Below are 55,191 nucleotides of genomic sequence, written 5' to 3' on the forward strand. Positions count from 1 at the left end.
CACGCGGCATGGCCAATCTTGTAGCTGCACGCCTGCCCCGGCGAGACGCAGTAGCGCTCGACCTCGCGCTGCGAGCGTCCACGCGCGAAGCCGACGGTGTTGACGAAATAGTCGGTCGCCTGCGCGTGGGTCCAGCGCTTGGTATGGATGCCGGTGTCGGCGACCAGCCGGGCTGCACGGAACAGGAAGCTTTGCAGATAACCCGCGCGCTCGACCGGCGTCGCGTAACCGCCGATCTCGTCCGCCAATTGCTCGGCGTAGAGCGCCCAGCCTTCGAGATAGGCGTTGAAGAATGCGATCTTGCGCAACGGGTGCGTCGGCGCGCGCTGTGCGGTCGAGATCTGTAGGTGATGCCCCGGCACGCCCTCGTGATAGGTCAGGCTGGGCAGCGTATACTTGGGCCAGTCGCCGACGCCCTTCAGGTTGATCCAGTAGATCGCGGGGCGCGAGCCATCGAGGGGCGCGCGGAAATAATAACCGTTGGGTGCGCCGTCCTGGATCGAGGGGTCGACGCGCTTGATCTCGAGCGGGGCGTTGGGCGGGTTGCTGAACACCTGCGGCAGCTTCGCCTGCATCGCGCGCACACCCTGGTTGAGGCTGTCGAGCAGCGCGGCGCGTCCCGCATCACTGTCGGGGAAAAGCTGCGCCGGCGACTTGTTGAGCTGATCGAGCCGTGCACCGACGCTGCCTTGCGTGAGGCCCTGACCTTTCAGGATCGTGTCGAGCTGCGCCGACAGATCGGCGACCTGTTCCAGCCCCATCCGGTGCACCTCGTCGGGCGACAGCGTCGTGGTGGTCGATTGCGCGAGCGCCGCGGCGTAGAGCGCGTCGCCGCCGGGGATCGCCCAGACGCCCGCTGCCGAGCGCGCGTTGCGGCGCAGTTCCTTCACCAGCGCGATCTGCCGGTCGAGTGCCGGATAGACCTGCGTCTCGACGATCTTCGTCGCGCGCGCCTGCCAGTCGCCGGGCAGGTTCGCCGCCTTGGCGCGGGTGACGAGCGACTGAACCAGCCCGCTCTCGCCCGCGGGCGCCCCGCGCAGCTTCGCCATCTGCCCCAGCGTCAGGTCGAGCGAGAAATCGGGCGCGACGCGGCCCTTCGCTGCCTCCTGCCGCTGCACCGCGCTCTCGTTGTCGAGCTGCCGGCCCATCAGCGCAAGGCGATCGAGATAGGCTTGCGCGTCGTCGGCGGTCTGCACCGGGTGGGTCGAGGCGAGAAAGTCGGGCAGAAAAAAATAGACGCCGTCCTGTTGCGTGATCGCGTACGGCCCCTGCGGCGAGCCGAGCCCGAACCGCTCGGGACCGACGATCTGCGAGTCGATGTTGTAGAGCACCACCTCGCGGTCGATCTTCGCCTGCGGCGACAGCGTGCCCGGATCGACCGCGGCTACCGACGCGCGCATCTGCTTCGCGCGCGCGAGATCCTTTGCGAGCGCGCCGGGCGAATTGTCGCCGAGTTCGTGGCGCAGATGGGCGTTGGCACCCTTGTCGAAGCCGAGCGAGGTCGCGAACTCGGGCGAGTTGGCGACCGTCTCCGCCAGCACGCGGTCGAACGCAGCGGTCAGTCTCGCATCGCCGGGGGCCGGGGTCGCGGGGACGGGAGTGGCGGGGGCGTTCGCTGCGGTCTGCGCCAGCGCGCGCGAGAAGGGCAGCGCGGCGATCGCCGCGGTTGCGGTTCCGGCGGCGAGAAAATGGCGGCGATCCATGCGGGCATCCTGTGCGAGGGGAAAGGTCAGGGAAGCGAGCCTAACCGTCCGCGCGGGTGTTGCAAGGGGGTAAGACACATGCCGGCTGGAGTACGATCGCGACGACTAGTTTTGCGAGCAGCCATCGGGCGGACGCGCGAGGCCGCCGGTCGCGTTACCCGGTTCCGACATTCAGCACGGGGCCTGCGATCACACGCGTTCGGCGGCGTTCACCATGTCGGCGGCGCGAAGCGCTGCGAGCAGGCGCATCAGCTGGTGCGCGTCGTGGACCTCGACGTCGATGGTGTTGGTGTGGAATTGCGTGTCGCGGCTGTCGAGCCGGATGTTGATGATATTGGCCTTGTGCTGGCCGATGATCGTCGCGAGGCTGCCGAGCGTGCCGGGCTCGTTCTTGACCTCGACCGAGATGCGCGCGGTCGCGCCCTCGGTCTTGTTGCCCCATTTGACGTCGATCCAGTCGGTTTCTTCCTCCGATCGATCGGCGAGGTCGGCGAGCGTCGCGCAGTCGATCGCGTGCACCTCGATCGAGGCGTCGGGGCGGCGCAGGCCCACGATGCGGTCGCCCGGCACCGGGTGGCAGCAGGTGCCCAGCTCATAGGCGACGCCGGGTGCGAGCCCCTCGATCGAGATCGCGCTCGACTGCGGCGCGTGCGCGACGTCGGCGCCCGCGGAACCGGGCATCAACGCTTCCATCACCTGCTGGTCGGTCAGCGTCTTGCGCGCGATCGCCTGCATCAAAGCGCCCTCGTCGGGCAACTTCAACCGCGCGAGTGCGTGGGTCATCGCGTCGGCGGCGAGGGTGGCGGGCAGGCGGTGGACGATGTCGTCGTAGAGCTTGCGCCCGAGCGCGATCGACTGCTCGCGCTCGACCTGACGCAGGTGGCGGCGGATCGCGGCGAGCGCCTTGCCCGTGATCGCGAACGACAGCCAGTTCGCTTGCGGCTCCTGCGCCTTTGAACGCAGGACCTGTACCTGATCGCCGTTCTCGATCGGGGTGCGCAAGGGAACGACGCGGCCGTTGATCTTCGCGCCGACCGCCTGATCGCCCAGATCGGTGTGGACCGCGTAGGCGAAGTCGATCGGCGTCGCGCCCTTGGGCAACTGGATCAGCTCGCCCTTGGGGGTGAAGGCGAAGATGCGATCCTGGTACATCGCCATGCGGGTATGCTCGAGCAGTTCCTCGGGCGTTTCGGCATTGTCGAGGATCTCGACCAGATCGGCGATCCAGCTCGGCTTGTTGTCGAGATCGACCGGGGCGGCATGGTCGCCCGCCTGCTTGTACGCCCAGTGCGCGGCGAGCCCGAACTCGGCCTCGGCGTGCATTTCCTCCGTGCGGATCTGTATCTCGATGCGGCGGTTCTCGGCGTGGATCACGCTGGTGTGAAGCGAGCGATAGCCGTTGCGCTTGGGCGTCGAGATGAAATCCTTGAAGCGGCCGGGGACCATCGGCCAGCGCCCGTGGATGATGCCCAGCGCCTTGTAGCAATCCTCGATCGTCGGCACGATGACGCGGAACGCCATGATGTCGGAGAGTTGCTCGAAGCTGATGTGGCGCTCCTGCATCTTGCGCCAGATGCTATACGGGTGCTTCTCGCGCCCCGTCACCTCGCCCTCGATCCCCTTGCGCGCGAGCAGCAGCTTCAGCCCCGAACCGATCTTGGCGATCCGGTCGCCGCCGCCCTCGTTGAGCAGCGCGAGCCGCTTGGTGATTGATTCGTATGCCTCGGGTTCGAGCTGGCGGAAGGCGAGTGTCTGCATCTCCTTCATGAACTCGTACATGCCGATCCGCTCCGCGAGCGGGGCGTAGATGTCCATCGTCTCCTTCGCGATGCGGCGCCGCTTCTCGGGCTTCGCGATGAAGTGCAGCGTGCGCATGTTGTGGAGGCGGTCGGCGAGCTTCACCAGCAGCACGCGAATGTCGCCCGACATCGCGAGCAGGAACTTGCGCAGATTCTCCGCCGCGCGCTCGCTCTCGGTCTGTGCCTCGATCTTGCTGAGCTTGGTGACGCCGTCGACCAGCCGCGCGACGTTGCTGCCGAAGATCCGCTCGATTTCTTGCGGAGTCGCGACGGTATCCTCGACCGTGTCGTGCAGAATCGCGGTGGCGATCGTCTCGTCGTCGAGGTGGAGTTCGGTCAGGATGCCCGCCACCTCGATCGGGTGGCTGAAATAGGGGTCGCCGTTGGCACGTTTCTGCGTGCCGTGCGCATTGACCGAGAAGACATAGGCGCGGTTGAGCATCGCCTCGTCGGCGTCGGGGTCGTAGTCGAGCACCCGGTCGACCAATTCGTACTGTCTGAGCACGTCGCTAGGATGGGGTGATTGGCTGCTGCTTTGCAACACAATTGCTTCGACCGGTCTGATCGAGCGAATAAAAAGAGCCCCGGTCGCGGGAGTTGCGACCGGGGCTCACGAGCTCGCGGCGGAGAGGGGCCGCGACCTGGGGAAGCTTAAAAAGCTTGAGGAATGCTGCTTAGTTGGCGGCGACGTTCTGCGCGGGCAGCTTCGCCTTGCCGTTGCACTTCTCGAGCTGCGCATCGTCATACGCCTTGCCGCCGACGCTGAACGCCGACAGGCCGCCGACGTCGCGCGCGACGAGCTGGCACAACACGGTGTCGCGCTCGGGCGCGCGGGCGGCGACGAAGGCACCGTTCTGCTGCGACCACAGGGTCGAGCGCGTGATCAGACGGGTCTTCTCGACCTTCGCAACCGGGGTGGCGACGTAATAGCCGGTCGGCGTCTCGGCCTGCACGCCGGCGGCGGCGAGGATCGCGGCGGTAGCGACGATGGCGGAAGCAATGCGACGGATCATGGGGAGGCTCCGTGAAGAATAGTTGCGAATCACTACCTAGCTCGCGTCAATCTTAGTTTCAAGTAGAAACTCGCATGTGCGAGTATCAAATAGCAACCTATATATGGCGTGGTGAAAAGCGTTTCGGCGAGCCCGCGCCTTGCGCTAGGTTCGCCCGCGAAGAGGATGCGTAATGGGTCAAGTGCGTGAAAATCTGGCGGAATGCTCGCTGCCCGCGGCACTGGAACTGATGGGTGATCGCTGGGCGTTCCTGATCCTGCGCGCCGCGTTTAACGGCCTGCATCATTTCGAGGAGCTGCAGCAGGAGCTCGGCATCGCGCGCAACATCCTCGCCAACCGACTCGCGCGCTTCGTCGATCACGGCCTGATGGAACGCGCCAGCGTGCCCGAGGACCGGCGCAAGATCGTCTACAATCTGACCGAGAAGGGGTTCGCGCTGCTGCCGACGATGGTCGCGCTCAGACAATGGGGCGAGCGGTGGGAGACGGGCAGCCCGGCATTCCCGATCCTGGTCGACGTCCGCGACGGACGCCCGATCCAGCAGGTCGCGGTGCTGAGCCATGACGGCCGCCCGTTGGGCAAGGGCGACCTCCACTGGGCGCTACCCGGCGACGTCGAGGATCAGGCGGCGCGCGCCGGCTGATCGCGGGATCACCCGGAGGGCAGACGCTCCAGATGCGCGCGGATCGCATCCGATAGCGGCACGGGGCGGCCCGTCGACAGATCGACGTGAACGCTCACCATCGTGATCGCGCAGCACAAGGTGCCGGTCGCGGGGTTCGCCAGCTCGAACCGCTTGGTGATGCTGGTGGTGCCGAGCTTCTCGATCCGCACGAACGCCTCGACCTCGTCGCCGAGGCGGAACGGCGCCAGGTAATCGATCTCGGTGCGGCGGACGTTGAACTCGGCGTTGCGCCATTCGTCGCCCAGCGCCTGCGCGATCCCGGTCCAGTCCCAGAATTCGGTCACCGCGACGTCGGCATATTCGAGATAGCGAGAATTGAAGACGATCTTCTGCCCGTCGATCTCGGCGTAGCGGACCTTGAAGCGGGTGGAAAAAGCGAAGCCGGGTCGGGTCATGCGATGAAGGCTCAGAAGAACAGCCGCACGCCGACGATTGCGAGCGTCGCGGCGAGGACGGGGGTCAGCACGCGATCGGACACGCGCGTTGCGATCAGGCTGCCCGCGATGATGCCGGGGATCGACCCGAGCAGCAGCGACACGAGCAGGCTCACGTCGACCGAGCCGATCCACCAATGCCCCAGCCCCGCGATCAACGTCAGCGGCACCGCGTGCGCGATGTCCGACCCGACCAGCCGGTTCACCGGCAGTTGCGGGTAGAGGATCAGCAGCGCGGTCATGCCGAGCGCGCCCGCGCCGACCGAGGTGAGCGATACCATCACCCCGAGCATGACGCCCAGCAGCACGGTCAGCCCCGTCAGCCGCCGCGGCGACATGCCGGCGAAGCGCGGACCAAGCGCGGCGACGATCCGCGCGCGAAAGAACAGCGCCACCGCGGTCGCGACCAACGCCGCACCCAGGATCAGCGCGATCGCGCTGCTCGTGTCGTCGGAGCGCGGCACGCGGCTGAGCAGCAGCAATGTCACGATCGTCGCGGGCACGCTGCCGATCGCCAGCCGCCGGACCACCGACCATTCGACGGTCCCGCGCGAACCGTGCACCGTCGTCCCAACCGCCTTGGTCGCCGAGGCGTAGAGCAGGTCGGTGCCGACCGCGGTGGTCGGGTGGAAACCGAACAACAGCACGAGCAGCGGAGTCATCAGCGATCCGCCGCCGACGCCGGTCAATCCGACCAGCATGCCGACCAGCACGCCCGCGAGCGAGTAGAGCGGATTGACCGTCATCGGCAGATGCTCCCCAGCGTACCGGCCACGTTCGCCGCGCCGGGGCTCGGCGTGGTGGGGCGCGTGCCTCCCTGTACCAAGCGCGTCAAACGCTGGCACGACCGGGCGTGTTGACGCCCATCGATTGCAGGTAACGCTTCACGTTGCGCGCGGCCTGACGCAGTCGCTGCTCGTTCTCGACCATCGCGATCCGCACGAAGCCTTCGCCGTTCTCGCCGTAGCCGACGCCGGGCGCGACCGCGACGTGCGCGTGGGTGAGGAGTTGCTTCGAAAATTCGAGGCTGCCGAGATGCGCGAGCGCGGGCGGCAGCGGCGCCCAGGCGAACATGCTGGCGGGCGGGGCGGGGATGTCCCAGCCGGCGCGCGCGAAGCTTTCCACCATCACGTCGCGGCGCTTGTGATAGAGCTGGCGGTTCTTCTCGACGATGTCCTGTGAGCCGTTCAACGCCGCGCACGCCGCCGCCTGGATCGGCGTGAACGCCCCGTAATCAAGGTAGGACTTCACCCGCGTCATCGCCGCGATCAGCGTCTTGTTGCCGACCGCGAACCCGATCCGCCAGCCCGCCATCGAATAGGTCTTGCTGAGCGAGGTGAACTCGATCGCGACGTCCTTCGCGCCCTTCACCTGCAGGATCGAGGGCGTCGGCTTGCCGTCGAAATAGAGCTCGGAATAAGCGAGGTCGGAGATGATCCACACGCCATTGTCGCGTGCCCAGGCGACCAGCCGTTCGTAGAAGGCGAGGTCGACCGCCTCCGCGGTCGGGTTCGACGGATAATTCACCACCAGCACGCTCGGGCGCGGCACGGTGAAGTTCATCGCACGCTCGAGGCTCTCGAAATAAGCGTCGTCGGGGGTCGTCGGCACCGCGCGGATCGTCGCGCCCGCGATGATGAAGCCGAAGGTGTGGATCGGATAGGACGGATTGGGCGCGAGCACCACATCGCCCGGCGCGGTAATCGCGGTGGCAAGGCTGGCGAGCCCTTCCTTCGACCCCATCGTCACGACGACCTCGGTCTCGGGATCGACCTCGACGCCGAAGCGGCGGCCGTAATAGTTCGCCTGCGCGCGGCGGAGCCCGGGAATGCCCTTCGACGCCGAATAACCGTGCGCATCGGGCTTCTTCGCGACCTCGATCAGCTTCTCGATCACGTGGTCGGGCGGGGGTAGGTCGGGGTTGCCCATGCCGAGGTCGATGATGTCCTCGCCGCCCGCGCGCGCCGCTGCCCGCATCGCGTTCACTTCCGCGATCACGTACGGCGGCAGACGCTTCATGCGGTAGAATTCGTCGGACATCATGCTCCCTTTCGCGCGTTCACTATACGGACGAACGCCGCTAGATACTAATGGCGGTTCTGCTTCGCGGCGGCAAAGATAAGCCACGCGCGGACAGTAAAACGGGAGAGGTGCGGGTGGCCGATCGATCGAGCAACGCAGGATCGGGCAGCGGCGCGCCCAGATCGCCCGCCGCCGCCGCGGTCGAGCAATGGACCACGCTGATGACGGGCGCGCAGGCCGCGATGGTCGAGGCGAGCAAGGCGCTGCCCGGCGTCGCGCAGGGGCAGGCGGCGCGACAGGTGGCCGATTTCTGGCGCGACCAGCTCGGCTTGTGGGAACGCTTCATGACCCCGGCCGCGACCGCACCCGCGCCGGAAAAGGACAAGCGGTTCGCCGACGAGGCGTGGCGCAGCCCCGCGTTCGACTGGATCCGGCAGAGCTACGCGCTGATGTCAGACCATCTATTGCGCGGGGTCGACGCGCTCGACGGGGTGGACGAGGCGCAGCGGGCGCAGCTCCGCTTCGCCGCGAAAGGCTTCATCGACGCGATGAGCCCGTCCAATTTCCCCTTCACCAACCCGCAGGTGATGCAGGAGGCGATCGCCAGCAACGGCCAGAACCTAGTCAAGGGGATGCAGAACCTCGTCGCCGATCTGGGGCGCGGGCAGTTGACCCACACCGACGCGACCGCGTTCGAGCTCGGGCGCAACATCGCGACCACGCCCGGACAGGTGGTGAAGCGCACGCGGCTGTACGAGCTGATCCATTACGCGCCAACGACCGAGCGCGTGCTGGAAACCCCGCTCGTCATCTTCCCGCCGTGGATTAATCGCTTCTACATCCTCGATCTCTCACCCGAAAAGAGCTTCATCCGCTGGGCAATCGAGCAGGGCGTCAGCGTGTTCATGGTGTCGTGGAAGTCGGCCGACGCGTCGATGGCGGACGTGACGTGGGACGATTACGTGTCCGCGCAGATCGACGCGGTCGACACGATCCGTGACTTGCTGGGCGTGGGGAGCGTCCACGCGATCGGTTACTGCGTCGCGGGCACGACGCTCGCCGCGACGCTCGCCTATCTCGCCGCGCGCGGGGAGGCCGACAAGGTGAAGAGTGCGACCTTCTTCACCGCCCAGGTCGATTTCGCCAATGCGGGCGAACTCAAGCATTTCGTGACCGACGAGCAACTGGCGCTGATCCGCTCCTTGTCGCCAGAGGGGTTCCTCGACGGGCGCTACATGGCGGCGACGTTCAACCTGCTGCGCGGGCGCGACCTGATCTGGAACTACGTCACCAACAATTATCTGCTGGGGAAGGACTATCCCGCCTTCGACCTGCTCCACTGGAACGGCGACGTGACCAATCTGCCGAGCAGTTGGCACCACAGCTACCTGACCGATCTCTACCGCGACAATCTGCTGGTCGAGCCGGAGCGGCTGGCGGTGAACGGCACGCCGCTCGACCTCACGCGCGTCGAGACGCCGACCTATATCCAGGCGGGGCGCGAGGATCATATCGCGCCCGCGGAGAGCGTGTGGGAGCTGACGCAGCATTTCCGCGGGCCGGCACGCTTCGTGCTCGCAGGCTCGGGTCATATCGCGGGCGTCGTCAATCCGCCGGCCGCAGACAAATACCAGCATTGGACGCTCGACGACGCCGACGCCGCCCCGGCCGACACGCTCGCCGACTTCGTCGCGCGAGCGCGCGAGACGAAGGGAAGCTGGTGGCCCGACTGGATCGCGTGGCTGCGCGGCTACGGCGAGGAGGCGGTCGAGGCCAGCGGCGCGCGCCAACCCGGCGGTGGCACATTGCCCGCGCTAGAACCCGCGCCCGGGAGCTACGTGCGCCAGCGCTGATCCTCTTTGTTGCACTGCACAACGGAACTTGAAGTTGCCCCGGCAAATCGCTATTGTGCAGTGCAGCAAAGAAAGGTGAGGAAGCGTCGTGGCCGATCCGGTTAAGCCCAAGCGAGCACCCCGCGCATCGAAGCGCGCCGGCGTCGCAGTGCCGTTCGCGGCGGGGATCGACACCGGCGGTGCCGACACCGTCGCCCTCGACCAGCCGATCAAAGAGATGATCGAAGCGATCGCGCATCTGCCGGTCGACGCGCCCGCGGCTCAGGCTCAGGCTCCGGCTCCGGCTCCGGCTCCGGCTCCGACGCCGGCCGACGAGCCCGGCGCTTCCCCGCCCATCGACCAGACAACGACCGCCGCAATGACGGCACCCACCAGCGAAGAGGACCACACCATGACCGACACGATGCAGAACACCGCCGAGACGATGCAGGCCAATGCGCAGGACGCGATGGGCAAGGGCAAGCAGGCGTTCGAGGACATGACCTCCTTCGGTCAGGGCAACGTCGAGGCGATGGTCGAATCGACCCGCGTCGCGTTCAAGGGGCTGGAAGCGATGACGCAGGCGCGCGCCGCGTTCGCCAAGCAGTCGTTCGACGCGACGGTGCAGACGCTGAAGTCGATGGCCGAGGTCCGCTCGCCCGCCGACCTGTTCAAGCTGCAGGGCGAGTATCTCCGCAACTCGATGGACGCGCTGGTCGCCGAGACCTCGCGCTCGACCGAGGCGACGCTCAAGCTCGTCGGTGAGATCGCGCAGCCGATCCAGAACCGCGTCGCGCTCGCCGCCGAGAAGGTGCGCACCGCGGCCTGATCGCCGATCACGTGATCAAGCGGGCGGCCGGGCGATATGTCCGGCCGCCCTTTTCGTGTCCGCGGGCCTTGCCCTCGGGCGGTCTGTTGCCATATTTTGCGGCGTGCGCGTGATGTCCGACCAGCAACATATTCTTCCGCCGTACCTGATGGCCGAGCGGCGCGGCGACGACGGCGACGGTGAGGGCACCGGCGTCGGGATCGCGACGCGTACGCGCGCCAAGACGAAGAAGCCGACGCCTTACCGCGTGCTGATGCTCAACGACGATTACACGCCGATGGAGTTCGTCGTCCTGTGCCTTCAGCGCTTCTTCCGGATGAACGCCGAGGAAGCGACGCGCGTCATGCTCCACGTCCACCAGAAGGGCGTCGGCGTCTGCGGCGTATTCTCCTACGAAGTCGCCGAAACTAAGGTCAGTCAGGTGATGGACTTCGCGCGCCAGCACCAGCACCCGCTGCAATGCACGCTGGAGAAGGCCTGACGCTCGCTCGACGCGGCTTGGCAATCGGCTGAGCGCGGTTAGTCTCCTTACCAAAGGCAAGGGAGACGAGCATGGCCGACGACATCCGCGACCGCGCGGTCGTGATCTACGACCGCTTCACGCACGAGCATCACGATCGCCGTACGCTGCTGCGCGAGATGACGCTGCTGACCGGCAGCGCGCTCGCGGCGGAGACGCTGATCGGTGGCATCGCGGCGTCGCCCGCCGCCGCCGCGATCATTCCCGCCGATGACAAACGGTTGAAGACCTTTCCCGACGCGCGCGTGCCAGTCGCGGGTGGCAAGCCGATCAAGGGCTATGTCGCGACGCCGCGCGGCCAGCGTCCGCGCGCGACCGTGCTGGTGTTCCACGAGAACCGCGGGCTGACGCCGCATATCCAGGATGTCGCGCGGCGTGTGGCGCTCGCCGGCTTCTTCGCGGTCGCGCCCGATTTCCTGTCCGACGCCGGCGGCACCCCGGCGGACGAGGACAAGGCACGCACCATGATCGGTGCTGCCGATCTCGACACGATCGTCGCCGAGGCGGCGGGCGTGGTGCGTCATTTCGCCGGCGCAGCCACGCCGCCGACGCGCGTCGGGGTGATCGGCTTCTGCTGGGGCGGGGCGCTCGTCAACCGTGTCGCGATTGCAGCCGGCGACCGGCTGAGCGCGGGGGTCGCTTATTACGGTCCGGCGCCCGATCCGGCAGAGGCGAGCAAGGTCGCCGCGCCGCTGTTGCTCCATTACGCCGGCAAGGACGCGCGCGTCGCGCAGACAGGCGAGCCGTGGGTGGCGGCGCTCAAGGCGGCGGGCAAGCCGGTCGAGGCGTACACCTACCCGAGCGTCGACCACGCGTTCAACAACGACACCTCGGCGCAGCGTTATGACAAGGCCGCCGCGGACCTCGCTTGGTCGCGCACCATCGCCTTCCTCCGCCGCTATCTTGACGCGTGAGGGGGGTCCATGTTCTCCTGATGTTCCACGCGAGGAGTCGATGATGCTGACCTTCTTCACCAATCCGATGTCGCGCGGGCGGATCATTCGCTGGATGCTGGAGGAGGTCGGCGCGCCGTACGAGACGATGGTGACGCAGTGGGGATCACCCGACCCGGCGCTGCTCGCCGCCAACCCGCTCGGCAAGGTGCCGACGATCATCCACGACGGTGTGGTGGTGAGCGGGACGGCGGCGATCTGCGCCTATCTTGCCGAGGCTTTTCCCGACACCGGGCTCGCACCGCGCGCGGAGGAACGCGCGTCTTATTATCGCTGGATGTTCTTCACCGCCGGCCCGGTCGAGGCGGCGATGATGGACAGCCACTTGGGCGTCACCTTGCCGCCCGAGAAGGAGGCGATGATCGGCTACGGCAATCTTGCGCGCGCGGTCGACGTGCTCGAGGGCGCGGTATCGGCGCACGATTACATCGCGGGGCCGCGCTTCACCGCCGCGGACGTCTATGTCGGCAGTTCGGTTGATTTCTTCATCCAGTTCGGAATGCTGGAGAAGCGAGAGGCGTTCGCGCGCTACCTCGATCGCCTGCGCGATCGGCCCGCCTGGGTGCGTGCGCGCGCAATCGACGACGCACTCATTGCGGCGGCCGAGCGGTGAGCGCGACGCGGCGCGCATCGACACGCGCGAGGATCGCGCGTTTCTCGTCCGCGCTCGCGCTCGACCAGTCGCCGATCTCGCCCAGCGTGCGATAGCAACCCAGGCACAACCCGCTCGCGCGATCCATCGCGCAGACGAGGATGCAGGGGGAGGGCGGCCCGTCGGTCAAGGCGTGGGGACACTCGCGTCATGACCGGGTGCCGGCGAGGCGGCCCTATCGTGGTCGCCGCCGCCGCCGCGTTCGCGCTGCTCGGTCATGATCTGCCACGCGGTGATGAACAATGCCGCGACGACGGGGCCGACGACGATCCCGCTCAGGCCCAGTAGCTCGATGCCGCCGAGCGTGGTGACGAGCACGACCCAGTCGGGAATACCGGTATCGCGACCGACCAGGATCGGGCGCAGCACGTTGTCGGTGCTGCCGATCACCAAGGCGCCCGACACGATCACCACGACCGCTTGCCACACCGCACTTGTCGCCAGCAGGTAGATCGCGACGGGTACCCAGATGATCGCGGGGCCGATCGCGGGGAGCAGCGACGCGACCGCCATCAACAGCCCCCACAGCATCGCCGCGGGCAGGCCGACCAGCCAGAAGGTGATCGCGCCCAGCGCTCCCTGCACCAGCCCGACGATGACCGATCCCTTGATCGTCGCGCGCATCACCGAGATGAAGCGGTGCACCAGCCGGCGGGTCACGTCATGGTCGAGCGGCAGCGCGCGACACACCGCCGGGCCGAGCCGATCACCGTCGCGCAGCAGGAAGAAGGTGACGTAGAGCCCGACGCCGAACGCGATCACCGCGGCGAACGCGTCCGCACCAATCGACAGCGCGCGGCTCGCAATCATGCTGACGCGGCTGCCGATCGCGTTGGAAATCTGCGCCTGCGTCCGCTCGAAACTGTCGAGCCCGGCGCGATCGGCCAGTTGCTGCAGCTTGACCGGCAGCGCGTCGTGGACCTGCTGGAAATAGGCGGCGAAGTTGATCTGTCCGCTGCGGACCTTCGTATAGACGCCGCTTGCCTGGTCGACGACCATCGTGCCGACGATGAGCGTCGGGATCACCACCGCGACCGTGATGATCAGCAGGGTCAACAACGCGGCGAGATTGGCGCGGTTCGGGAAACGCGCGCGCAGCCGGCGATAGAGCGGCTGGAACAGGATCGCGGCGAGGACGCTCCACAGCAACGCGACCGCGAAGCTCGATACGATCGCGCCCAGAAACAGCGTCACCAGAACGACGAACAGCACCAGACCGCCGTTCTCGATCCGTCGCGCACTCAATCCCATCTATTCACGCCCCCGTTTGCCGGCGCACCAAAACCCGGCGACGGGCGCGCGCTCGATCGGCTGTTGAACCGTCACGGTGGCGCAACGGTTCCGGCTGGCGGAACCGCCGCCGCGATCAGCGCGTCAGCGTGACCTGCAGGAAGTCGGGCACGGGGCCATTCCAGCCGTCGTCCGGACCATCGGCGCGATCGTGGCGTCCCCGGCCGCGGCGCGGTTCGTCATACTGGCCGCGCCGGTGGTCGTCGGTCGGCCCACGCGATCGGTCCGACGACGAGCTCGTACGTTCCGTCACGGCGTCGCGGCGCGGCGCGGTCGCAACGCGCTGCTCGTCGCGGCCGCGCTCGTCCGCCACCGCGGTAGCGGCCTGCGGTGCGGCCGGCTCGTCGCGCCGCGCGCGCTCGGTCCGCGGGCTACGCTCGCGGCGTGGTGCACGGGCGGGACGCTCGTCTTCGCGCTCGGCGGGCAGCGCGTCGAGCGTCTTGATCTTCTCGCCGGTCAGCTTCTCGATGTTCTGGATGTTCTCCGCATCGTCGGGGCCGACCATCGTGTAGGCGACGCCGGTTGCGCCCGCACGACCGGTACGCCCGATGCGGTGGACGTAATCGTCGGGGTGCCACGGCGCGTCGAAGTTGATGACGTGGCTGACCCCCTTCACGTCCAATCCGCGCGCGGCGACGTCGGAGGCGACGAGGATGTTGATGTCGCCGTTCTTGAACCGCTCCAGCTCGGCGATGCGCGCCGACTGGTCCATGTCGCCGTGGATCTCGCCGCTCCTGAAGCCGTGGCCCTGCAGGCTCTTGTTGAGTTCGCGCACCGTCGTTTTGCGGTTGCAGAAGATGATCGCGGTGCGCACGTCCTCACCACGCAACAACTGCCGCACGACCTTGCGCTTCTCGAACGCCTGTCCCTTCACCGGTACCACCCACTGCGTGATGTTGGTGTTGGTGGTGGCGGGGCGCGCGACCTCGATCGTCTTGGGATTGGTCAGGAAGCGGTCGGCCAGCTTCTTGATCGGCGCGGGCATGGTGGCGGAGAACAGCAGCGTCTGGCGCTGCGCCGGCAGCTTGGTGCAGATTTCCTCGATGTCGGGAATGAACCCCATGTCGAGCATCCGGTCGGCCTCGTCGATCACCAGCATCGAACAACCGGTCAGCAGGATCTTGCCGCGCTGGAACAGGTCCATCAGCCGGCCCGGCGTTGCGATCAACACGTCGACGCCCTTTTCCAACGCCTTGACCTGATCGCCCATCTGCACGCCGCCGATCAGCAGCGCCATCGATAGCTTGTGATACTTGCCGTATTGCTCGAAGTTCTCGGCGACCTGCGCGGCGAGTTCGCGCGTCGGCTCGAGGATGAGGCTGCGTGGCATCCGCGCGCGGCTGCGGCCGTGCGCCAGGATGTCGATCATCGGCAGCACGAACGAGGCGGTCTTGCCCGTGCCCGTCTGCGCGATCGCGACCATGTCGCGCATCATCAGGACGGAGGGGATCGCGGACGCCTGGATCGGCGTCGGCTCGGTATAGCCGGTGTCGCCCACCGCCCGGAGTAGTTCGTCGGAGAGGCCGAGGTCGGCGAAGCTCATGCAATTGTCCGATTGGTGCCCGGCGCGGCGCTCGCGACCGTTCTTCCTGAGCCTGCGCGCTTCATGATCGGGCGCGCAAAGTCAAGAAAAAGCCGGTCGCGGGGGCGCTCGACCGGCAGTTTGCCGTCGGACGCGGCCTCGCGATCACAGTCGGGGCCGCCGTCCGGCGTCAGCGCGCCGCCTTCACGTAACGGTCGAACCACGCGATCGAGCGCGCGCGCACGTCCTTCGATTGTTCCGCGCCGCTGACGCAATGCCCCGCGTCGGGGTAGATCACCAGGCTGACCGGCACCTTGTTGTCTTTCAGCGCGTGCCACCATTCGATCGACTGTGTCGGCGGCACCTCGATGTCACGTTCGCCTACGTAGATGAAGGTGGGCGTCTTCGCCTTGTTCGCCTGATAGATAGCCGACACGTCCTCGTACGCCTTCATGTCGTCGTACATCGATTTGCCGAAGAACGGCAGCATCCACTGGTCGATGCCGTTGGTGCCGTAATAGCTGACCCAGTTCGACAGGCCCGCGCCCGCGACGATCGCCTTAAAACGGTTGGTCTGCGTGTTGGCCCACATCGCCATGAACCCGCCGTAGCTGCACCCGCCGAGCCCGAGGCGGTTGCCGTCGACCGGCGCGACCCGCGTCACCGCGTCGACGCCGCTCAAGATGTCGCGCAGGTCGCCGCCGCCGAAGTCGCGCCGGTTGGCGGCGGTGAACGCCTCGCCTTGGCCGTAGCTGCCGCGCGGATTGGGCAGGAAGACGTAATAGCCCGCGTTCAACAATGCCGCATTCATGCTGGTCGGCACCAGGAAGCCGGGCATGTTCGCCGCCGACGGCCCGCCGTGCACCATCGTGATCATCGGCGACTTGCCCGCAGGCGCATTCCGGGGAGCGAGCAGCCAGCCCTGGTTATCGAAGCCTTCGTTTTTCCACGTCACGCTGCGCGCGGTGCCGGGCGCGGCGAGCGCGTCATTGTCGTGCGTGATCTGGCGCACGCCCGCCAGCGGCCCGGCGTAGATCGCGGGGGCATGCTCGTAATCCTGCACCACCGCGGCGGCGACGCGCCCGTCGGCGGAGAACACCGCACGGCCATCGCCCGCGGCCGAGCTCGCTGGCTTGGAAAAGGCGGGCGCGACCGCGCGACCGGGGGTGAGCGTGCCGAACTGCAGCTGGTCGCCCGCCAGCATCACCGCGCGCAGGCCGCCCGTCGTCCAGTCGATCGTCGTCACGGTCGACTTGGCACCCTCGGTGATGTTGCGCGGCGTGCCACCCGCGAGCGGCACCGTGAACACGTCGCCGCCGATCGAGCCGAAATCGCTCATCAAGCCGCCGATATACGCAACGGTGCGCCCGTCGGGCGACACGCGTGGCTGGTTGAGCTGCGTCGCGGGCCTGGCGATCGAGCGTACGGCGCCCGTCCCCGCATCGATCGCGTCGAGCGTCGCGACCCACCAATTGTTATCGCCGTTGCCCAGCGCCGTCGTCGCGACGAAGCCGCGGCCGTCGGGGGTCCAGTCATATTCGTAGATGTAGCGGCCCGCGGGCGACAGCGGCGTCACCGCCTGCGCCTCACGCGCAAGGTCGAACACCGCCAGCCGCTGCTCGTCGTTCTTCTCGCCGATCTCGCCGATCATCCGCACGCCCGCCTGCGTCGCGCCCGCTTCCTTCGCGGCGCCCAGCGTGACCAGCAAGGCGACGCGCTTGCCGTCGGGGGAGACGCGCGGCGTCTGCGCGATGCCCGCGACGGTCGCGATCGTGCGCGTCGCGCGCGCGTCGGCGTACATCAGCCGGACGTTCCCCGCCTTGCTGTCGCGCGCGAGGAAGACGAGGTCGCCATTCGGCGCGAAGGCCAGCCCCGAATAACTGCACGTCGCGCACGGATCGATCGTGCGCTGCACCCGTCCGTCGGCGACGCCGCGCAGCGTGACGACCCCGTGGCCCTCGCCGCTCTCGATCGACGCGACCCGGTCGCCCGCGGGCCCGATCGCGAGTGCGCCATATTGATGGATCGTCTGCGCCGCGGCGGGCACGGTGGTGGCGAGCAGGGCGGCGGCTAGGAGGGTCAGGCGCATCGTCACTCCGAACAAACGGGAAAGCGTGTTGCCGGCATAACACCCGCGCGCAGGCCCGCAAGTCACGGCAGGGACAATGTCTTTTTTCCCCTCATGTCACCCTGCTGCGGCCGGCTCGCTGATCGCGCGAGGACAATCCGCCGTCACGATCGTCCGCCCGGCGGAACCCGACGTCCTTCCCGCACGCTAGGCCGACCATGTACCGCGTGATCTATGTCAGTCGTTCCGCCATCGCAGGTCAGCGCGAGGTACTCCGCGACATCGTCCGGCACGCCGCCGAGCGTAACCGGGCGGCGGGAGTCACCGGCATGTTATGGTCGGACGGTGAGCATTTCGTGCAGGCGCTCGAGGGAAGCGAGCCGGCGGTCACCGCGACGATGCAGCGCATTATCGCCGATCCGCGTCACACCGCGATCGAGATCGCCGAGAGGCGCGCGATCCAGTCTCCCCGTTTCGGTGCATGGTCGATGATCGAGGCGGGCGAGAGCATGCTCGGCGACGAATGCGGCGCGTTCCTTATCGGTTTGGCAGGGATGGCGGGCACGTCGGCGAACACTCACGTCCGCGAGGTCATCCTGCGGTCGCTCGGCTGATCGTCGCGCGCGGTTGAGGTCGTTCCGTCTTCCGCAGGCACGTGCGCGAGATACATAACTGATCGAAGTCTTCGCCAAATTGTCGGCCATGCCGATCCGCCATCGGTCTTATTTTTGCGCACCCCTTACATCCGCGCGAACAATCCCCGATATGGGCATCAGCTAAAGTCGCAAATCGACGGTTCTCGGCTTTGCGGCTCGTTCCTTCCTTCCCTGCACGGCGGCCACGGGTCGCGGGCATGTGTTCGGACCCGAATAAAGGAACGAACATGAGCATCACCGGCACCGTCAAATTCTTCAACGCCGACAAGGGCTATGGCTTCATCGCGCCCGAGACGGGCGGCGACGACGCGTTCGTCCACATCAGCGCGGTCGAGCGTGCGGGCATGGTCACACTGCAACAAAATCAGCGCGTTTCCTACGACCTGGAGGAAGATCGGCGCGGCAAGATGGCTGCGGTGAACATCCAGGCCGTGTGATCGTGCGGGGGCGGCGGCAATCTCGCTGCCTCCCCTCTTTGCTGCCATCAGGAGTGCCACCGATGTCGTACGACGCAAACTTCTGCCGAAACCAGGCCGCGACCCAGCGGAGCGATGCCGCGACGGCGACGTTGCAGAACGTCCGCGAACGCTGCGAGCGCGCGGCCGCGTCATGGGACGCGATGGCGATCCGCGCGGAGCGGGTCGACACCGGACGCCGCACCGCCGCGTCGCGTCAGCCGGCGGATTGACCCAGCCTCGATCCGCCGCCCATGCCCGCGCCGCGCTGAACGCGGGCACGCGTTTCCTGCGCGCCAGGATGCACACGACCCGCGCTCCGTCATTGCTTCGGCACGATTTCACCGATCTGGTGCAGGCGCGTTATCTGGCTAATTGCCTCGGCGAACTTGATCGCTTTCTCCACCATCTGCTCGACGCAATCTCCCCGCCCGTCGGGCCGAGGCGCCATAACGCGGCGCTGAAGCTGGCTGCGCTCTTGGCACACGATCTCGTCACACCGGACGATCAGCGACGGCTGCGCGCGCTGGGACGTTCGCGCGCGTGCCTTCGCCATTGCCGGGGTCTCGTCACCCGCGGCGACACGGCGGATGCCAAGTGGCTGACGAGCGGTTGGATCGATCCGCGTACGGCTGCGCTGCGGCGATACCGCGTCGGCACCGTTGCGTGGCCGACCGGCCGCGATGTCCTCGACGTCTGCGCCTTCTACGATGATCTCGCGATCCGCCTCCTCGCCTCTTCCGCGGATGCCGCTCAGTACCGGTCCGATCGACGGGCGCCCGCCGAGCTCATGTCCGCTCAGCGCCTGCGCGCGGTGGTTGTCGCCTGAGCGCACGCCACGTCGCCGATCGGTCGCGCGCAACGGCGGGCGAGATCGCCGCATCGAAGCCGTCCAAATCTGAACCAGATCGACCCATCGCACCGACCGGCCGCCGCGTCAGACTCATTGCAGAATCGAACCGAATCCGATACGGACCTAATCGCTTGATCCTCGATGCGGGAGGAGGCAATGAGGTCGCGGGAGTACCACCATCATCGTGCCGCGCAGGAAAGCCGGATGAAGGCGCAGGCCGTCGGGCCGGCGATCCTCCTCCACGAGACAATGCTCTTCTATCATCTCGAACAATGTCACGCCGCGATTGAGAGCGATCGGTTCTGCGTAACGTGCTCTCTGAAGAGCGTTTGCGACCGCCATCACCACAATCTCGACAGGGGGACGACGGTCTGGGTGGTCGACCTCGTCGCCACCGCGGCGAGCACGGACTGAACCGGGCGAGGGGCGCTCAGAGGGCAGGGAGGCCGCAATCGAGTTACGGGCGCGATCCGGCGCACCGAGGAAGTATGTTGATGGTGGAGCGCGATGCCCTGGGGCATGCCCCCGGCGACCATCAGATCAACGTGGCCGACCAAGCCCTCGGCACCCTCGAACCACCGACGCCACAACGGAAAAACCCCGCCTTCCCAAAGGGACGACGAGGTCTTTCATGGTGGGCGTGGCAAGGATTGAACTTGCGACCCCTGCGATGTCAACACAGTGCTCTACCACTGAGCTACACGCCCGAGGGGGGTGCCTCTAGCGGGGGTCGGGGGGCATGGCAAGCACTCAATTCAATTCATTCATCGCATTGACGTTGAACAGCCGATCTACCTCCATCACCAGGTCGCGCAGGTGGAACGGCTTGGACAGGACGCGCGCCTGCGGCATCGCGGTGCCGGCTTTCAGCGTCACCGCCGCGAAGCCGGTGATGAACATGACGCGCAGCGTCGGCACCATCTCTGACGCCTTTTGCGCCAGTTCGATCCCGTCCATCTCGGGCATCACGATGTCGGTCAGCAGCAGGTCGAACGTCTCCTGCTCCAGCAGCGGCAGCGCCGCGGTGCCGCGGTCGACCGCGCTGACCGAATAGCCCGACTTCTCCAGCGCACGCGTCAGATATTCGCGCATCACCGCGTCGTCCTCAGCCAGCAAAATCTTGATCATCATCACCCTCGATCGAACGACCGCGATTATGCCCAACGAAGGCGTAAATTTCCACCGCCGGAAATGGTGAACGCCGTCGCAACGCGGCACATGGTGTTGCCCCTGCGGCGAAGCTCCCATACGCTCGGCTGCTGATGACCGCATCGTTCCGCACCATCGGCAGCATTGTGCCCGATAGCCCGGTGGTGCTGTCGGTGCCGCATGCCGGGCGCGCCTATCCGCCCGCGCTATCCGCATCGCTGCGGGTGCCGCCCGCCAGCCTGTCGGCGCTGGAGGACCGCTTCGTCGACGCGGTGGCGCTCGAGGCGCGCCGCGACGAGACGCTGCTGCTGCAGGATGCGCCGCGCGCGTGGATCGACCTCAACCGTGCCGAGCACGAGCGCGATCCGCTGCTCGACGAGGGGGCGCGGCGGTCTCACCTGTCGGCCAAGGTTCGCGCCGGGTTGGGGATCGTTCCCCGGCGGACCGCCGCGACCGGCGATATCTGGAGGCGGCGGCTCGGGGCGGACGAGGTGGAGGCGCGGATCGCGGCGGATCACCGGCCCTATCACCACGCGCTCGGCACCGCGCTCTCGCGTGCACGCGACCGGTTCGGGATCGCGATCCTCCTCGACATCCACTCGATGCCGTCGCTGCCGGGCGGGTGCACCCGCGTGGTGGTGGGTGATCGCTTTGGGCGCGCGGCGGCCGGGCGTTTCACCCGGCGCGTCGAGGCGGAGATCGAGGCCGTGGGGTTGGCGCACGCGCTCAACAGTCCGTACGCTGGTGGGTATATTCTCGAATGCCACGCGCGGCCCGCCGAGCAGGTACACGCGATCCAGCTCGAGATCGATCGCGCGCTTTATCTCGACACGCGGTTCGATCAGCCGGGACCTGGGCTGTCGCGCACGGTGATGCTCGTCCGCGCGATCATCGACGCGCTGCGCGACGAGGCGCTGGCGGGCGCGAGCGGCTCCGATCTGGCGCAGGCGGCGGAATGAAAAAAAAGCCACCGTGCTAAAAGCACGGTGGCCGAGGTTCAGGGAGGAGGCACATCAGAAGATGTGCCGTACGGCCTTGCGAAAGGGGGGACACAAGAACCGTACGCTTGAGAACATATGATCTGGGTCAAAGGTTTCAAGCAACGCGCGAGAAAAACACCGTTTCCCGCGCACGCCTCATCGCAGCGTCAGCGGCGTAGCGCGGGGGCCATCCGCTGGAACACATGGTCGCGCAGCACCAGGTGATGACGCAGCGCTGCGGCGATGTGCAGGACGACCAGCGCGAGCATCACCCAACCCAGCACGCCGTGCGCGCTGTGTCCCGCATCGGCAGCGCCCGAACCGATCGGCAGCAGCGGTACGTTGAACAGCCCGAACCAGCTAAGCGGGCGCGTCGCCTCCGGCCCCGACACCATCGCCCACCCCGTCAGCGGCATCGCGATCATTAGCAGGTATAGCGTCCAGTGGCTCGCGTGCGCGGCGCCGCGCTCCCACGCGGGCGTGCCCGCGGGAAGCGGCGGGGGGCGGTGCGCCAACCGCCACGCGACGCGCGCCGCGGTGAGCGCGAGCACGGTGATGCCGATCGCCTTGTGCGCTCCCATCAGCTTGCGCAGCGCCGGGATGCCGTCATGCCCGATGCCGATCACCAGATTGGCGATCACCAGCGCCGCGATCGTCCAGTGGAACGCGATCGCCACCGACGAATAGCGGGCGGTGTCGGTGGTCGATCGATTCATGGCTGTTATCCGATCAGAAAGAAAGGGTTGGCTGCGGCATCTTGCCGAGGCGCACCTGACGCGAGAAGATCTCGCGCATCAGCGCCAACGAGAAGAGGTGCGCGTACAGAAGCGGCAGCATGCCCGACTGCGAAATCTTGCGCAATTGATCGCCGCGCAGCTCGGCGAGCTTCTGCTCGTCGACCATCTGGAAGCCGCGGTAGACGAACGGCTGCTCGACGCCTTCCTGCTGGATCGACACCTCGCCGTCCATCAGCAGGTCCATCTCGCGCAGTTCCTTCATGAACTGATTGGTGCGCGCACCGGCCTGCTCGAAGCTCTCGGTGAATTGCAGGACATTCTGGACGATCTCGGTCGGCTTGCCGTCCTGGAACATCGGTTCACCGTCCTCGAACGGGCCGATCGTGTCCGAGGTCGGATCGAAGCACAGCGACAGCTCCTGCGCGTCGGGGCTGAGCCGCGCGAGCATGTACGGGTAGCGGCGGATATAGGCGGGGACGTAGAAATCCTCGCTCAGCAGCTTGCCCTCGTCGTCGACGAAGACGTTGACGCCCTCGTTCAGGCCCATCAGCCCGATCGGGATCGCGTCGTCACCGACCGAGAAGACGATCGGCATGAAACGCTGGACGAGCGGGAACTCTTCCACGGTCAACGGCACGGCGTGCTGCTGCGCGAGGAAGGGGGCGACGTTCGCCGGGCGAATGCGGTAATTCGCGTGGGCCTCGCTCGAGAGCGGCTCCAGGCCATTGTAGAAGAGTGGAAGCTGCGGCGCGCTGGCCATTGAACGTGTCTCCAGATGTGTTCGTTTTCAGGTCCGCGCGAAAGGTTCCCGCTCAGCCCTGCTTTTTCCGCGGGTTATTCGGTGCGGATCGCGTGCGCAAGCAGGTTCGGCCCGTCCGCTGCGTAGTAGCGACGTTCAGCGCGCGATCAGCTTGCCCGGATTGAACAGCCAGTCGGGATCGAACGCCTGCTTGATCGCGCGCAACGCGCCCATCCGCGCGGGCGATGACAGGCGGGCCAGCTCAGCGATCTTCATCTGGCCGATGCCGTGCTCGGCGGAGATCGATCCGCCGGCGGCGACGACCAGATCGTGGACGAAGGCGGACACGACCGGCACCTGCGCGCCGTACCAGTCTGCCGGGTCGGTGCCGGCGGGCGCACGGACGTGGAAGTGGACGTTGCCGTCCCCCAGATGCCCGAACCCCGAGGCGCGGGTGCCGGGAAAGCGCGCCTCGCACGCCGCCGCCGCCTCCACCATGAAGCGCGGCATCGCCTCGACCGGTACCGAGATGTCGTGCTGCGCCGCGGGACCGGTCGCGCGCTCGGCGTCCGAGATCGACTCGCGCATCCGCCAGAATCCGTCGGCTTGCGCCTCGCTCGCCGCGATCGTCGCATCGGCGATCAGCCCGTCTTCGAGCGCGGCGGCTAGTACACGTTCGATGATCGAGGCAGGGCTGATCGCCGCATCGACCGCGGTTACCTCGATCAGCACGTGCCACGGTGCGCGCGTGGTCACTGGCGCACGCGCGTCGGGCAAATAGGCAAGCACCGCGTCGAGCGATTCCGTGGGCAGCAGTTCGAAGCTTTCGACGCCGTCGCTCGCTGCCTGGAACCGCCGCAGCAGGACGAGCGCATCATCGGGTGAGCCGAGCGCGACCCAGGCTACCGCGCGCGCGGCGATCGCGGGCACCAATCGCAGCGCCGCGGCGGTGACGATGCCCAACGTTCCCTCGGCGCCGATCAACAACTGGTTGAGGTCGTAGCCGCGATTGTCCTTTTTGAGCGGCGACAGTCCGTCGTGGAGCGATCCGTCGGGCAGCACCGCCTCCAGCCCCGCGACCAGTCCGCGCATCGTGCCGAAGCGCAGTACCTGCGTGCCGCCCGCGTTGGTCGACACCAATCCGCCGACGGTCGCCGATCCACGTGCACCAAGCGTCAGCGGGAAACGTCGTCCCACCGCCTGTGCGGCATCGTGCAATTCGGCGAGGATCACACCCGCCTCCGCCACTGCCAGCCCCGCGTCGGCGTCGACGCGCCGCAGCCGCTTCATGCGCCGAAGCGACAGGATCGCGGCGGTGCCGTCACCGGGGGGAGTCGCGCCGCCCACCATCGAGCTGTTCCCGCCCTGCGGCACCAGCGGCACGCCATGCTTGCGTGTAGCACGAACCACTGCCTGCACCTGATCGACGCTCTCCGGCTCGATCAGCAGGTCGGCGCGGCCGTGATAGCGCCGCCGCCAGTCGACCAGCCACGGCGCGATCGTGCTCGCGTCGGTGACGATCGCGCGCGCGGGCAAATGAGCGGAAAGGTCGGTCGCGAAACGGTCGAGCGTTGGTGTCATCCGCGTGTCTTGCGGCGAATTCATCGAACGTTCAAATGACTCAACGCATCGAAGGCCCGCCGATGGTCACGCGTGCCCGCTCTTTCCCTCCGTTTCGCTCGACATTGCTCGCGCCCGCCATGCTCGCGATCGCCGCGCCGATGTTGGTGGGCGCGCAGGAGGTGCCGGCGTGGGCGGGCGAGCAATTCGCGCAACTGACCATCCATGAACGGCTGATCATCCGCATCCCGCGCATGTCACCCGCGCGCAGCCGGGTGGCGGTACCGGTATGGCGCGAGAAGAAGGGGCCGCGCTGCATTGAGATGCGGTCGCTGACCGGCGCCGCGATCGGCGGGGAGAATGACGTCGATCTGGTCGTCGACGGCGTGAAGCGCGTGCGCGCCAAGCTCGATGACGAATGCCCCGCGGTAAACTTCGCGTCGGGCTTCTATCTGCGACCGACGAGCGACGGGAAGATTTGCGCCGGCCGCGACGTGATCCGTGCCCGTACAGGCGCGCGTTGCGCGATAGATCGCTTCCGCCGGCTCGTCGCCGCGGACTGAGTGGCTGCGCGGTCAGACGCAGCCAGTTGAGGTTGTTAGCCGCGGATCCGGCTGATCGCGGTACGCGCCTGCTCGGCGGGTGCCGCGGCATGCGCCATCGCCGCCGCGGTTCCGGTCGCCGGGCGCAGATGGAACCACTCCGGTCGGTCGATCGCGATCAGGAAGCCGAGCACGCTCAGCCCGAACCCAAGCATCAGCAGCGAGGCGCGGACCTGCTCCAGCAGGCTGCGGTGACGTGGATTGCGCTCTTGCATCGGCGGGAACTCCTGTTGGACCCGGTCGACCTACGGGGAAGCCGCCAACCGCGCGTGAGCGTCGCGTGACGTTTTCTTGCTGCAACGCAGCGTTACGATCGGTTCGTCCGGCCGACAGCCATCCGCATGGTTCAGCAACGATCGCAGGCGATGTCGTCGTCGGGGTGACCCAGCGACCCCAGCCCGTGCAACAGCGCGATCGGCTCGTCGGGATCACCGGCGTGAAGCATCGCGTGCTGGTCGTCGATGAAGGACAAAGCGGTGCGGTCGCGATCCGTCCGCATCCGCAATACGCGCTGCATCGCCGCGAGGTCGATGCCGGGCGTGCGGCGGTCGACCACGATGATGTCTGGCGCGTCGCCGGCCTCGAGCAGACGGAGCGCTTGTGCACCGTGCGGGACCGAGCGGACCGTCATCGCGGTGCGTAACCGCTCGTACAGGCTGAGCGGCAGGTCGGGATCGAGCAACTGCTCGACCACCAGCACGTCGAGCGGGCGGCTGCTGCCCATCAAATCAACCCCGACGCGCGCAGGCTGACCTGTCCGCCGCGCGCGACGATCACGTGGTCATGCACTGTGATTCGCAGTGGTTCTGCGGCGGCGACCACCGCGCGGGTGAGCGCGACGTCGTGCGCACTCGGCGTCGGGTCACCCGAGGGGTGATTATGTGCGAGGATGAGCGCGGTGCTGCCGAGATCGAGCGCGCGGTGTATCAGTTCGCGGATGTGGATGGCCGAAGCGTCGATCGTTCCACGCGCCGCGATCTCGCAGCGGATCAGCCGGTTTCGGGCATCGAGGAACAGCGCGCGCACCTCCTCGCGCGGCAGGAAGGCCATCTGCGCGTGGAGCAGGTCGCGCAGCGCTTGCGAGTCGGAGACGAGCGGCCGGTCGTCGACCCGGCTTTCCAGCACGTCGCTCAACGTCTCGGCAAAGGAGGCGAGCGCGGGGGTGACCGCGGCACCGTCGCGCACCACGGCGGCCACCCGTCGCGGTGTCGCCGCGAGCGTCGCTGCGACCGTGCCGAATTCGGCGGCGAGCGCCCATGCCTCGTGCTGCGCGTCGGGCAGGTCGCGCAGGATGTAGCTCAGCTGTCGCGCGCACTCCCGCGTACGCGCGTTGACACATTCGTTCGGCGCGTGCGCGTCCGCCAGATTCCCGCCGCCATCACCGGAAGCAACAAATAGGTCGTCAGCCCAGCGATCGAGTAGCCGTTGGCGTGGAACGCCGGATTGATCAGCCGGCCGAGGTGCGCCAGCAACGAGGGCACCAGCAGTGCGGCGGCGAGGAGAGGCCATCGGCGGTCCGATCTCACGGCCACCCAGACGAAGATCGCGAAGGTGATCACGTCGATCACCAGGATGCGCCATTCGACGTGGTGGTAACGGACGGCGAGCGGGGAGCGGACGAGGCGGGTCACGATCACGCCGACCAGCAGCGTGGTCGTGATCACCCGCTCGGGCCATTCACCGCGCATCCACGCGGCGGCGACCAGCAACGCGCTGACGATCCAGAATAAAGCGACGTACCACGGCATGGATGCTGTCCCATCACCGTGGCCACGCCGGGGTCAAGCCCCGACTCGCGTCGTCGCGGCGAAATTCAGGCGGCGTGGGCGGCGAGCGTCAGCGACGGCGCGGTCCGCTCGGGGGCAACCGTGTCGTCGGGGCCGACCGCCCCCGGCGCGATCGCCCAAGCGGCGCGGTAGTCGGCAAGCCGGGCATGGACGCGGTAAAGCGCATCCTGCGCCGCATAGGAGGCGTTCGCGGCCTCCACCGCGAGCGCAACGACATCGCCCGCTTCGTCGGGAGCGAAACGTGCGCGCTGTCGCGCCTTCAGCAGCGTCGCGACACATTCGAAACTGGCCGCGGCGGCATCGATCGCCTGCCGCTTGGCGGGCAGGAACGACGCGCCGACGTCGAGTGCGATCTGGTGACGGAGATGCGACATGCGATAACTCCCGGTCCTGCCGGGCGCCGTACGGCTGGTCCGGCTAGTTGGTGTTGTATCGGTGGATCACGTCAGCCCAGCGCTGCAGCCCGTCGGTCACCGGTGCGACCAGCGCGAGCGCCGCCATGACGGCGAACGCGAGCGCGGCGATCGCGAGCAACCTGGTCAGCATGGGCGGCGCGCGATCCGCCGTGTTGCCGCCGATGGGCTGGGTCGGAGCGGTCGTGGGTAGGTGCAGGAAGATCGCCCGATCCTCCCGCACCATCTCCGCGTCGCCCCCCAACGCATCGACCGGATCCTGATGCGGCAAAGTGGCCGGCAGTGGGATACCAGTTGCTGCCTTAAGGGATGGATTGGTAGGCGCAGCCGCGATAACGCCTTGATCGGGCGGCATTTTTGAGGCGCGCTCATCCTCCGCCACCATGCGCGCGGCGGCGGGTCGGCGCACGCCGCCCAGTTTCGCGCGCGCGTTGCGGACGTGGGTCTCGATCGTCTTGGCTGACAAGTTGAGCGCGCGCGCTACCTCGGGACCTTCCAGCCCTTGCGCGAACAAGCGCATCACCTCACGTTCGCGGGCGGTCAGCGCATCGAGGCCGGTGGTCGTAGTGGCAGGCATGGTCATCCCTGATTGCCGTCACATCAGACGCCTGCGTTAACCGTCTTCGCAGATGCCCGCCAGTCTGCGGGTGGTCGGGGGGGCTACGGCTTGTTCCGCGGCGCGGCTTGCGACTAGGTACAGGCCTCGCGAGCAGGGAGCGGCCGGTGCAGCAATATGACGTCGTGATCGTTGGGGCGGGGCACGGTGGTGCGCAGACCGCGATCGCGCTGCGACAGGCAAAATTCGCCGGGTCGATCCTGCTGATAGGCGACGAACCCGACCCGCCGTACGAGCGGCCGCCGTTGTCGAAGGAATATCTCGCGGGGGAGAAGTCGTTCGAGCGTATCCTGATTCGACCGGAAAGCTTCTGGCGCGACCGCGCGATCGTCACCGCGCTCGGCCATGCGGTGACGACGGTCGACGCCGCCGCTCACCGGGTGACGACCGCCGTCGGTTGCTCGATCGGCTATGGCACGCTCGTCTGGGCAACGGGTGGCAGCCCGCGCCGGCTCGATTGCGCGGGGCACGACCTCGCCGGTGTTCATACCGTGCGCAATCGCGCCGATGCCGATCGGATGATGGCGGAGCTCGACGGTGTTCGTGATGCCGTCGTCATCGGCGGCGGCTATATCGGGCTGGAGGCGGCGGCCGTGCTCACGAAATTCGGCAAGCAGGTCGTATTGCTCGAAGCGCAGGACCGTGTGCTCGCACGCGTCGCGGGTGAGGCGTTGTCGCGCTTCTACGAGAACGAGCACCGTGCGCACGGTGTCGACGTTCGGCTGAACGTCGCGGTCGACTGTATCGTGGGCATGAACGGACGCGTTGCTGCGGTCAGGCTGGCGGACGGCGCGGAAATCGCCGCCGACCTGGTGATCGTCGGAATCGGGATCGTGCCCGCGGTTGCGCCGTTGCTGGCGGCGGGCGCGGACGGCGGGAACGGCGTCGCGGTCGATGCCGCGTGTCGCACCAGCCTGCCCGACGTGTTCGCGATCGGCGACTGCGCGCTTCACGCCAATGACTTCGCCGACGGTGCCACGATCCGGCTCGAGTCGGTGCAGAACGCGAACGATCAGGCGAACGTCGTCGCGCACGCGATCGTCGGTGCGCCCGCATCCTATCACGCGGTGCCGTGGTTCTGGTCGAACCAATATGATCTGAAGCTGCAGACGGTCGGCCTGTCGACCGGGTTCGATCAGACAGTGCTGCGGGGCGATCCGCCGGCGCGCAGCTTCTCGGTGGTCTATCTGAAGCGCGGCCGTGTCGTCGCGCTCGATTGCGTCAACGCGGTCAAGGATTACGTCCAGGGACGAAAGCTGGTCGAGGGCGGGGCGGTCATCACCCCCGCGGCGCTGGCCGACGCCGCGGTGCCGTTGAAGGACCTCGCGTGGGAGGGCGCCTGAGCCTCAGGCCTGCGGTTTTCGTGTGAGGCGGGATGAGGCAATGCTGGCCATCAATGTCTCGTATTGCGCGATCGTGAAGCCCGCGTCGGTGAAGGCGGTGAGCGCGCTGGTCGGCACGGTATAGCCGTGGTGCCAGCTGAGCACCGCCATGCGGCGCAAAGCCTCCAGACGGGGATCGGCGAGCCGCGGGTTGTGGCGCGCGCCGAACAGCCCGCCCATCGCGACCGAGAGGCGCGACGGTTCGCGCAGGCTCGACAGGCGATCGTTGCGCGCGATCGCGACCACCGACCATTCGAGCGCGCTGAGCTGCGTCGCGGGCGCGTCGACCGGTACGGGATCGTGACGGGGGGCGGGGCTGAGCAGCTGGTCCTGTTCAGAAGCGAAATCGATATAGGCCATGACGGTATACTCCCTGTCGCGTGCGGGCACGCGCCACCGCGATCATGGCCGCGCCATGTCCGGGTTCATTCAGTGACGGCGGTGCACACGACGGCGCCCCGCACAGCGGCGTTGATGACGATCGGAGAACCGGTCGTGGGTGGGTGGCGGCCGTCCGGTAAAGGTCAGTCACCGTTTCTATACCCAGCGGTATAGAAACCGCGTCGGATCAGGTCAACAGCTTTGTGTACCGCGCGGTAAAATAATTCGCCGGGCGCGCAATCAGCGGGTCGGCCACATCGCCAGGCTGGTGTCGACGACACGCTCCAGATCGGCGCGGGTCGCCCCCGACCCCGCCTGCACCGCCATGCCCTGGACCAGCGCGTAGATGTACGCGGTCAGCGCCTCGGGCTCGAGATGCGCGGGCAGGTCGCCCTCGGCCTGTGCGGCGCGGAACCGTTCGACCAGCGCCGCCTGCGACGAGGCGCGACGCTTCATCACGTCGGCCTTGATCGACTCCCCCTCGCTGCCGCACGCGCTGGAAGTGATGACGCGCAGGCAACCGCCCGGACCGCAGTCGTTCGACTGCGCCGCGATCGCGCCGCGCATCAGATATTCCGCCACCGCTCGCGCGGTCGGCTGCTGCAACGCCTCGCGCGTGTAGGCGAGCTTTTCCGCCTCGTAGAGGTCGAGCGCCTTGTGAAACAACGATTCCTTGTTGCCGAACGCGGCGTAGATGCTGGGCTTGGTGATCCCCATCGCCTGGGTCAGGTCCGCCATCGTCGCGCCCTCATACCCCTTCGACCAGAACACGCCCAGGGCAGCGGTCAACGCGGTATCCACGCAGAATTCGCGCGGGCGACCCTTGGGCGCGGCGCACGGCGTCGTGGCAGGTGCATCGGTGACGGCAATTTCCATAACGCTTGGTATATAATTGAAACCGCCCGAGAGTCCAGTTCCGCCGCCCCGGCACCGGGCATGCGGGCGATCAGCCGGCGAGCATGTCCGCCACGCGCCGCTTCAGTTCGTGCGTGTCGAACGGCTTCGTCATCACCGCCATGCCATGTTCCAGCTGCCCCGCGCCGACCGCGGCATTGGCGGCGTAGCCGGTGACGAACAGCACCCGCAGCGCCGGGCGAACCGCACGTCCCGCATCCGCGACCTGCCGCCCGTTGAGCCCGCCGGGCAGGCCGACGTCGGTGATCAGCAGGTCGATCGGCCCCGCCGCGCGCAGCATTGCGACCCCGCTCGGCCCGTTCGGCGCGGCGAGCACGCGGTAGCCCGCGTCGCCCAGCACTTCGCTCACCAGATCGCGGATCGCGGCCTCGTCCTCGACCAGCAGGATCGTTCGACCATGGTCGGCTGCGTCGAGATGATCGTGGGCGCGCGCGGTCGCCGCCTCCGTGGGCGCGCGCGTGTCCGACTGGCCGACCAGACGCGGCAGGAAGAGCGACATCGTCGTGCCGCGGTCGACGACCGATCTCACCCGTACCTGTCCGCCCGACTGACGCACGAAACCGTAGATCATCGACAGGCCGAGCCCGGTTCCCTCGCCGATCGGCTTGGTGGTGAAGAAGGGATCGAACACGCGTTCGATCACCTCCGCCGACATGCCCGTCCCGGTGTCGGTGACGTGGAGCGCGACGTAATCGCCCGCGGGCAGGTCCTGCGCCGCGGGCGAGGGCGCATCGAACGTCAGATTCTCGGTCACGATCACCAGCCGCCCGCCGTCGGGCATCGCGTCGCGCGCGTTGATGCACAGGTTGAGCAGCGCATTCTCGAGCTGCGGCGCGTCGACCAGGACGGGCCACAGATCACGCCCGGTCTCAACGCTCAACTCGATCTCGGGGCCGAGGGTGCGGTCGATGATGTCGATCAGCCCCGCCACCAGCACGCCGGTATCGGTCGCGGTCGGGGCGAGCGTCTGGCGGCGGGAAAAGGCGAGCAGCCGCTGCGTCAGCGCGGCGGCACGCTGCGCGCCGGTGCGCGCCATCGTCATGTAGCGATCGAGCCGGTCGTACTGGCCCGCCTTGATGCGGTGATCGAGGAGTTCGAGCCCGCCCGTCACCGCGGTGAGCAGATTGTTGAAATCGTGCGCGAGGCCGCCGGTCAATTGGCCGACCGCCTCCATCTTCTGTGCCTGGCGCAACTGGCTCTCGGTCGCCGCCAGAATGTCGGCCTGCGCGCGTTCCTCGGTCGCGTCGCGCCCGATCGCGATGATCAGCCCGTCGCCCGGGCCCGCTGCCCAGACGACGGTGCGATAGCTGCCGTCCTTGTGGCGATAGCGGTTCTCGAACCGCGTATAGGCCTCGCCCGCGCCGATCCCTGCTGCCGCGGCGGCGGTACGCTCCACGTCGTCGGGGTGCGTCAGCGGCAGGAAATGCTGGCCGACCAGATCGCGTTCGTCCCAGCCGAGCATCCGCGTCCACGCCGGGTTGACCGCCTCGATCGTGCCGTCGAAACGCGCGACGAGCATTAGGTCGCTCGACAACTGCCATAGCCGGTTACGATCCGCGGTCCGCTCGGCGACCTGCCGCTCGAGCGTCGCGGCGAGCGCCTCCAACTGCTCGCGCGCGGCGCGGCGCTGTGTTTCGTCGCGCGCGATCTTGATGAAGCCGCGCTCGCGCCCCTGCGCGTCGGCGGGCAGCGGGTGGACCGACCCGTTCAGATAAACGCGCGTGCCGTCGCGGCGCATCTGCCAATGTTCGTCGCTGGCGCAACCGTCGCGCGCCGCGCCGATCAACTCGCGCACGTCGGCGCCGGCGGCGCGATCCTCGGGGGTGAAGATCATCGACGCCGACTGGCCGATCGCCTCCGCGGGCGTCCAGCCGAGCACCGCCTGCGCACCCGCCGACCAACTGGTGATGATGCCGCCGGGGTCGGTGGTGAAGATGACGTGATCGGTCGCGCCCTCGATCACCAGCCGCAGGCGCTCCTCGCTTTCGCGCAGCGCCGCATCGGCGAGGACGCGCGTCGTCGTCTCGTTGGTAAAGATGAACAGCCCGGCGATCTCGCCCGCCTCGTCGAGGATGCGCGAGTAGGAGAAGGTCCACCACGTGTCGGCGGCGCCGCGATCGGTGTCGAGCTTCCACGGCAGATCGGTGAAGCGCTGGCTGCGGCCGTCGAATGCGTCGCGCACGATCGGCATCGCCTGATCGAGCGCGTCGGCCCACACCTCGTCGAAGCGCGCGCCCATCGCCCAGCCGGTCCGCGGGCCGAGCAGCGGAAAATAGGTTTCGTTGAAGAAGAAGAACAATTCGTCCTTCCCCCAGCACAGGATCATCGATTCGGGCGAATTGAGGATCAGGCTGAGCGCGGTCTTGAGCGCGACCGGCCAGTCGGCGGGCTCGCCCAGCGGATGATCGCGCCAGTCGCGCGCGAGGATCAGCGCGGTCGCGGCCCCGCCGCCCGCCAGAAAGCGCAGCGCGCGCGGCAGCGGGTCGGTCGGCGTCGGATCGGGATGCATGGGCTCGCGCGGGTGGGTCGTGATGTGGCGTGCATAGCCGCGCCGCCGCGGAGCCGCCATCGCTATCCCGCCCCGTCAGTGAAAATCGTGGCTCTTGATCGGGATAGCGGGCTCGGCACGGTCGCGGAAATGATAGTCCGAGCGGACCGGCGGACGCCATTGCGGATCGCGCGCGTCGGGCGTGCCGCCGCTCGTCACCCCGTCGGCGGGCGCGGTAAGGCGCGGCAGGTCGATGTCGCCGACGGTGCGCAGCATCGGCGTCAGATCGGTCACGCGGTCGACGATGACGTGCGTCACCCGGCCTTCCCGCTGCACGCGCCCGCGCAAGCTCACCATCGCGGAGGACATGACGGTGCGGCGCTGCGCCTCGAACCGGTCGGGCCACAGGATTCCGTTCGCGACCCCGGTTTCGTCCTCGATCGTGAGGAACAGCACGCCCTTGGCGCTGCCCGGACGCTGCCGCACGAGGATGATGCCCGCGACCTCGATCCATTTGCCGTTGCGGTGCTCCAGTGTCTCGCACGGGACCATGCCGCGTTCGGAGAGCAATCCGCGCAGGAAGCGCAAGGGATGCGCGCGCAGCGACAATTGCGTCGCGCGGTAATCCTCCACCACCTCGCGCCCCTCGGTCAGCCGGGTGAGCGTGACGGGGGCCTCGCGCGTCTCGATGCCCGCGAACAGCGGCAGCGGTTTCTCGCCCAGGCCGCGGATCGCCCACAAGGCCTGTCGCCGGTCGAGCTCGAGCCCCGCGAACGCGTCCGCCTTGGCGAGCTTCTCGAGCGATGCGAGCGGCACGCCCGAGCGGCGCCACAGATCCTCGACCGAGGCGAAGCGCCGCTCGGCGCGCGCGGTCAGGATGCGTCCGGCATCCTCGCCCGACAAACCGTGGACGACGCGCAGCCCGAGCCGGAGCGGCAGGAGATTTCGTGGGGGCGGGGACGGGGCCGGGGCCGGGGCCGGGGATGGGGCTGGGGGCAAAGAACCCGCCAGCGTCGTGTCCCACTCGCTCTCCATCACGCACACCGGGCGGATCACGACGCCGTGCGCGCGCGCGTCGCGCACGATCTGCGCGGGTGCGTAGAAACCCATCGGCTGCGCGTTGAGCAGCGCGGCGCAGAAGACGTCGGGGTGGTGGCATTTCATCCACGACGAGGCGTAGGCGATCTTGGCGAAACTCGCCGCGTGGCTTTCGGGGAAGCCGTAGCTGCCGAACCCCTCGATCTGCTTGACCAGCCGTTCGGCGAACGCCTGGGTGATGCCGTTCCTGCGCATCCCCGCGATCAGCCGGACGCGGAACGGGCCGACCCCGCCCGTCATCTTGAACGTCGCCATCGCGCGGCGCAGCTGGTCCGCTTCGCCAGGCGAAAACCCCGCGCCGATGATCGCGACCTGCATTGCCTGTTCCTGGAACAACGGCACGCCGAGCGTTTTCCTGAGCACCGCGGCGAGCGCGTCGTTGGGATATTCGACCTTCTCCAGTCCTTCGCGCCGTTTCAGATACGGGTGGACCATGTCGCCCTGGATCGGCCCCGGCCGCACGATCGCGACCTGGATCGCAATGTCGTAGAATTTCTCCGGCTTCATGCGCGGCAGCATGCTCATCTGCGCGCGGCTCTCGATCTGGAACACGCCCAGCGTGTCGGCCTTTTGGATCATCGCGAAAGTGGCGGGGTCGTCGTGCTGCATCGCGTCCGACGCCATCGTCAGCGCGGTATTCTTGTGCGCGGCGAGCAGGTCGAACGCGCGCCGCATGCAGCCGAGCATGCCGAGCCCCAGGATATCGACCTTCATGAAACCGAGTTCCTCGATGTCGGCCTTCTCCCACTCGATCACGTGGCGGTCGGGCATCGCGGCGGGCTCGATCGGGACGAGGTCGTGGAGCGGCGCGCGCGTCAGCACGAAGCCGCCGGGATGCTGCGACAGGTGGCGCGGCGTGCCGATCAGGTCGCGTGCGAGCTCGAGCGCGAGCGCGAGGCGCGGCTCGCCCGCATCGAGGTTGAGCGCCTCCACATGCTCGGTCGGCACGCCCTCGCTCGACCAGCCCCATACCTGCCCCGCGAGTGCGGCGGTCATATCCTCGGGCAGGCCCAGCGCCTTTCCCACTTCGCGGATCGCGCCGCGCGTGCGGAACCGGCTGACCACCGCGGTCAGCGCGGCATGGTCGCGCCCGTAGGTTTCGTAGATCCACTGGATCACTTCCTCGCGGCGTTCGTGCTCGAAATCGATGTCGATGTCGGGCGGCTCGCGGCGCTCCTCCGAGACGAAGCGTTCGAACAGGAGCTGGTGCTTGACCGGATCGATCGAGGTGATGCCGAGCACGAAGCAGATCACCGAATTCGCCGCCGATCCGCGCCCCTGGCACAGGATGCCGACCGAGCGCGCGTAGGTGACGATCGAATTCACCGTCAGGAAATAGGCTGCGTAGTTCATCCGCCCGACGAGCGCGAGTTCGTGCTCGATCAGCCTGGTATAGGCCGCGGGCGGCGCGCCATTGAAACGATCCGCCAGCGCCTGGCGCGCCAGCCGCTCCAACGCCCCCTGCGCGGTGCGGCCGTTCATCACGATCTCTTCGGGATATTGGTAATCCAGGTCGCGCAGCGAGAAGGTGCAGCGCTCCACCACCGCCTCCACCGCGGCGAGCGCGTCCGGGTGCGCGCGGAACAATCGCGCCATCTCGGCGGGCGGGTGCAGGTGGCGCCCCGCATTGCGTTCGCGGCGGAAGCCCAGTTCGTCGATCGTGCATTTCTCGCGGATCGCGGTCAGCACGTCCTGCATCATGCGCCGGTCGGGCTGGTGGAACAGCGTGTCGCCGGTGGCGAGCGGGACAAGGCCGAAACGGTGCGCGGCCCGCGCGGTCGCATCGAGCCGCCGTTCCTCGCCCGGTCGGTGCCAGTGCGTCAGGCAGACGTGGCCGCGCGTGCCGAACAGATCGGCCATCCACCGCAGCGCGCACGTCGGCGGCACGCCCGCGCCGCCCGGTTCGTCGGCCGAAACGCCGTCGCCCGGCACCAGCGCCGCGACCAGCCCGTCGGCGTGCGCCGCGACGTCTTCCCAGTGGAGGAAGCACTGCCCCTTTTCGCCGTGCCGGGTGTCGGCGCGGTTCTTGCCGAGCGACAACAGCCGCGTCAGCCGCGACCAGGCGGCGCGGTCCTCGGGCCAGACCAGCAGCGAATCGCCCGACACCAGATCGAGCCGGCAACCGGGGATCGAGCGGATGACCAGCCCGGTGTCGCGGCGCACCTCGTCGGCGGCGTAGAGCGCGCGCACCACGCCCGCGACCGAATTGCGGTCGGTGATGCCGAGCGCGGGCATCCCCATGGCCGCGGCGGTCGCGAACAATTGCTCGCACGACGACGCGCCGCGCAGGAACGAGAAATGCGTCGTGACCTGAAGCTCGCTGTAGGTCATGCGCGGCGCGCCCGTACCGCGCGTGATCGGCCGCGAGGGGGAAGGTGGCCGCGCGCACGATGCGTGGGGGCTACACCGCGCTCCGCCCCGCGCGCGGATGGCGCCACCGCGACGCGCGAACCGCATGCGCCGCGGGCGTGGCGCGCGATCTCATCCGAACGTGCCATGCAGGTGCCACGTCATGTCGCCGGTTTCGGGGCGCTGCCCGTCGCCGCGGCGGAACAGCCAGAAACGCTGGCCCGCATCGTCCTCGACCTGGAAATAATCGCGTACCGCCTGTCGCTCGGCGACGCGGCGCCACCATTCGCCCGCGATCCGCTCGGGCCCGTCGCCACGCACCACCTGATGCATCTGCCCGCGCCAGCGGAACCGCTTGGGATAGGAATCGGGCAGTTCGGCCATGACGTGGTCGATCGGCTCGGGCCGGCGCAGCAACCGTGCGGGGCGCGGCCAGCGCGGGTGCCACGGATGTGCCGCGCCGCGGGTGTCGAGGTGGCGGACGTCGTCGCGGACCAGCCGCGCGTTCGAATTCGTGGCGCGGTCGAGCGGCGCGGCCGCCGCGACCGAGCGTTCGGGCACGTCGCTCTCGACCGCGCGCGTGCGCCACAGCCGCGCCTCGCCGATGCGGTTGACGATCGCGTCGACCAGCGCGGCGAGATCGGGCACCGCGTCCTCCAGATCGCCCGCGAGGGTCTCGGCACCGAGCGGTTCGTCGCGCGTCACGTGCAGCGCCATGATCTCGATCCCGAAACCCGGATCGATCAGCTCGATCCGCCGCACGAGCAGCCGCAGCATGTGCGGCGCGTCGCGCGTCGCACGCGCGAAGCCGACGCGTACGGCCTGCACCGCGCCGTCGACGCGCGTCAGCGCGAGCACCAGCGCGCGCGCACCGCGCCCCTGCTGCGCGAGCGCCTGCGCCAGCCGATCGCTCAACTGCGCGATCCAATAGGCGATCGGTTCCGCGGTCAGGATCGGCTCGGCGAAACGCTGCTCGACCACCACGGGATCGCGCGGGATGACGGGCGCGACCGGTTCCGCGACCGCGCCGATCAACTGGTCGAGCCGGGTTGCCACGCCGTGTCCGAAGCGGCGCGCCATCGGTGCGCGCGGCATCGCGGCGAGCGCGCCGATCTGGTCGATCCCCAGCCGGCGCATCAATTCGACCGCGCCCGCCTCGAGCCGGAGCGCGGTTACCGGGTAATCGGCGAAGGGCGCGATCCCGTGCGCGGGGGGCAATGCGGAGACCGGGCCGGGGGCGAACTGCGCCAGCGCCCAGGCCGCCGCCGGGGTATCGGCGATGCCGACGCGCGCGGCGATCCCCAGCCGTGCGAGCAGCCGCACGATCCGCCGCGCCATCACCTGCTCGCCGCCGTGGAGGTGCGCGACGCCGGTCAGGTCGATGAACAGCCCGGCCTCGCCACCAATCGCCGCGGGCGGGGCGTCCGACACCGACACGCACGGCGACCAGCGCCGCGCCAATGCCACCGCGAGCACGTCGAGCGCGGCACGGTCCCCCGCCGGATCGGCGTCGCGGACGCGCACGTCGGGGGTGGCGGCGCGGACCTGCGTCAGCGCCATGCCCGGATCGATCCCCAGCCGACGCGCGGCGGGGCAGGCGGCGGCGACCTCGATCCGACTGCCGATCTTGTGCACGGTGACGAGCGGCGCGGCGTGCGGGTGGTCGAGCGGCGACGCATTCGCGGGGTCGGCCGCGCTGGCGATCCCGTCCGCAGGGCAGACGCGCGCGAGCGTGCCCGCGGTGCTGCGCCCGGTGTCGAAGAAGGGCGTGACCGGCAGCACGCTCGCGCCCGCGTCGTTCGATCCGACGCGCCCGGCCGTCACGCGGCGCTCACCCGCGCTCGGCTGATCACCACCGGGATTGTCGGGGTGTGGCCCCTCGCCGGGATAGCGGATCGCGCTGATCGCGGGGCGGAGCGCGGTTGCTGCACGCAGCGTGTGCTCGCGCGACGTGTCCGCGGGGGTGACCGTCCCCGTCGTCGCCGGGCGAGCAGCGGCGTCCGCATCCACGAGCCGGAGGAGTGGCCGCGCGGGCGGCTGGGCCATCGTGTCGGCTGGCGTCGCGTCTGCGATCGGCGGGGCGTCGCACGCAGCGAGCGGGTGGCGCGAACCGGCTGTCGACGCGCCGGCCGGATCACGCGTTCGCGCGTCGGTTCGGCCATCGTGCGGGGTGGCGCGCGGTGATGCGGGCTCCGCCACGGCGACCGGGTCGCGGCGGCGCTGAGCGGAGGTCGGGCGCACGCCTTCGCCGCCGAAGCGAACAGCGACCATGCCCGGTGCAGCGCCGGGTTCGGGCCAGCCGCTCGCCTTGTTGCCGTCGTCGCCGGGCAGGCGTTTGAAGGCATGCTCCGCCGCCTCGCTGCGGCGGCCCATCTCGCGCATCGGCGGGCGCTGGTGCGCTTCCATGCGTGCGATCCGCCGTTCGACGTCGGCGCGCGTCTCGCCCGCCCAGCACGCGTTCGCCCCGCCAGCGCGCTCGTCCTTGCCGGCGAGCGGTCTGTCGAACGGGCGCGTGTCCGCGGCCGATGCTTCGCTGCGGGCCCAGCGCGCGCCGGGGCGCCAGCCGCTGTTGCGCGGCGCGTCGCATTGCTTGCCGCCCTGCTCGGCGTCGCTCGCGCGTTTCAGCGCGGCGAGTTCCGCCCCCGCGGCGATGCCGCGTTCAGGCGGCGGCGTATGCTGTCGCTCCGCCCGCCGCACGCGGTCGATCGACCAGTTTGGCAGGTAGAGCGATGCGACCCGTTTCATCGCTGGCCTCCACTGTGAGTTGAAAGGGTTCGCCGCCGCGCTGGCGGACGAGCGAGACGTGCCAGCGCGCGCGCCCGATGCCGGGGGTGGGAAGCGGCGCGGACGGCGCGGAGGCGATGCGCCAGCGCGTCACCGCGGCGGACGGCGCGCCAAGCGTGTCCGCGCCTTCGCGTGCGTGGCGTTTCATCAGCAGCGCGATCGTGCGCCCGCCCTCGGCGGCGAGTTGCAATCGCCGGGTCGCGGGCATGCCGACGCGGCGCGCCTCGCCGATCACCGCGCCGAGCGCGCGGTGGCGCAATCCTTCCTCCATCAGCGCCAGCACCTCGGCATCGTCGGCGGCCTCGGCATAGAGGACGCGTTCGGGGGCGAGCCCGACCTGGTAGAGCGCGGGCGCGAACAGGTCGCGGCGGCGCACCACCCACAGCACCGGTCCCCAGGCGCGCGCGGCGATGCCCGCCACGAACAAGGTCGCGCTCGCGTCGTCGCCGAGCGACGGGGTCGCCGCCGTCACCTCGTGCAGCGCGTCGAGCCTCAGCCCGCTGTTGGCGAGCCGCGAGTCGATCCCGCCGACGCCGAACGGCAGCACCGGGCGACGGTGATGCCCGTCACCCTCGATCGCGCGCAGCGTGTCGCGCAGATGCGCGATCACACCCGACTGCGTGTTCGTGGATGATTCCGGGGATGTTTCCGGCTGTGACACGGTGGTGATACGACTCGCTGCTCAACTTGTTCCTATTTTGTTCTCATGGGTCGATACGTGTCAATCCGTCGTTCCGCCCCGCCTGTCCCGGTGCGGATATTTGTCTGTGGATATTTTTCGCGCGGTACCGAAGCGAGGTGATCCGCCGCTGCACGTGCGCCGCAGTTTTGTTGCCGATGGTGGCTGGACGACGCACGCGCGCGACCGTTCGTCCATGCCCGCCCGCCACGATCTTGCCCGAACGATGCCGCGCGGCTCGCACGCTGTGCCGGGCGCGGAACAGGGTGAGCACCCTTGAAATATAATTACAAATGCGACTAAGGCAGTCCCGAGCGTTCACCAATGAACGCATGATGGAGAGTGACGTGGCGAGCGACGCCCCTACCAATCTGCCGCGCCCCGACGTGTCGGGTCACAACATGCCACGGCTGTCGCTCCACGTGCCGGAGCCGAAGTTCCGGCCCGGCGACGCGGTCGACTTCGCCGACGTCGAGGTACCGCCCGCGGGTTCGGTGCGCCGCCCCGACACCGCCGAGGCGGCGAGCCAGTTCACCGACCTCGCCTATACGCTGGTGCGCGTGCTCGACGAGCAGAACCAGGCGGTCGGCCCGTGGAACCCGCAGCTGTCGCCCGACAAGATGCGGCGGATGCTGCGCCACATGGCGACCGTGCGCGCGTTCGACGAGCGGATGTTCCGCGCGCAGCGGCAGGGCAAGACCAGCTTCTACATGAAATCGCTGGGCGAGGAGGCGGTGGCGGTATCCGCCGCGCACGCGCTCGATGCCGAGGACATGTGCTTTCCGTCGTATCGCCAGCAGGGACTGCTCATCGCGCGCGGTTGCCCGATGGTCGACATGATGAACCAGATCTACTCGAACAAGGGGGACAAGCTGCAGGGCAAGCAGCTGCCGATCATGTATTCGGAGAAGCGGTTCGGCTTCTTCTCGATCTCGGGCAATCTGACGACGCAATACCCGCAGGCGGTCGGCTGGGCGATGGCGTCGGCGTCGCGAGGAGACACCAAGATCGCGGCGACGTGGTGCGGTGAGGGCTCGACCGCGGAGGGTGATTTCCACTCCGCGCTGACGTTCGCGACCGTGTACCGCGCGCCCGTCATTTTCAACGTCGTCAACAACCAGTGGGCGATCTCGAGCTTCTCGGGCTTCGCGGGCGCGGAGGCGACGACGTTCGCGGCGCGCGCGGTCGGTTACGGGATCGCGGGGCTTCGCGTCGACGGCAACGACGCGCTGGCGGTCTATGCCGCGGCCGCCTGGGCGGCCGAGCGCGCGCGCACCAACGCGGGGCCGACGCTGATCGAGCATTTCACCTATCGCACCGAGGGGCACTCGACCTCCGACGACCCGACGCAATACCGCTCGGCGGGCGAGCCGACGGCGTGGCCGCTGGGTGACCCGATCACGCGGTTGAAGGACCATCTGGTGGCGATCGGCGAATGGGACGACGAGCGTCAGGCGGCGATGGACCGCGAGGTCGCCGAAGAGGTCAAGGCGGCGCAGAAGGAGGCCGAGAAGAACGGCATTCTGGGTCACGGCCTGCACCAGCCGCTCGACACGCTGTTCGACGGCGTGTTCGAGGACATGCCCTGGCACTTGCAGGAGCAGCGCCAGCAGATGATCGACGAGGAAGAAGCGAGCGGTCGGCCGTGGGCGAGGAAGTAACGATGGCGGATACGGAAAGCGCCGTGAGCGAGCAGGTGCCGCAGGGCAACACCGATCAGGCGGGCGACACCACCCGCATGAATATGATCCAGGCGATCAACTCCGCGATGGACGTCATGATGGCGCGCGACGCGGGCGTGGTCGTGATGGGCGAGGACGTCGGCTATTTCGGCGGCGTGTTCCGCGCGACCGCGGGCTTGCAGAAGAAATACGGCAAGACGCGCGTGTTCGACACGCCGATCACCGAGTGCGGGATCATCGGCGTCGCGGTCGGCATGGGCGCTTACGGCCTGCGGCCAGTCCCCGAGATCCAGTTCGCCGATTACATCTATCCGGCACTCGACCAGCTGGTCAGCGAGGCGGCACGGCTGCGCTACCGCTCGAGCGGAGAGTTCACCGCGCCGATCACGGTGCGCTCGCCGTTCGGCGGCGGTATCTTCGGCGGGCAGACGCACTCGCAGTCGCCCGAAGGGCTGTTCACCCATATGTCGGGGATCAAGACGGTGATCCCGTCGACCCCCTATGACGCCAAGGGGCTGTTGATCGCGGCGATCGAGGACAATGATCCGACGATCTTCTTCGAGCCCAAGCGCATCTACAACGGCCCGTTCAACGGCCACTGGGATCGCCCGGCGGAGAATTGGTCGAAGCATCCAGCCGGCGCAGTGCCCGAAGGCTATTACAAGATTCCGCTCGGCAAGGCGAACGTCGTGCGCGAGGGCGAGGCGGTGACGATGCTCGCTTATGGCACGATGGTGCACGTCTGCGCGCAGGTCGTCGCCGACACCGGCGTCGACGCGGAGATCATCGACCTGCGCACGCTCGTGCCGCTCGACATCGAGACGATCGAGGCGTCGGTGAAGAAGACCGGCCGCTGCCTGATCGTCCACGAGGCGACGCGGACCGCCGGCTTCGGCGCGGAACTATCCGCGCTGGTGCAGGAGCGGTGCTTCTATCACCTCGAGGCGCCGGTGGAGCGCGTGACGGGTTTCGACACGCCGTATCCGCACAGCCTCGAATGGGCGTATTTCCCGGGGCCCGTCCGCATCGGACAGGCACTCAAGAAGATTCTGAAGGACTAAGGGCGATGGCGCGTTTCACCTTCAAGCTGCCGGACATCGGCGAAGGCATCTCCGAGGCCGAGATCGTCGCGTGGCACGTCGCCGTCGGCGACCGCGTCGAGGAGGATCAGCAGCTCGCGGACATGATGACCGACAAGGCGACCGTTGAGATGGAATCGCCGGTGTCGGGCACCGTTGTCGAACTGGCGGGCGAGGTCGGCGACCAGGTGTCGATCGGCGCCGCGCTGGTGGTGATCGAAACCGACGCCGCGGAAGGCGAGGCCGAGGCGGTCGCGCAGCCGGCGGACGAGACGGGTAGCGACCTGTCGCCGGCCAAGCCCGAGGCTGCTGCCCCCGTCGCTTCGTCGACCGCGCAGTCGCAAACGGCCCAGGCGACCGAGGCGAACAACGTCGAGGCCGAGAACCCCGGCGTCGCCGACGCGCGCGGCGAGACCCCGGCCTACGAGGCCGCAGCGCCCGCGCCGCGTGCGCCCGCGATCGAGCAGCCTGCCACGCCCGCCCGCGCCGTGCTAGCCAGCCCCGCGGTCCGTGCGCGCGCGCGTGACCTGGGAATCGACCTTGCCGAGGTGAAGGCGGAGGGCGACCGCCTGCGCCACTCCGACCTCGATGCCTATCTCCGCTACGGCGCGGGGCAGGGGTATCACGCGCCGCACGCCAGCCGCGCGCGCGACGACGAGCAGGTCCGCGTCATCGGCATGCGTCGCCGTATCGCCGAGAACATGGCCGCGTCGAAGCGGCACATCCCGCACTTCACCTACGTCGACGAGATCGACGTGACCGAACTGGAGCGCGTCCGCGCCGATCTGAACGCCAACCGCGGCAGCCGGCCCAAGCTCACCATGCTGCCGCTGATGATCGTCGCGATCTGCCGCACCTTGCCCGATTTCCCGATGCTCAACGCGCGCTACGACGATGAGGCGGGCGTCGTGACGCGGTCGGGCCGGGTCCATCTCGGCATGGCGGCGCAGACCGACGCGGGGCTGACCGTGCCCGTCATCCGCGACGCGCAGGACAAGAACGTCTGGCAGCTCGCCGCGGAGATCACGCGGCTGGCCGAGGCGGCGCGCGCGAACAAGCTGACTCCGCAAGAACTCGGCAACGGCACGATCACCGTGACCTCGCTCGGCCCCCTCGGCGGCATCGCGACGACGCCGGTCATCAACCGCCCCGAAGTCGCGATCATCGGCCCGAACAAGATCGTCGAGCGCCCCGTCTTCCGTGCCGGGACCGACGAGGTGATCCGCGCCAAGCTGATGAACCTGTCGATCAGCTGCGACCACCGCGTCGTCGACGGCTGGGACGCGGCGAGCTACGTTCAGGCGCTCAAGAAGCTGCTCGAAACGCCGGTGCTGCTGTTCGCGGATTGATCGCGGGGGCGGGCGCGTGAGCCACTGGCTGCTTCGCTACGACCTCGCGCCCGATTACCTCGACCGGCGCGCGGCACTGCGCGCCGATCATCTGGCCGTCGCCTGGGCGGCGAGCGATGCGGGCGACCTGCTGCTGGGCGGGGCGGTCGGCGATGCGCCGAGCGAGGCGCTGCTGCTGTTCACCACCGCCGCGGCGGCGGAGGCATTCGCTGCGCGCGATCCGTGCGTGAGCGGCGGGCTGGTCACCGCGTGGCGGGTCGAGGAATGGAAAACCGTCGTCGGACCGGCGGCCGCCACCCCGCTACGCTGATCGGCGCGCCGCGTCGCGCTACACCCGGCGGCCGCTGAAGAGCTGCACCAGCCCGACGATGATCGCGATCACGAGCAGGATATGGATCAATCCGCCTGCGACATGAAGGCTGAAGCCGAGCAGCCACAGCACCAGCAGGATCACCGCGATCGTCCACAACATCGACACTCTCCTTCGCTACCGCGTTGAAAACGTGAGGGGGGAAGGCGGCGTTCCGCGCTTCGGCGATCTTTCGACCTGATCCATGTGAGCGGCGCTCAGCCGCGGATCGGCGCCTGGTCGGGGTAGCGGGGCGGCGGCGCGGGCGCCGGCGGGGCGGGCGGGGTGATCGGCGCCGCGGTCGCGTCCTCGAGCAGGCGCCAGCCGGTCGGCAGGTAATCGGTCGACATGTAGAAATAGAAGGCGCAGCTGCGGTCGCCGCGGTAGCTGCCGCCCTTCACCAGCCCGAACGCACGATTGCCGAGGAACACCGGCGCGCCGCTGTCCCCGCCCTGGCAGTTCGGCCCCGCGACGCTCACCCAGGTCGGCAGGCACGCGCCGCCGCACAAGGGCCCCGCGGGCGCGAACGACACCAGCTCGACCGCCGCGCAACTGTACCCGGTCCGCTCGCCGCGGTGGCAGACGATGTCGCCCGCGCGCGTGCTGGGAAGCGCGCGCCGGCCCGCAACGGTGCGGGACGCGGTCTTGGCGGTATCGGCGAAGAAGCTGGGCGACAGGGGCGTGTCGCTCGCGTTGATCTGGACGTCCTGATAGCCCCAGCCCCATTGCCCGACGAAGGGCAATGCCTGCCGTTCGCCGTTGGGCCCGATGTAGCTCAGCGCGTCGGGACAGTGCGCCGCGGTCGCGATGCCCGTCCGCGCGCCGTCGGTGACGACGAACCCGGTCGTGCAGGCGTAGCGTCGCCCGTCCGCCGGATCGATGCCGACGACGCGCGCGCCGCCCTCCGCTGCCATGTCGGCGCTCGTGATCACGCGGTCGGTCCGCACGCGCACCGGCACCCCGGCGATCGCCGACAGCCGCGCGGTGAGCGGCACGACCCCCTCGCGGTCGACATCGCTCGGGTTGGCGATGACCACCAGCGTGCCCGTCGCAAGATCAATTCCCATGCCGGGCGGATGCGCGACCGCGGCGGCGAGCGCGGCCTGATGCGAGGCGAGCGCCAATTCGAGCTGCCCGCGCGTCGCGGTCGCGCCGGTGCGGAACACGATCGGCACCGTCATCCCGCCCGCCGATACCATGCGGGTCGCGACCGGCGCGTCACCGGTCAGCAGCACGACGATGCGGTAGGCGGGGCGATGCTCGATCGCGATCCCGGCGAGGCGATCGGCCAGTTCGATCGCGATCGCGTCGGTGACGGGCACCGTTTCCTCCTGCGCCGCGAGCCGCGCCTGCGCCTCGGCGAGCGTCACGCCGTAGGTCCGCGCATATTCGCCCGCGTCCTGCGCGATCGCGTCAGCCGCGCTCTGCCGCAGCGGTGACGGCGTGGTGGGGGAGGCAGGCACGGGTGCGGGTACGGGCGTGAGTGGAGGCGGTGCGATCGTCACCGGCGCCGTTTGCACTGCGCCCGCGGCCGGCGTCGCCACCGCGGCCAGCACCATCATCGTCATCGCGGCGGCGCGGTGCGCCTTGTTGTTCCTGCTCGACACCGCGGCCTCTTATCGCTACCAGCCCGAACTTGTCCTGAACGAAGATGCGCGAGCGCCGAACAGGTGTGCTGCCCTTGCAGCCAACGCGCAGCCACCCAATTTTGAAAGCCTCATGACCTTCCCGAATCTTCCCCAGCCTCTCGCCGAGGCGCTGTCCGCGCGCGGTTATGCCGCTCCCACCCCGGTCCAGGCGGCGGTGATCGAGCCCGACGCACAGGGCCGCGACCTGATCGTCTCGGCGCAGACCGGCTCGGGCAAGACGGTCGCCTTCGGTCTGGCGATGGCGGGCGAGCTGATGCCGGAAGGCGCGCTGCCGCCGGCGGCAGCGCCGCTCGCGCTCATCATCGCGCCGACGCGCGAGCTCGCGCTCCAGGTCAGCCGCGAGCTGCAATGGCTCTACGCCGCCGCGCACGCGCGCATCGCGACCTGCGTCGGTGGCATGGACGCGTCGCGCGAACGCCGCGCGCTCAGCCACGGCGCACATATCGTCGTGGGCACGCCCGGGCGGCTGCGCGACCACCTCGAGCGCGGCGCGCTTGACCTGTCGAGCTTGCGCGTCGCGGTGCTCGACGAGGCGGACGAGATGCTCGACATGGGTTTCCGCGAGGATCTGGAAGAGATCCTAGACGCCACCCCGTCGGAGCGGCGGACGCTGTTGTTCTCCGCGACGATGCCCAAGCCGATCGTCGCGCTTGCCAAGCGGTACCAGAAGGACGCGCTGCGCATCGAGACCAAGGGCGAGGACCGCGGCCACGGCGACATTTCCTATGTCGCGGTGACGGTTGCGCCAGCGGATATCGAACATGCCGCGATCAACCTGCTGCGCTTGCACGAGGCGGAGACCGCGATCCTGTTCTGCGCGACGCGCGACAACGTCCGCCGTCTACACGCGAGCCTGGTCGAGCGCGGGTTCGCCGCGGTCGCGCTGTCGGGCGAGCATAGCCAGAACGAGCGTAACGCCGCGCTCCAGGCGCTGCGCGACAAGCGCGCGCGCGTCTGCGTCGCGACCGACGTCGCCGCGCGCGGCATCGATCTGCCGTCCTTAAGCCTCGTCATCCACGTCGAGCTGCCGCGCGACGCCGAGACGCTGCAGCACCGATCGGGCCGTACCGGCCGCGCGGGACGCAAGGGGACGGCGGTGCTGATGGTGCCCTATCCGCGCCGCCGCCGCGTCGAGATGATGCTGCGCGGGGCGAAGATCAACGTCGAGTGGACCAACCCGCCGACCGCCGACGACATCCGCGCTAGCGACCGCGAGCGGTTGATCACCACGTTGCTCGAGCCAGTCGAGATCGACGACGAGGACCGCGCGCTCGCCGAGCGGTTGATCGCGGAGAAGTCGCCCGAGGATATCGCCGCGATGCTGGTCCAGGCGCACCGCGCGCGCCTGCCCGAGCCCGAGGAGCTGGTCGCCGCGACGCCCGAGGCGCAGCGCGCCGCGCAGGCCGACCGTCACCGTCCCGGCTTCGACGACACGCAATGGTTCGTGATGGACATCGGGCGACGCCAGAATGCCGATCCGCGCTGGATCCTGCCGTTGCTGTGCCGCCGCGGGCACATCACGCGCAACGAGATCGGCGCGATCCGCATCGGCCCGAACGAGACGTGGTTCCAGGTGCCGACCGGCATCGCCGCCAAGTTCAACGCCGCGGTTCAGCGCACCGCGAGCGCCGACAGCGAGGATGAGAGCGGCATCCGCATCATCCCCGGCAACGGTCCTGCGCCGGGCGGCAACGGTGCGCCCCGCAGCGGCGGTGCACCCCGCGGCGGCGCCCCGCGCGGCGCGCCGATGCACCGCGCGCGCCCGACCAACCCGCGCAAGCCGCAGGGCCGCCGCCCGTAATTCCGGTCGCCGTTAGGTCGCGTCGCCGGCGAAACTGAGTGCCGACACCCGCCGCTCGCGCTCGTTGACGACCAGCGCGCGCGCGGCGGGGGGTAGCGACCGCTGCGGGCATTCGGCACGCAGGCACGCACGGCATCCGAGCCCGATCGGCGTCGCCGCGCCGCCCAGGTCGAGCCCGCGCGCCGCCGCCAGCGTCGCCGCTTGTTCGGCCGGGACGCCAATCGACAGCGCGAATTCGGCGGCGACGGCGCTGGTACCCGTACCGACCGCGCGCGTGCCCGGCACCGCGACCTGCACCGTGAACCAGCGCGCGCCGTCCTCCAGCTCGACCAGTTGCGTCACCGTCGTGCCCGGCCGATCGAAGGCGTGGTGCACGCGCCACAACGGACAGCGCGCATCGGCCGCGACCAGGCTCGCCCCGCTCGCGCCGGCGTAGCGTTTGGATACCTGTCCCGCGCGGTCGATGCGCAGCAGGAAGAATGCGAGCCCGCGCGCGCCGACGCGCGAGAGGGTGGTCAACCGGTGCGCGACCTGCTCGACGCTGGCGCCGAAGCGGTGCTGCAGGGTCGCCAGATCATAGCCGCTCCCCTCGCACGCGCGCAGGAACCGCGCGTAGGGCATCATCACCGCGGCGGCGAAATAGCCCGCGAGGTGCCGGCGGAACAGCCGCTCCGCGATCCTGCTGGTGAATGCCGCGCCGCGCGCGAGCGCGTCGATCTCGGTCCGCGCCTCGAGCCCGGCGAGCTGGAACGCCAGCGCGAACGTCCGGCTCGCGGGCGACAGCATCTCGCCCAGTTGCAATTGCCGCGCGTGCAGGTCGAGCCGGCGCAAATGATCGGGCATCACCTCGGTGGGCAGGATGCGGATCGCGAGGCCGTGGCGCACGCGCAGCCGCTCGGTCAGCGCGCCGTACAGGTCCGCGCCCGCGAGCCGCAGTTCGTCGGCGACCGCCTCCGCTGCGCTGTCGAGGTCGGGGAAATGGTTGCGCCAGCGGTCGATCTCGCGCCGGACCGCGATCGTCGGATCGTCGCCGTCGCCCGGCGCCGCCGCGCTCGCCGTGCCGCCGCGGTCGAACGCGCGCGCGAACGCCTCCGCCCCGCCGGGCGCGGCGGCGAGCCATTCCTCCACCTCGCTGCGGTCGATCTCCAGATCGGCGAAGAGCGGGTCGGCGAGCCGCCGCCGGATCGCCTCCGCGCCGCCGCCCGGCTCGCCCGCGACCAGCGCGCGGGGATCGAAGTCGAACACCTCCGCCATCCGGACCAGCAGGCCCGTCGGCAGCGCGCGCTGATTGCGCTCGATCAGGTTCAAATAGCTCGGCGACACGCCCAGCATCTCCGCCATCGCCGCCTGCGTCAGCCCGGTACGTCGCCGGAGCCGTCGGACCGCGTGCCCGCCCATCACCTTCTCACGCGCCACGCTTCACCTGTGAAGAAATTGACAGAATGACAGCGCATACGCTGCCGCGCCGCACCGCGCGACACGAAACTTTGTCAATCCTTGTTCACCCGGGCCGATTCGCCGGCTTATTCCTTCCTCAACGGCAATCGACCCGCCGGGCCAATCACCAGAGGAGAACGTCCATGCCGACCGAACCGCAGCGCAGCCGTGCCGTCTTCTCGACCGAAGACTTCGGGCTGATGAAGGAAGCCGTCGCGAACTACGTCCGCCAGATCGCGGACGACCCCCGCTCGGCCAAATTCTCCAACCTTTATCATCGCCTCGGCCGGCTCGGCTGACGCGACCCGCCCGCGGGGTCGCGGGCGACACAGTTCCTGGGGAGGAAAGGTGGTGTGCCGGCGCGGGGGTTCTCGCGTCGGCGGCCATTTCCACGCGCCCCGACCACACGACGAGATGAGGGGATACGCCATGACCTACCAGGACCACACCAGCCAGATCGGCCAGCTGATCCGCAGCAAGAGCGGCACCTGGGACGGCATCGACGCCGAGGCGGTCGCGCGGATGCGGTTGCAGAACCGATTCAACACCGGGCTCGACATCGCGAAATATACTGCCGGCATCATGCGCCGCGACATGGCCGCCTACGACGCCGATCCGGCGAACTACACCCAGTCGTTGGGGTGCTGGCACGGGTTCATCGGGCAGCAGAAGCTCATCAGTATCAAGAAGCATTTTGGCACCACCAAGGGCCGCTACCTCTATCTCTCCGGCTGGATGGTCGCGGCACTCCGCAGCGATTTCGGGCCGCTGCCCGACCAGTCGATGCACGAGAAGACCAGCGTCCCCGCGCTGATCGAGGAGCTCTACACCTTCCTCAAGCAGGCGGACGCGCGCGAACTGGGCATGATGTTCCGCGAGCTGGACAAGGCGCGCGAGGCGGGCAACGAGATCGAGGCGCAGCGCCTGATCCACGCGATCGATAACTATGAAACGCACGTCGTGCCGATCATCGCCGACATCGACGCGGGCTTCGGCAATGCCGAGGCGACCTATCTGCTCGCGAAGAAGATGATCGAGGCGGGCGCCTGCGCGCTCCAGATCGAGAACCAGGTCAGCGACGAGAAGCAGTGCGGCCACCAGGACGGCAAGGTCACGGTGCCCCACGACGACTTCCTCGCGAAGGTCCGCGCCTGCCGCTACGCGTTCCTCGAACTGGGCGTCGACGACGGGATCATCGTCACGCGCACCGACTCGCTCGGCGCCGGCCTCACCAAGCAGATCGCCTTCTCGAAGGAGCCGGGCGACATCGGCGACCAGTATAACAGCTTCCTCGACGCCGAGGAGATCACCGATCTGTCGAGCGTGAACGGCGACGTCATCATAAACCGCGACGGGAAGCTGATGCGCCCCAAGCGGCTGCCCTCCAACCTGTTCCAGTTCCGCGAAGGGACGGGGGCCGACCGCTGCGTGCTCGACTGCATCACCTCGCTCCAGCACGGCGCCGACCTGCTGTGGATCGAGACGGAGAAGCCGCACATCGAGCAGATCGCGTCGATGGTCGATCGCATCCGCGAGGTCGTGCCCAACGCCAAGCTCGTCTACAACAATTCGCCGAGCTTCAACTGGACGCTCAATTTCCGCCAGCAGGTGTTCGACGCCTGGGTCGACGTGGGGCGCGACGTCTCGGCCTATGACCGCGCACGCCTGATGAGCGTCGACTATGACGACACCGAGCTCGCCGCACAGGCGGACGAGCGCATCCGCACCTTCCAGAAGGACGCGGCCGCGCGCGCCGGTATCTTCCATCACCTGATCACGCTGCCGACCTATCACACCGCAGCGCTCTCCACCGACAATCTCGCCAAGGAGTATTTCGGCGAGGCGGGGATGCTCGGCTACGTCAAGGGCGTGCAGCGGCGCGAGATTCGCGAGGGGATCGCCTGCGTCAAGCATCAGAACATGTCGGGCTCCGACATCGGCGACGATCACAAGGAATATTTCGCGGGCGAAGCGGCACTCAAGGCCGGCGGCGCGCATAATACGATGAATCAGTTCGCAGCCTGACGGTGGACGAGAGGGGAGCAGTCCGCCGCCGGAACGCAGTGGTTTGTAACGGGTCCGCTGCCTGACCCGCCCCCCACCTCGGGCAGCGTACACACCCGCGTCGGGCGACCGGCGCGGGTGTTCTCATCGCGGTGCGCGGGAACGCCAAACATGTACTTCGCCCTACAATCGGGTTCAGCCTGGGTGCCGAACGCAGTGGCTAGGCGTTGGGCATCCCGTTCATCGGGCAAAGGAGAACGACCCATGAAGCTGCCTCGCATCATCGCCGCCGCCGGTCTGGTCATCGCCAGCCTGGGCGTGTCCGCCACCGCCGACGCGCAGGGGCCGCGCGGCGACCGCCACCACGACGATCGTGGTCCGGGGCGCGATCACGGTCGCGGACCCGGCTTCGATCGCGGACCCGGCTTCGATCGCGGACCCGGGCGCGGTCCTGAGCATCGCGACTATCGTGGCCATCATCGCGGCCCCGACGCGCGCCGCGACCGCTATTATGGCCGTCACGACCGCTACGATCGCGACCACCGCCGCTACGGCTACAATGGCTATGGCAACAGCCGCTGCCGCGTCGTGTGGCGCAACCATCGCCAAGTCCGCGTCTGCCGCTGACGGCATAATGGCGTGCGGGCGGGCGAAGACCTGCCCGTGCGTTACCCGCGCGGGGGCGTGCCCCCCGCCTGCAATGCGTCGCGCATCGCCTGCACCTGCCGGTTGAGCTGCTCGAAATCGGCGAACGACATGCCGGAGCGCGCCGACAAGGTTTCGGCGAGACACCCGCATTCCTCGCGCAGCGCGCGACCGCGCTCGCTCAGCCGGACCTGCACCTGACGTTCGTCCGCCGGGTTGCGCGTGCGCGTCATCAATCCCGCGGTTTCCATCCGCTTGACCAGGGGGGTCACCGTGCTCGATTCGAGCGACAGCCGCTCCGCAATCTGCCCGATCGTGCGCGCGTTCTCCTCCCACAAGGCGTGCAGCACCAGATATTGCGGGTAGGTGATGCCGAGCGCGTCGAGCTGGGGCTTGTACGCGCGATTGATTGCCATCGACGTTGCGTAGAGCGAGAAACAGAGCTGCTGGTCGAGCGGCAGGGGGGCGGACATGGGGCGGGCTCCAATGCCGGCGGATATGCCCGGCGTGTGAACCATATCGCGATAAACAAAGCGGTGGACAAGCCCGGACCGCGCACCTACCTAAACGTTATCGCGATACACGATGTCGCGTCCAGCAACGTACCAGGAGCACGATCATGGCAGTTGACGTCAAATACGCGACCAAGGCGACCGCGACCGGGGGCCGCGACGGCCACGCGCGCAGCGAGGACGGGGTGCTCGACGTCAAGCTGTCGACCCCGAAGGAGCTGGGCGGCGCGGGCGGCGACGGCGCCAACCCCGAGCAGTTGTTCGCAGCGGGCTATTCGGCGTGCTTCATCGGCGCATTGAAGGCGGCCGGCGCGCAGATGAAGGTCAAGGTACCCGCCGACACCAAGGTGACTGCGACCGTGGGTATCGGACCGCGTTCAGAGGGCGGGTTCGGGATCACTGCCGACCTTCTCGTCGACCTGCCCGGGCTGGAGCGTGACGAGGCGCAGAAGCTGGTTGATGCGGCGCACCAGATCTGCCCGTATTCGAACGCCACGCGCGGCAATCTGGACGTCGGCCTGACGCTCGCCTGACACACACGCGAGCATCCGAACCGAACGCGACGCGCCTCTGCCGCCCCCCGGCAGGGGCGCGTCTGCGTTCGTGGTTGCATCGCTTTCGTGGCCGGTGTCACGCGGCCTGCGCGTCTTTACGCCCGCCCGCTCGTTGGGTGGCGCGAAGGGATGATGCATGACCGAGGATGACGAACGCTGGATGCGCATGGCGCTCGACGTCGCGCGATCGAAGGGGTCTGACCCGTCGACCTCGCCGCTCGGCTGCGTGATCGTCCGCGACGGGCAGGTGCTCGCGGCCGAGCGCAACCAGACGCACGAATTGCCCGACGCGACCGCGCACGCCGAGATGATGGCGATCCGCCGGGCGTGCGAGAGCTTGGGCGAACTGGAACTCCGCGGCGCGACGCTGTACTCGACGCTGCAACCGTGCGGGATGTGCACGATGGCGTCGATCTGGTCCAAGGTCGGTCGCGTCGTCTACGGTGCCGAAGGGGCCGACGTTCACCCGATGTATTTCGAGGCGCACGGCGTCGATACGCTCGCGTTCGTCACCCACGCCTACCGCGACGACATCACAATCGAGGGTGGTTGCCTGCGCGAGGAATGTGCGCAGCTATATTACGGCCCCGACGCGGACCTGCCCGAAGAGGAACAGGCGAACCTCTGACGACCGGTGCGGCCTGATTAATCGCAAAGGCGGTGATGGCGCGCGCGGCGCCATCGCCGTCTCACGCCGCCAGTGCCGCCACCACCTCCTGCACCTTGGCCAGTCGTTCGTCGGCATCCTCGATCCGCTCGCGCAGGAGGTAGCGGCCGTTCTTCTCCTCCAGCGTGTCAGCCGCCAGCGTCACGCGCGGGCGCGGTTCGAGCGCGATCGCGGCGGGCCCGGCGACGATGCGCTGGATCTGCGCCGCCCTCGCCTCCGCACGCAGCCGCGCGACCGCGATCAGCGTGCGCGCCTCGTCGGGCATCGCCCCGAAACGATCCTCCAGTTCCTCCTCCAGCGCGTCGAGCGCCTCGGCGTCGTACAGTCGCGCTATCCGGCCGTAGATCGACACGCGCAATTCCTCGTCCGGGATCCACGTCTCGGGCAGGCATCCCTCGACGCCCAGTTGCAGCTCGGGCGTCCAGCGATCGGCCTCTTCGCCGCGCGCGCGGCGCAGTGCGTCCTCGAGCAGTTGTTGGTACAGGTCGATCCCGATCAGCTTCATGTGCCCCGCCTGCGTCTCGCCGAGCAAATCGCCGGCCCCACGCATGTCGAGATCGCGTGCGCTGATCGCGAACCCCGCGCCCAGCCGGTCGAATGCCTCCAGCGTGCGCAGCCGCTTCAACGTCCGCGGCGCGATGTCATGGTCCGGTTCGGTGAACAACAACACCTGTCCGCGCCGGTTGCCGCGCCCGACCCGCCCGCGCAGCTGGTGCAGTTGCGACAGCCCGAACCGGTCGGCGCGCCAGATCACCATCGTGTTCGCGCGCGGCACGTCTAGCCCGGCCTCGATGATGTTGGTCGCGAGCAGCACGTCGCCGTCGCCGCGCCCGAACGCGACCATCGCATTGTCGATCTCGCTCGACAGCATCTTGCCGTGTGCCTGGAGCAGCTCGAGTTCGGGGACCAGTCGCTCGAGCTTCTCGGCGAGCGGCGCCATGTCCTCGATCCGCGGCACGACGACGAAGCTCTGCCCGCCGCGCGCCTTTTCGCGCAGCAGCGCGGCCCTCATCACCTCGGCGTCGAAGCTCGCGACGGCGGTGCGGATCGGCTGGCGGCGGGCAGGGGGTGTCGCGATGACCGAGAGTTGTTGCAACCCGACCAGCGCGGATTGCAGCGTGCGCGGGATCGGCGTCGCCGACAGCGACAACACGTGCCCCGCCGACAGGTCGCGCAGATGCTGCTTGTCCGCGGCGCCGAACCGCTGCTCCTCGTCGATGATGACGAGCGACAGGTTGGCATATTCCACGCCCTTGCCCGCCACCGCACCGGTGCCGACGACGACGTGGATGCTGCCGTCGGCGAGCCCTGCCTTCACCCGTTTCTTCTCCGCCGCGGTCGACAGCCGCGACAGCCCTGCGACCACCACGTCGGTCCCCTCGAACCGCGTCGCGAAGCTTTCCAGATGCTGGCGCGCGAGCACGGTGGTGGGGGCCGCGATCGCGACCTGCCCGCCCGCGAGCGCGGCGAGCGCGGCCGCGCGCAACGCGACCTCGGTCTTGCCGTAGCCGACGTCAC

Annotated in this window: 55 protein-coding genes and 1 tRNA gene (2 of these 56 only partly in view); 23 read left to right on the top strand and 33 right to left on the bottom strand. The window is 68.6% G+C overall.

The genetic code is table 11. From position 1 onward, the window contains the following. From KZ810_RS04950 to KZ810_RS04960, 3 genes are all read right to left on the bottom strand, one after another. On the bottom strand, positions 1-1,703 hold the 5' portion of the coding sequence (locus KZ810_RS04950; protein WP_219767904.1) for a DUF885 domain-containing protein. The gene continues 142 nt to the left of window position 1, outside the view; the window shows 1,703 of its 1,845 coding nt (coding positions 1-1,703); its start codon is at positions 1,701-1,703; its stop codon lies off the left edge, out of view. Positions 1,704-1,892: 189 nt separating this feature from the next. Continuing rightward, a complete protein-coding gene (locus KZ810_RS04955) occupies positions 1,893-4,007 on the bottom strand; it encodes a RelA/SpoT family protein (RefSeq protein ID WP_219767905.1) in 2,115 nt (704 codons plus the stop codon). A gap of 169 nt (positions 4,008-4,176) precedes the next feature. Next, positions 4,177-4,515, bottom strand: a complete 339-nt coding sequence (locus tag KZ810_RS04960) for a CC_3452 family protein (protein ID WP_219767906.1) — start codon at positions 4,513-4,515, stop codon at positions 4,177-4,179. 172 nt (positions 4,516-4,687) lie between these two features. On the opposite strand from KZ810_RS04960, the gene KZ810_RS04965 reads away from it, so the two are divergent. Continuing rightward, positions 4,688-5,158 (top strand): winged helix-turn-helix transcriptional regulator, encoded by a 471-nt coding sequence (locus KZ810_RS04965; protein WP_219767907.1) that lies wholly within the window; start codon positions 4,688-4,690, stop codon positions 5,156-5,158. Positions 5,159-5,166: 8 nt separating this feature from the next. Here the strand turns inward: KZ810_RS04965 and KZ810_RS04970 are convergent, their stop codons facing one another. From KZ810_RS04970 to KZ810_RS04980, 3 genes are all read right to left on the bottom strand, one after another. Continuing rightward, a complete protein-coding gene (locus KZ810_RS04970; RefSeq protein ID WP_219767908.1) occupies positions 5,167-5,595 on the bottom strand; it encodes an acyl-CoA thioesterase in 429 nt (142 codons plus the stop codon). A gap of 11 nt (positions 5,596-5,606) precedes the next feature. Further along, positions 5,607-6,380 (bottom strand): sulfite exporter TauE/SafE family protein, encoded by a 774-nt coding sequence (locus tag KZ810_RS04975; RefSeq protein ID WP_219767909.1) that lies wholly within the window; start codon positions 6,378-6,380, stop codon positions 5,607-5,609. An 85-nt stretch (positions 6,381-6,465) separates the two neighbouring features. Then, positions 6,466-7,674 carry an LL-diaminopimelate aminotransferase gene (locus tag KZ810_RS04980; protein ID WP_219767910.1) on the bottom strand — a complete coding sequence of 403 codons (1,209 nt, stop codon included), beginning with the start codon at positions 7,672-7,674 and terminating at the stop codon, positions 6,466-6,468. Positions 7,675-7,790: 116 nt separating this feature from the next. Here KZ810_RS04980 and KZ810_RS04985 point away from each other — a divergent pair, with 116 nt between their 5' ends. From KZ810_RS04985 to KZ810_RS05005, 5 genes are all read left to right on the top strand, one after another. Then, positions 7,791-9,509, top strand: a complete 1,719-nt coding sequence (locus tag KZ810_RS04985; protein ID WP_308461493.1) for a PHA/PHB synthase family protein — start codon at positions 7,791-7,793, stop codon at positions 9,507-9,509. Between the two features lie 88 nt (positions 9,510-9,597). Then, on the top strand, positions 9,598-10,317 hold the full coding sequence (locus KZ810_RS17350) for a phasin family protein (RefSeq protein ID WP_219767912.1): 720 nt from the start codon (positions 9,598-9,600) through the stop codon (positions 10,315-10,317). 148 nt (positions 10,318-10,465) lie between these two features. Further along, positions 10,466-10,798 carry an ATP-dependent Clp protease adapter ClpS gene (gene clpS, locus KZ810_RS04995; protein ID WP_219768365.1) on the top strand — a complete coding sequence of 111 codons (333 nt, stop codon included), beginning with the start codon at positions 10,466-10,468 and terminating at the stop codon, positions 10,796-10,798. 71 nt (positions 10,799-10,869) lie between these two features. Next, positions 10,870-11,751 (top strand): dienelactone hydrolase family protein, encoded by an 882-nt coding sequence (locus KZ810_RS05000; RefSeq protein WP_219767913.1) that lies wholly within the window; start codon positions 10,870-10,872, stop codon positions 11,749-11,751. 40 nt (positions 11,752-11,791) lie between these two features. Further along, positions 11,792-12,403 carry a glutathione S-transferase family protein gene (locus KZ810_RS05005; protein WP_219767914.1) on the top strand — a complete coding sequence of 204 codons (612 nt, stop codon included), beginning with the start codon at positions 11,792-11,794 and terminating at the stop codon, positions 12,401-12,403. Here the strand turns inward: KZ810_RS05005 and KZ810_RS05010 are convergent. The 4 genes from KZ810_RS05010 to KZ810_RS05025 all read right to left on the bottom strand — a co-directional run bounded on the left by KZ810_RS05010 (position 12,381) and on the right by KZ810_RS05025 (position 17,343). After that, positions 12,381-12,572, bottom strand: a complete 192-nt coding sequence (locus KZ810_RS05010) for a DUF1289 domain-containing protein (protein ID WP_258044454.1) — start codon at positions 12,570-12,572, stop codon at positions 12,381-12,383. The genes KZ810_RS05005 and KZ810_RS05010 overlap by 23 nt on opposite strands. Continuing rightward, complete coding sequence (locus KZ810_RS05015; protein WP_258044455.1) at positions 12,569-13,693, bottom strand: AI-2E family transporter; 1,125 nt, start codon at positions 13,691-13,693, stop codon at positions 12,569-12,571. Before KZ810_RS05015 ends, KZ810_RS05010 begins: the two co-directional genes overlap by 4 nt. 115 nt (positions 13,694-13,808) lie before the next feature. Next, positions 13,809-15,275 (bottom strand): DEAD/DEAH box helicase, encoded by a 1,467-nt coding sequence (locus KZ810_RS05020; RefSeq protein WP_219767915.1) that lies wholly within the window; start codon positions 15,273-15,275, stop codon positions 13,809-13,811. A 169-nt stretch (positions 15,276-15,444) separates the two neighbouring features. After that, positions 15,445-17,343 carry a S9 family peptidase gene (locus KZ810_RS05025; protein ID WP_219767916.1) on the bottom strand — a complete coding sequence of 633 codons (1,899 nt, stop codon included), beginning with the start codon at positions 17,341-17,343 and terminating at the stop codon, positions 15,445-15,447. Between the two features lie 197 nt (positions 17,344-17,540). Between KZ810_RS05025 and KZ810_RS05030 the strand changes: the two genes are divergently transcribed. The 3 genes from KZ810_RS05030 to KZ810_RS05040 all read left to right on the top strand — a co-directional run bounded on the left by KZ810_RS05030 (position 17,541) and on the right by KZ810_RS05040 (position 18,666). Then, positions 17,541-17,936, top strand: coding sequence for a BLUF domain-containing protein (locus KZ810_RS05030; protein WP_219767917.1), 396 nt, complete (start codon positions 17,541-17,543; stop codon positions 17,934-17,936). A 269-nt stretch (positions 17,937-18,205) separates the two neighbouring features. Next, positions 18,206-18,415 carry a cold-shock protein gene (locus tag KZ810_RS05035; RefSeq protein WP_219767918.1) on the top strand — a complete coding sequence of 70 codons (210 nt, stop codon included), beginning with the start codon at positions 18,206-18,208 and terminating at the stop codon, positions 18,413-18,415. Between the two features lie 62 nt (positions 18,416-18,477). Continuing rightward, complete coding sequence (locus tag KZ810_RS05040; protein WP_219767919.1) at positions 18,478-18,666, top strand: hypothetical protein; 189 nt, start codon at positions 18,478-18,480, stop codon at positions 18,664-18,666. Positions 18,667-18,755: 89 nt separating this feature from the next. On the opposite strand, the gene KZ810_RS05045 is transcribed toward KZ810_RS05040, so the two are convergent. Further along, positions 18,756-19,295, bottom strand: coding sequence for a hypothetical protein (locus tag KZ810_RS05045; protein ID WP_219767920.1), 540 nt, complete (start codon positions 19,293-19,295; stop codon positions 18,756-18,758). A gap of 195 nt (positions 19,296-19,490) precedes the next feature. Here KZ810_RS05045 and KZ810_RS05050 point away from each other — a divergent pair, with 195 nt between their 5' ends. Then, positions 19,491-19,700 carry a hypothetical protein gene (locus KZ810_RS05050; protein WP_219767921.1) on the top strand — a complete coding sequence of 70 codons (210 nt, stop codon included), beginning with the start codon at positions 19,491-19,493 and terminating at the stop codon, positions 19,698-19,700. Positions 19,701-19,918: 218 nt separating this feature from the next. Here KZ810_RS05050 and KZ810_RS05055 read toward each other — a convergent pair. Both KZ810_RS05055 and cpdR read right to left on the bottom strand, forming a co-directional pair. After that, positions 19,919-19,993, bottom strand: a tRNA-Val gene (locus KZ810_RS05055). 43 nt (positions 19,994-20,036) lie between these two features. Beyond that, positions 20,037-20,414 (bottom strand): cell cycle two-component system response regulator CpdR, encoded by a 378-nt coding sequence (gene cpdR, locus KZ810_RS05060; protein WP_308461494.1) that lies wholly within the window; start codon positions 20,412-20,414, stop codon positions 20,037-20,039. 134 nt (positions 20,415-20,548) lie between these two features. Between cpdR and KZ810_RS05065 the strand changes: the two genes are divergently transcribed. Then, positions 20,549-21,394 (top strand): N-formylglutamate amidohydrolase, encoded by an 846-nt coding sequence (locus KZ810_RS05065; RefSeq protein ID WP_219767923.1) that lies wholly within the window; start codon positions 20,549-20,551, stop codon positions 21,392-21,394. A gap of 188 nt (positions 21,395-21,582) precedes the next feature. Here KZ810_RS05065 and KZ810_RS05070 read toward each other — a convergent pair whose 3' ends face one another. The 3 genes from KZ810_RS05070 to KZ810_RS05080 all read right to left on the bottom strand — a co-directional run bounded on the left by KZ810_RS05070 (position 21,583) and on the right by KZ810_RS05080 (position 24,496). Next, positions 21,583-22,131 (bottom strand): cytochrome b, encoded by a 549-nt coding sequence (locus KZ810_RS05070; RefSeq protein ID WP_219767924.1) that lies wholly within the window; start codon positions 22,129-22,131, stop codon positions 21,583-21,585. Positions 22,132-22,144: 13 nt separating this feature from the next. Beyond that, complete coding sequence (locus KZ810_RS05075; protein WP_219767925.1) at positions 22,145-22,912, bottom strand: SapC family protein; 768 nt, start codon at positions 22,910-22,912, stop codon at positions 22,145-22,147. 135 nt (positions 22,913-23,047) lie between these two features. Further along, entirely contained in the window at positions 23,048-24,496 is a 1,449-nt protein-coding gene (locus KZ810_RS05080) for an FAD-binding oxidoreductase (protein ID WP_219767926.1), read from the bottom strand. 95 nt (positions 24,497-24,591) lie between these two features. On the opposite strand from KZ810_RS05080, the gene KZ810_RS05085 reads away from it, so the two are divergent. Continuing rightward, positions 24,592-25,014, top strand: coding sequence for a hypothetical protein (locus KZ810_RS05085; protein ID WP_258044458.1), 423 nt, complete (start codon positions 24,592-24,594; stop codon positions 25,012-25,014). A 35-nt stretch (positions 25,015-25,049) separates the two neighbouring features. Here the strand turns inward: KZ810_RS05085 and KZ810_RS05090 are convergent, their stop codons facing one another. From KZ810_RS05090 to KZ810_RS05110, 6 genes are all read right to left on the bottom strand, one after another. Continuing rightward, entirely contained in the window at positions 25,050-25,268 is a 219-nt protein-coding gene (locus KZ810_RS05090; RefSeq protein WP_219767927.1) for a hypothetical protein, read from the bottom strand. A 131-nt stretch (positions 25,269-25,399) separates the two neighbouring features. Next, positions 25,400-25,777 (bottom strand): hypothetical protein, encoded by a 378-nt coding sequence (locus KZ810_RS05095; protein WP_219767928.1) that lies wholly within the window; start codon positions 25,775-25,777, stop codon positions 25,400-25,402. Beyond that, positions 25,777-26,418, bottom strand: coding sequence for a JAB domain-containing protein (locus KZ810_RS05100; RefSeq protein WP_258044576.1), 642 nt, complete (start codon positions 26,416-26,418; stop codon positions 25,777-25,779). Before KZ810_RS05100 ends, KZ810_RS05095 begins: the two co-directional genes overlap by 1 nt. Then, complete coding sequence (locus KZ810_RS17185) at positions 26,352-26,801, bottom strand: hypothetical protein (protein WP_258044459.1); 450 nt, start codon at positions 26,799-26,801, stop codon at positions 26,352-26,354. Before KZ810_RS17185 ends, KZ810_RS05100 begins: the two co-directional genes overlap by 67 nt. A gap of 65 nt (positions 26,802-26,866) precedes the next feature. Further along, positions 26,867-27,214: a hypothetical protein gene (locus KZ810_RS05105; protein WP_219767930.1), complete on the bottom strand. Its 348-nt coding sequence runs from the start codon at positions 27,212-27,214 to the stop codon at positions 26,867-26,869. Positions 27,215-27,257: 43 nt separating this feature from the next. Continuing rightward, positions 27,258-27,836: a response regulator transcription factor gene (locus KZ810_RS05110; protein ID WP_308461495.1), complete on the bottom strand. Its 579-nt coding sequence runs from the start codon at positions 27,834-27,836 to the stop codon at positions 27,258-27,260. Positions 27,837-27,976: 140 nt separating this feature from the next. On the opposite strand from KZ810_RS05110, the gene KZ810_RS05115 reads away from it, so the two are divergent. Then, positions 27,977-29,212 (top strand): NAD(P)/FAD-dependent oxidoreductase, encoded by a 1,236-nt coding sequence (locus KZ810_RS05115; protein WP_219767932.1) that lies wholly within the window; start codon positions 27,977-27,979, stop codon positions 29,210-29,212. A 3-nt stretch (positions 29,213-29,215) separates the two neighbouring features. Here the strand turns inward: KZ810_RS05115 and KZ810_RS05120 are convergent, their stop codons facing one another. The 6 genes from KZ810_RS05120 to KZ810_RS05145 form a co-directional block, all read right to left on the bottom strand. Then, positions 29,216-29,611: a hypothetical protein gene (locus KZ810_RS05120; RefSeq protein WP_219767933.1), complete on the bottom strand. Its 396-nt coding sequence runs from the start codon at positions 29,609-29,611 to the stop codon at positions 29,216-29,218. 261 nt (positions 29,612-29,872) lie between these two features. Beyond that, positions 29,873-30,508, bottom strand: coding sequence for a TetR/AcrR family transcriptional regulator (locus KZ810_RS05125; protein ID WP_219767934.1), 636 nt, complete (start codon positions 30,506-30,508; stop codon positions 29,873-29,875). A 70-nt stretch (positions 30,509-30,578) separates the two neighbouring features. Then, positions 30,579-33,116: a PAS domain S-box protein gene (locus KZ810_RS05130; RefSeq protein ID WP_219767935.1), complete on the bottom strand. Its 2,538-nt coding sequence runs from the start codon at positions 33,114-33,116 to the stop codon at positions 30,579-30,581. A gap of 15 nt (positions 33,117-33,131) precedes the next feature. After that, complete coding sequence (locus tag KZ810_RS05135; protein ID WP_219767936.1) at positions 33,132-36,464, bottom strand: error-prone DNA polymerase; 3,333 nt, start codon at positions 36,462-36,464, stop codon at positions 33,132-33,134. Between the two features lie 150 nt (positions 36,465-36,614). Continuing rightward, complete coding sequence (locus KZ810_RS05140) at positions 36,615-39,227, bottom strand: DUF6504 family protein (RefSeq protein ID WP_258044461.1); 2,613 nt, start codon at positions 39,225-39,227, stop codon at positions 36,615-36,617. Then, the gene (locus KZ810_RS05145; RefSeq protein ID WP_219768369.1) at positions 39,142-39,873 is read right to left on the bottom strand and encodes an ImuA family protein; all 732 of its coding nucleotides are present in this window, start codon (positions 39,871-39,873) and stop codon (positions 39,142-39,144) included. The genes KZ810_RS05140 and KZ810_RS05145 overlap by 86 nt, the downstream gene beginning before the upstream one ends. Before the next feature lie 473 nt (positions 39,874-40,346). On the opposite strand from KZ810_RS05145, the gene KZ810_RS05150 reads away from it, so the two are divergent. From KZ810_RS05150 to KZ810_RS05165, 4 genes are all read left to right on the top strand, one after another. Next, complete coding sequence (locus KZ810_RS05150) at positions 40,347-41,606, top strand: 3-methyl-2-oxobutanoate dehydrogenase (2-methylpropanoyl-transferring) subunit alpha (protein ID WP_219768370.1); 1,260 nt, start codon at positions 40,347-40,349, stop codon at positions 41,604-41,606. Between the two features lie 77 nt (positions 41,607-41,683). Continuing rightward, positions 41,684-42,688 (top strand): alpha-ketoacid dehydrogenase subunit beta, encoded by a 1,005-nt coding sequence (locus KZ810_RS05155; RefSeq protein ID WP_026325747.1) that lies wholly within the window; start codon positions 41,684-41,686, stop codon positions 42,686-42,688. A gap of 5 nt (positions 42,689-42,693) precedes the next feature. After that, on the top strand, positions 42,694-44,055 hold the full coding sequence (locus KZ810_RS05160; RefSeq protein ID WP_219767937.1) for a dihydrolipoamide acetyltransferase family protein: 1,362 nt from the start codon (positions 42,694-42,696) through the stop codon (positions 44,053-44,055). A gap of 16 nt (positions 44,056-44,071) precedes the next feature. Further along, the gene (locus tag KZ810_RS05165; protein WP_219767938.1) at positions 44,072-44,365 is read left to right on the top strand and encodes a YciI-like protein; all 294 of its coding nucleotides are present in this window, start codon (positions 44,072-44,074) and stop codon (positions 44,363-44,365) included. Positions 44,366-44,383: 18 nt separating this feature from the next. On the opposite strand, the gene KZ810_RS05170 is transcribed toward KZ810_RS05165, so the two are convergent. Continuing rightward, positions 44,384-44,527 (bottom strand): lmo0937 family membrane protein, encoded by a 144-nt coding sequence (locus tag KZ810_RS05170; protein ID WP_219747946.1) that lies wholly within the window; start codon positions 44,525-44,527, stop codon positions 44,384-44,386. Between the two features lie 95 nt (positions 44,528-44,622). Continuing rightward, on the bottom strand, positions 44,623-46,011 hold the full coding sequence (locus KZ810_RS05175; RefSeq protein ID WP_308461496.1) for a chymotrypsin family serine protease: 1,389 nt from the start codon (positions 46,009-46,011) through the stop codon (positions 44,623-44,625). A 112-nt stretch (positions 46,012-46,123) separates the two neighbouring features. Between KZ810_RS05175 and KZ810_RS05180 the strand changes: the two genes are divergently transcribed. After that, a complete protein-coding gene (locus tag KZ810_RS05180) occupies positions 46,124-47,854 on the top strand; it encodes a DEAD/DEAH box helicase (protein WP_219767939.1) in 1,731 nt (576 codons plus the stop codon). Between the two features lie 12 nt (positions 47,855-47,866). On the opposite strand, the gene KZ810_RS05185 is transcribed toward KZ810_RS05180, so the two are convergent. After that, positions 47,867-49,270: a helix-turn-helix domain-containing protein gene (locus KZ810_RS05185; protein WP_219767940.1), complete on the bottom strand. Its 1,404-nt coding sequence runs from the start codon at positions 49,268-49,270 to the stop codon at positions 47,867-47,869. 164 nt (positions 49,271-49,434) lie between these two features. On the opposite strand from KZ810_RS05185, the gene KZ810_RS05190 reads away from it, so the two are divergent. The 3 genes from KZ810_RS05190 (at position 49,435) to KZ810_RS05200 (ending at position 51,922) form a co-directional block, all read left to right on the top strand. Next, the gene (locus tag KZ810_RS05190; protein WP_019515726.1) at positions 49,435-49,590 is read left to right on the top strand and encodes a hypothetical protein; all 156 of its coding nucleotides are present in this window, start codon (positions 49,435-49,437) and stop codon (positions 49,588-49,590) included. 130 nt (positions 49,591-49,720) lie between these two features. Beyond that, positions 49,721-51,316 (top strand): isocitrate lyase, encoded by a 1,596-nt coding sequence (locus tag KZ810_RS05195; RefSeq protein ID WP_219767941.1) that lies wholly within the window; start codon positions 49,721-49,723, stop codon positions 51,314-51,316. Between the two features lie 243 nt (positions 51,317-51,559). Beyond that, positions 51,560-51,922: a hypothetical protein gene (locus tag KZ810_RS05200; RefSeq protein WP_219767942.1), complete on the top strand. Its 363-nt coding sequence runs from the start codon at positions 51,560-51,562 to the stop codon at positions 51,920-51,922. A 41-nt stretch (positions 51,923-51,963) separates the two neighbouring features. Here KZ810_RS05200 and KZ810_RS05205 read toward each other — a convergent pair whose 3' ends face one another. After that, positions 51,964-52,413 carry a MarR family winged helix-turn-helix transcriptional regulator gene (locus tag KZ810_RS05205; protein ID WP_219767943.1) on the bottom strand — a complete coding sequence of 150 codons (450 nt, stop codon included), beginning with the start codon at positions 52,411-52,413 and terminating at the stop codon, positions 51,964-51,966. Between the two features lie 146 nt (positions 52,414-52,559). On the opposite strand from KZ810_RS05205, the gene KZ810_RS05210 reads away from it, so the two are divergent. Both KZ810_RS05210 and KZ810_RS05215 read left to right on the top strand, forming a co-directional pair. After that, the gene (locus KZ810_RS05210) at positions 52,560-52,985 is read left to right on the top strand and encodes an organic hydroperoxide resistance protein (RefSeq protein ID WP_219767944.1); all 426 of its coding nucleotides are present in this window, start codon (positions 52,560-52,562) and stop codon (positions 52,983-52,985) included. A 157-nt stretch (positions 52,986-53,142) separates the two neighbouring features. Continuing rightward, the gene (locus KZ810_RS05215) at positions 53,143-53,634 is read left to right on the top strand and encodes a nucleoside deaminase (RefSeq protein WP_219767945.1); all 492 of its coding nucleotides are present in this window, start codon (positions 53,143-53,145) and stop codon (positions 53,632-53,634) included. A gap of 61 nt (positions 53,635-53,695) precedes the next feature. Here KZ810_RS05215 and KZ810_RS05220 read toward each other — a convergent pair whose 3' ends face one another. Then, on the bottom strand, positions 53,696-55,191 hold the end of the coding sequence (locus KZ810_RS05220; RefSeq protein ID WP_219767946.1) for a TRCF domain-containing protein. It continues 1,705 nt past the right edge of the window; 1,496 of the gene's 3,201 nt are visible here — the last part of the coding sequence; its start codon lies beyond the right edge, outside the window; the stop codon is at positions 53,696-53,698.

The organism is Sphingomonas citricola, from assembly GCF_019429535.1.
GTDB lineage: Bacteria > Pseudomonadota > Alphaproteobacteria > Sphingomonadales > Sphingomonadaceae > Sphingomonas > Sphingomonas citricola.

What these genes read in the sequence shown, in the direction of transcription:
- KZ810_RS05015 (WP_258044455.1), bottom strand. Translation starts at nt 13,693, where the DNA reads ATGGGATTGAGTGCGCGACGGATCGAGAACGGCGGTCTGGTGCTGTTC.
- KZ810_RS05065 (WP_219767923.1), top strand. Translation starts at nt 20,549, where the DNA reads ATGACCGCATCGTTCCGCACCATCGGCAGCATTGTGCCCGATAGCCCG.
- KZ810_RS04965 (WP_219767907.1), top strand. Translation starts at nt 4,688, where the DNA reads ATGGGTCAAGTGCGTGAAAATCTGGCGGAATGCTCGCTGCCCGCGGCA.
- KZ810_RS05120 (WP_219767933.1), bottom strand. Translation starts at nt 29,611, where the DNA reads ATGGCCTATATCGATTTCGCTTCTGAACAGGACCAGCTGCTCAGCCCC.
- KZ810_RS05195 (WP_219767941.1), top strand. Translation starts at nt 49,721, where the DNA reads ATGACCTACCAGGACCACACCAGCCAGATCGGCCAGCTGATCCGCAGC.
- KZ810_RS05215 (WP_219767945.1), top strand. Translation starts at nt 53,143, where the DNA reads ATGACCGAGGATGACGAACGCTGGATGCGCATGGCGCTCGACGTCGCG.
- KZ810_RS05140 (WP_258044461.1), bottom strand. Translation starts at nt 39,227, where the DNA reads ATGAAACGGGTCGCATCGCTCTACCTGCCAAACTGGTCGATCGACCGC.
- KZ810_RS05160 (WP_219767937.1), top strand. Translation starts at nt 42,694, where the DNA reads ATGGCGCGTTTCACCTTCAAGCTGCCGGACATCGGCGAAGGCATCTCC.
- KZ810_RS05075 (WP_219767925.1), bottom strand. Translation starts at nt 22,912, where the DNA reads ATGGCCAGCGCGCCGCAGCTTCCACTCTTCTACAATGGCCTGGAGCCG.
- KZ810_RS05080 (WP_219767926.1), bottom strand. Translation starts at nt 24,496, where the DNA reads ATGAATTCGCCGCAAGACACGCGGATGACACCAACGCTCGACCGTTTC.
- KZ810_RS05205 (WP_219767943.1), bottom strand. Translation starts at nt 52,413, where the DNA reads ATGTCCGCCCCCCTGCCGCTCGACCAGCAGCTCTGTTTCTCGCTCTAC.
- KZ810_RS04975 (WP_219767909.1), bottom strand. Translation starts at nt 6,380, where the DNA reads ATGACGGTCAATCCGCTCTACTCGCTCGCGGGCGTGCTGGTCGGCATG.
- KZ810_RS04970 (WP_219767908.1), bottom strand. Translation starts at nt 5,595, where the DNA reads ATGACCCGACCCGGCTTCGCTTTTTCCACCCGCTTCAAGGTCCGCTAC.
- KZ810_RS04960 (WP_219767906.1), bottom strand. Translation starts at nt 4,515, where the DNA reads ATGATCCGTCGCATTGCTTCCGCCATCGTCGCTACCGCCGCGATCCTC.
- KZ810_RS04980 (WP_219767910.1), bottom strand. Translation starts at nt 7,674, where the DNA reads ATGTCCGACGAATTCTACCGCATGAAGCGTCTGCCGCCGTACGTGATC.
- KZ810_RS05000 (WP_219767913.1), top strand. Translation starts at nt 10,870, where the DNA reads ATGGCCGACGACATCCGCGACCGCGCGGTCGTGATCTACGACCGCTTC.
- KZ810_RS05170 (WP_219747946.1), bottom strand. Translation starts at nt 44,527, where the DNA reads ATGTTGTGGACGATCGCGGTGATCCTGCTGGTGCTGTGGCTGCTCGGC.
- KZ810_RS05025 (WP_219767916.1), bottom strand. Translation starts at nt 17,343, where the DNA reads ATGCGCCTGACCCTCCTAGCCGCCGCCCTGCTCGCCACCACCGTGCCC.
- KZ810_RS05090 (WP_219767927.1), bottom strand. Translation starts at nt 25,268, where the DNA reads ATGCAAGAGCGCAATCCACGTCACCGCAGCCTGCTGGAGCAGGTCCGC.
- cpdR (WP_308461494.1), bottom strand. Translation starts at nt 20,414, where the DNA reads ATGATCAAGATTTTGCTGGCTGAGGACGACGCGGTGATGCGCGAATAT.
- KZ810_RS05210 (WP_219767944.1), top strand. Translation starts at nt 52,560, where the DNA reads ATGGCAGTTGACGTCAAATACGCGACCAAGGCGACCGCGACCGGGGGC.
- KZ810_RS05070 (WP_219767924.1), bottom strand. Translation starts at nt 22,131, where the DNA reads ATGAATCGATCGACCACCGACACCGCCCGCTATTCGTCGGTGGCGATC.
- KZ810_RS05190 (WP_019515726.1), top strand. Translation starts at nt 49,435, where the DNA reads ATGCCGACCGAACCGCAGCGCAGCCGTGCCGTCTTCTCGACCGAAGAC.
- KZ810_RS05155 (WP_026325747.1), top strand. Translation starts at nt 41,684, where the DNA reads ATGAATATGATCCAGGCGATCAACTCCGCGATGGACGTCATGATGGCG.
- KZ810_RS05130 (WP_219767935.1), bottom strand. Translation starts at nt 33,116, where the DNA reads ATGGCGGCTCCGCGGCGGCGCGGCTATGCACGCCACATCACGACCCAC.
- KZ810_RS05135 (WP_219767936.1), bottom strand. Translation starts at nt 36,464, where the DNA reads ATGACCTACAGCGAGCTTCAGGTCACGACGCATTTCTCGTTCCTGCGC.
- KZ810_RS05020 (WP_219767915.1), bottom strand. Translation starts at nt 15,275, where the DNA reads ATGAGCTTCGCCGACCTCGGCCTCTCCGACGAACTACTCCGGGCGGTG.
- KZ810_RS05095 (WP_219767928.1), bottom strand. Translation starts at nt 25,777, where the DNA reads ATGGGCAGCAGCCGCCCGCTCGACGTGCTGGTGGTCGAGCAGTTGCTC.
- KZ810_RS05200 (WP_219767942.1), top strand. Translation starts at nt 51,560, where the DNA reads ATGAAGCTGCCTCGCATCATCGCCGCCGCCGGTCTGGTCATCGCCAGC.
- KZ810_RS05035 (WP_219767918.1), top strand. Translation starts at nt 18,206, where the DNA reads ATGAGCATCACCGGCACCGTCAAATTCTTCAACGCCGACAAGGGCTAT.
- KZ810_RS05085 (WP_258044458.1), top strand. Translation starts at nt 24,592, where the DNA reads ATGCTCGCGATCGCCGCGCCGATGTTGGTGGGCGCGCAGGAGGTGCCG.
- clpS (WP_219768365.1), top strand. Translation starts at nt 10,466, where the DNA reads ATGGCCGAGCGGCGCGGCGACGACGGCGACGGTGAGGGCACCGGCGTC.
- KZ810_RS05125 (WP_219767934.1), bottom strand. Translation starts at nt 30,508, where the DNA reads ATGGAAATTGCCGTCACCGATGCACCTGCCACGACGCCGTGCGCCGCG.
- KZ810_RS05150 (WP_219768370.1), top strand. Translation starts at nt 40,347, where the DNA reads ATGCCACGGCTGTCGCTCCACGTGCCGGAGCCGAAGTTCCGGCCCGGC.
- KZ810_RS05005 (WP_219767914.1), top strand. Translation starts at nt 11,792, where the DNA reads ATGATGCTGACCTTCTTCACCAATCCGATGTCGCGCGGGCGGATCATT.
- KZ810_RS05050 (WP_219767921.1), top strand. Translation starts at nt 19,491, where the DNA reads ATGAAGGCGCAGGCCGTCGGGCCGGCGATCCTCCTCCACGAGACAATG.
- KZ810_RS05180 (WP_219767939.1), top strand. Translation starts at nt 46,124, where the DNA reads ATGACCTTCCCGAATCTTCCCCAGCCTCTCGCCGAGGCGCTGTCCGCG.
- KZ810_RS05110 (WP_308461495.1), bottom strand. Translation starts at nt 27,836, where the DNA reads ATGACCATGCCTGCCACTACGACCACCGGCCTCGATGCGCTGACCGCC.
- KZ810_RS05030 (WP_219767917.1), top strand. Translation starts at nt 17,541, where the DNA reads ATGTACCGCGTGATCTATGTCAGTCGTTCCGCCATCGCAGGTCAGCGC.
- KZ810_RS05105 (WP_219767930.1), bottom strand. Translation starts at nt 27,214, where the DNA reads ATGTCGCATCTCCGTCACCAGATCGCACTCGACGTCGGCGCGTCGTTC.
- KZ810_RS05040 (WP_219767919.1), top strand. Translation starts at nt 18,478, where the DNA reads ATGTCGTACGACGCAAACTTCTGCCGAAACCAGGCCGCGACCCAGCGG.
- KZ810_RS17185 (WP_258044459.1), bottom strand. Translation starts at nt 26,801, where the DNA reads ATGCCGTGGTACGTCGCTTTATTCTGGATCGTCAGCGCGTTGCTGGTC.